The following is a 49,829-nucleotide window of genomic DNA, read 5'->3' as shown; positions in this document are numbered from 1 at the left end:
CCACCAACCCGTCCGCCGGAATTTCACCCAACAAGGCAGTCACACCCGGTTCCATCTCCGCCGCCGCTGGCACCCCCTCCCCGATTGCCCCGAGTCCTGGATCTTCCGCTGCCCCTCGAGCTGCTGCCGGAAACAGTCCGCCACATCCCGCGGCGCCGCTCGCATCCAGCGGCCCCGCTCCCGTTCCAGGCCAGCCGCAGGGACAAAATCGCTCCCCGGAGCAGAACCGGCCGAGCCCCGCACGCCCGCGTCCGACCCAGCCGGCTGGATACCAGCCCAATCGCGACGAACCGTGGAGGCCCGTGGAACCTGATTCGATTGTGACTGGCCATATCAACGAAACTCTCGTCGAATCGATCATCTTCCGCTTCATTCTCAACGCTGGCGAATCGGAAGGACGTCGCATCGCGGACCAAGTCCAACTGCCCTTTCGGTTGATCGAGCCCATCCTGGAACGGCTGAAGATGGATCAGTCCGTCGCTTACAAAAGTGCGACCGCCACCAATGACTACGTGTATGTGCTCACTGAATCCGGCCGTGCGATCGCCCGCAATCACCTCCATGACTCCACTTACCATGGAAGCTGCCCCGTTCGATTGGCCGACTACATCGAGAGCGTCAAACTTCAAACCATTGAGGGGCAATACCCGAAACGAAACGACTTGCAGCGGGCTTTCAGTGACCTTTTGATCAACCCCAAAATGCTTCACCGACTGGGCCCCGCGGTCGCCAGCGGTCGCGGGATGTTCTTGTTTGGCTTCCCCGGCAACGGCAAAACCTCGATTGCGGAACGGGTCACGGGCGCTTTTGGCAAGTACATCTGGATCCCGCGGGCGGTGGACATCGACGGCGACATCTTGCGTGTCTTCGACCCGATGAACCACGAAGCCGCCATGCCGGAAACCTCCGGCGGCCTGCTGAACTCCGGCAGCTTTGACAAACGCTGGGTGCGGATCAAACGCCCCACCATCGTCGCCGGTGGGGAACTGACGATGGAGATGCTGGAGGTTCTGAACAACCCGACCAGCAACATCAGCGAAGCTCCCCTGCAGATGAAAAGCAACTGCGGAACGCTGGTGATTGATGACTTTGGCCGTCAAAAGATGTCCGTTGACCAGCTGCTCAACCGCTGGATCATCCCACTGGAAAAACGCTATGACTTTTTGAACATGGCATCGGGCAAGAAGATCCAGGTCCCGTTCGACCAATTGGTCATCTTCAGCACCAACCTGGAACCGAAAGACCTGGTCGACGACGCGTTCCTCCGCCGCATCCCCTATAAAATTGAAGTCGAGAACCCGCCCGAGGCCGACTTCCGCAAGCTGTTTGAAATCATGTGCAAAGTCACCAAGATTCCTTACAACGCGGAGGCGATTGATTACTTGGTCAAGACTCACTACTTGGCCGTCGACCGCCCGTTCCGCAACTGCCAACCGCGAGATTTACTGCTGCAAGTTCGCAACTTTTGCCTCTACAACAACCTCGAAGTGGAGCTCAAAAAGGAGTACTTCGACTTCGCTTGCGACAACTACTTCTCCGTGATGTAGCTTCTGCGCGAGGCCGTTGCCCAGTGCTTCAGACGGCAAAGCTTCAGACGGCAAAACGGCTCCCCTTTGCTTGCCCGATGGAACGCGGCCGCGATGAATTCATCAAGGGACGGGAGGAATGCCTGAAACGCCATCCTGGTTTGGCGGCGGCTCGTTCGCCGGTACAATGAGCCGCCCCCCTCTCGCTCATTTCTCAATGAGTCCCGCCCTCCATTCTGCTTTCCATCATGTCCATCACCTCTTCTTTGCTGCTGATGCTCAAATCTCCACTCCGCCGCAACGCCACCCGCCCCGGACGAACCACCCGCGGTGGCGATTTGTTCCTGCTGCTATCCCTCCTGCCCTTGCTTTGCCTGCAACTGGGGCCCCGCGTGGCGAACGCCGCCGAAGAGGACTCCGCTGAGGCCGCTGCGATCCGGATGGCGGTCGACGAAGAGGGCCTGGTGGTGAACTTCGAACGCGACATTGCCCCGATCTTCCGGCAGCACTGCTTGGAATGCCACGGCGCCGAAGAAGCCAAAGCCGATTTCCGGGTCGATGATCGTGACACGGTCTTTGGCTATGTCGAGGCAGAGGACTTGGAATCAAGTTCGATGTACATCGATTACCTGGTCAGCGAAGACGACGACATGCTGATGCCTCCACGCAGCCACGGCGGCCCGCTTGCCCCCGCGGAACTGGCCTTGATTCGGATCTGGATCGAAGAAGGGGCGAACTGGCCGGAGGATGCCCACCTGGTTCAACCTGACCTGGACGGCTCGGGGCAACCGGTTGAGCTCGCCGATGGCATTCGCAAAGGAATCGATCCGACCCAGGCAGGGCTGCTGGCTCGGGTCTGGTCGTTCCAAGGGTTCCTGCACCCCGCGACCGTTCACTTCCCCATCGCCTTGTTCCTGGTCGGCGGACTGTTTGTCGTGCTGGGTTGGAAATGGCCCACACTGGGCACCCAAGTCCCCTTGGTTTGCCTGCTGCTGGGTGCCGCGACCGCGATTGTGGCAACGATGATGGGATGGTCTTTCTCGGTCGAAAAAGGCTACGGCTCCTGGACCAAAATCAACTTGGACTCGGAGCTGTTTTGGCATCGCTGGTCCGCCATCATCGTGACGGTCCTCTCCAGCATCTTCGCGATCATCGCTCTGAAATCTTTGCGAAGCGACGACGAAGCGAGCCACCAACGCCTGACAAACGTTTGGAAAATCGGTTTATTGGTGGTCGCTGGCATGGTGGGTGCGGTGGGACACCAAGGCGGCGAGTTGACCTACGGGAAAGACTTCTATCCCAAGGCGATCAGCATCTTGCTGGGCCAACCTTGGCCTCCCGAAGAGGCCGCGGAGACCATCCCCGAGAGCTCACTTGAAGAAGCCTCGCCCGAAATCACGGGGGAAGCCGCCCCGACGGACTCGACCGCCCAAGTCGGTCGGCTCGATTTTCCTGACGCCCAGTTCACTTCATTTCCATTGCGAGTTTGACGTTGTCCCACGACCCCGAGCCCTCCCAGTCCGTCGGCAAACGCCCTTCCAAAAGCTCCAAAACCACGTCGCGGCGAAAGGTCGACGACTCGTTCGCTGACGCTCCTCGGTTCATCAATCGCGAACTGGGATGGCTGGAATTCAACGCTCGTGTCCTGGATCAAGCCGATGATCCAGCGGTGCAATTGCTGGAACGAGCCAAATTCCTGGCGATCACCAGCTCGAACTTGGATGAGTTCATGATGGTCCGCGTGGGCAGTTTGAAACTGCAAGCGATGAGCGGTGGCGGACGGCGTGACCCATCCGGCCGCACCGCGACGGAACAGTTGCAAGCGATCTCAGAACGCTGCCAAGCTCATGTCGACCGGCAGTACCAGTTGCTGAAAAACGAACTGCTGCCGTTGCTCAGCGAACATCACATCAACCAAATCGACCCGGCCGAATGCAGCGACCGCTCGCTTGCGGCGGCAGAACGCCATTTTCGCGGCGACGTGCTGGCAGTCCTGTCCCCCCAAGCCCTGCACGACCGACGCTTCCCCATGCTGCCCGGGCTAGGAATCCATCTGTGTGTGCAGCTGAGCCCGGGCGATGAGATCGGCCCTCAACCGACACCAGCGGCAACGGACTCCCTTGCGGATCGAGTCCAGTCAAACCAAAAACAGCACGAATCGTCCAAGCAACCAGCTTCGCTCGCCCACGATTCACCCGCCTCCAAAGACGAAGCTCCCGAGACTCAATTCGCGGTCATTCCACTCGGACGCACCCTCGGACGTGTCATTCCACTGCCCATCGAAAAGGCCCCGATCGACAAGGCAACTGCTCCCCAAAACAGCGTGGACACATCACCCACCGAATCTGGCTACGCCTACGCGCTGCTGGAAGATCTGGTGTCACATTTCGTCAACGAGTTCTTCCCCGGTCGCGAAGTCATTCAGTGCAAACCGTTCCGGATCACTCGCAACGCGGACATTGAACTCCGCGAAGACGGTGCGGGTGACTTGCTCGGCGGCATGGAAGAAGTCCTCGAAAGTCGACGCTTGTCAGACGTGGTTCGACTGGAAATCGATGCCAACGCGAATCCCGATATTCGCGACTATCTGATCAAGAGCTTCCAGGTTGACCCGCAGTTTGTCTTCGACATCGATGGCCCCCTGGACCTGACGTATCTGTTCTCGCTGCATGGCCTGAAGGGCATGAACTCCCTTCGCGACGAGGAATGGCCGCCGCAACGAAGCCCCAAGATCAATCCCGCCGAGTCCATGTTCACGTCGATCTCCGAAGGGGACATCATGCTGATGCACCCCTACGAGTCCTTTGATCCGGTGGTGCGATTGCTGGAAGAAGCCGCGGTCGACCCAGACGTCCTGGCCGTCAAGCAAATCCTGTATCGAACCAGCCGCAACAGCCCAATCGTGGCCGCGCTCATGCGAGCGGCGGAGCGAGGCAAGTACGTCACCGCGATCGTGGAACTGAAAGCTCGTTTCGATGAAGCCCGCAACATCGAATGGGCTCGCGAAATGGAACAGGCCGGGGTGCAGGTCATTTACGGCATCCGTGGCCTCAAAACGCACGCCAAAGTGTGCATCATCGTTCGCCGCGAACCCCAGGGACTGGTCCGCTACGTTCACTTCGGAACCGGCAACTACAACGAGGTCACCGCCAACCTGTACGGCGACATTTCGGTGCTGACCTGCGATGAAATCTTGGGCACCGACGCGACGATGTTCTTCAACGCCGTCACGGGGGCCAGCCAACCGCAACCACTGCAACAACTCGGCATGGCACCGCTGACGCTGCGGCGTCAAATCCTGGAGCTGATCCAAGGCGAAACGGAACGTTCCCGGCAGGGACAAAAGGGCGAGATCATCGCCAAGATGAACGCCTTGGTGGACACCGAAGTCATCGACGCGTTGTACCTGGCCAGCCAAGCGGGCGTGAAGATCCGCCTCAACGTTCGTGGCGTCTGCTGCTTGCGACCCGGCGTGCCAGGGATGAGCGAAACGATTGAAGTCGTTTCCATCGTCGACCGCTTCTTGGAACACGCCCGAACGTTTTACTTCCGCCACGGTGGCGATCACGAGATGTTCATCAGCAGTGCCGACTGGATGCCTCGCAACCTGGACCGCCGCGTTGAACTCCTGGTTCCCGTCATCGATCCCGAAGCCCGCAAACGTCTTCGCGAAACCCTGCAACTGTATTTCCGCGACAACCAAAACGCGTGGCGGATGCAGCCGGACGGAAGTTACCAGCGTTTGAGGCCTCGCAAGAACCAGGCCCCCATGCGGGTTCAGGAGACACTGTATCATCAGGTGGTCGAAAATCGAAAAGCAGCCAAACAGGACTCGCAATCGACTTTCGAAACTCATCGTCCTGATTGATCTCGTCTCTGATTGACACAGCGCATGTCTGCCCCCGAACCGATCATCACGCCCACGCCGTCGATCCAACCGGTCATCCGCAGCCGTGTGCTGCCTCGCATTTCCTTCCGCATGATGATGGCAATCACGGCAGTCGCTGCCCTCCTTGCCGCCATCACACGAGCGGCGGGCAACGGAGCCGTGTTTGCCAAAGCCGCTCTTGCTGCGCTCGGCTTTTTCGCCGCCTTCTTCGCCATCGCCGCGTTTGCCTTTCTGGTTTCTTGGCTGGTCGCGCGGCTGACCATCGGTCGCGTCGACCAATCTCGACAAGGCAGCCCGTTCGCCAAAGACGAATTGCCGCCGCAGTTGCTCAAGCCTCGGGAGAGAGAACTATGAATCGCTCGACGCTTGCTTTCGGGGTCATGGCTGCCTGCCTGCTGACCGGATTTGTTTCGCCCAACGCCTTGGCACAGCCCTCCCCGGGCGGTCAAAGTCTCTGGATCAACGACGGCAACAACGGCACGGCATTCCCGCGTGGCCGCGTCAATCGGCTGGGGTACCAAATCAACGTCCGTCTTTCCGCCCCCGACATCCCTGAAACACAGCGTGTCGAGATCGATTTCATGACCACGGGCGGCCCCACCACGGCCGATCTCAACTTCACCTTGCTGCTGAGTCCTCGCGGAGACGGGCACAGCCCACCGCAGTCGGCGCTGGAAGTGGAAATCCCATTCCAAATCCCCGAAAAGTCGACCCAGCAAACGATCGTCCGGCACGTTCCCAAAACATCTTACGGGGACGCCTACGAAGTTTCGATCTTGGAAAACGGGCAATCCATCACCCCAGTCCCCAATGAAATCGGCAAGTCCCTCCAGCGATACACCGCGATCAATGAAGGCATTCGCAACGAACTGCGCTGGCGATTGATCTGGATCAACTCCGAGCAAGACCAGGACCTCCGCGAAAAATCCCTGCAATCGCTGATCGAATCAACCTTCGACATGCAGTGGGACGCCGACGTGCTTCAACCCGAACAACTCCGGGTCAATGAAGACGGCCGAGTCAACGAACCGTTTGTTGCCGTCCAGTCACACGCTCCCGATGAACTGCCTCTCGATTGGCGTTCGTGGCTCCCCTTTGATGCGGTGGTCATTCACCGAGAGGACTACCTGAAGTTCCAGGCCGAACAACCGTCTTGGTGGAAACCCCTGATGCAGTGGGTCCGTGGTGGCGGCGTAATCCTGATCCGTGGGACGCCACCAGAGCAAAAAAACGACATTCAAAGAATCAGTTCCTCGGCCTCGACTCTGGATGCTGCCACCATCGATGCCTACGCCATCTCCGCGTTGCAATCGCTTCGCACCGGCGCAGCAGAAATGTCGAACAACTGGGGCCGAATGTACGCGGTCAACCAACAAGTCGACGAGGCGACTCAGCGAGGCATCGACGCAATTGAAAAATTTCGTCGCTCATTCGCGAATGCCTTTGCCAACCATGCCAACACCCGACTGGGAACGGAAATGGGCATGCAGGCCTTTCCACTGCAAGCGGGCCTGCTCATCCAACTGCCCGCTCATCAAGACGATGAACCCGTCAGCATCTTGGATTGGCGAACCACGAAAAACCTCCTCGGGTTCCATGCCCATCGAACCCTGCGTCGCGGTGTCGATCCGATGATCGGCACCCAACGCTTCTTTGAATGGATGATCCCCGGTGTCTCGCAACCCCCGGTCTACACCTTCATGGGATTCCTGGGATTGTTCGTGATCCTGGTCGGACCGGTGGCTTACCGAAAAACGACCAAGAGCGGACGCAGCTACCTGATGTTCTTGATCGCTCCCGTACTCGCCATTGCCACCACCGTCGCGATGATGGGATACGGAATCATCGCGGATGGGTTCGGCACGCGACTGCGAGCCCGACAAATCACTTGGGCCAACGCCGACGGCGACGCCATGTCTCGAACGCGTTCAACCTATTTCGCCGGCATTCGTCCCTCCAACGGACTGCGTTTCCCAGCCAATGCGTCCGTGACGCTGTTGCTCGACAATGAAGAAACAAGCTGGGAAGACCGAATCAACCAACGTTTCGACCCCCGCGGAACAGTGAGCGTCACCGACGACGAAATCCGCTTCTCCAGCCGACTGCTCCCCAGTCGCCAACAACGCCAGTTCGTGGTCGAACAACCCCGCGATCAATTTGGCACGGTCCGCATCACAAAATCGGAATCGGACGCCGTCAAACGAGTCAGTGTGGAACTGAAGAACGAATGCGAACTGGACCTGCAAAGCGTCTTGATCCGAGACCAGGATGGGCTGTTCTTCCTAGCGGACGATGTCAGCTCGGGCGAATCCGCTCGTGCCAAACTGGTCACCTCCCTCGACGCGTCCAAGTTGATGGGGGATTGGTACAAACGCCAATGGTTGGTGAACTCCAAAACGAACCGTCAATCCGACTCCACAAATGGCCAAGCGCGTCGCCGCTTGCTGACCGAGACATTTGACGTCATCAACAAAATCCGATCGACACTCGGCCTGACCGCCGCACCCACCGATGGTGTGTTTGAGTACGAACTGCAGCAACGAATGCAATTGGGCAAGTCACTTCCCAATCGCTCTTACATCGCCCTCGCAGAGTTGTCCGACGACGTCCCAGCGATCGAGGGGATCTCCATCGAAAACAGCATCCACTTTGTGATGGGAGACCTGCCATGAGCACGACTTCGCAAGACTCCCAATCGACCTCGCAACCCGCGAACACGTCGCCGAACAACCCCAGCATGTCCGGAGTCCACTCCGGCACCGCCGATTGCATCGAACTCCGCCGACTGCACCGCTACTTTGGCAAGACACACGCCGTCCATGACATCTCGTTCTCGGTTCGTCGGGGACACGTGTTTGGCTACATCGGCCCCAACGGTGCGGGAAAAACCACGTCGATGCGAATCCTCGCGACGTTGGATCTGCCCAGCTTTGGCGATGCGTTCGTCGATGGGTTCTCCGTCGTCAACGACCCCGAACTCGTCCGCAGCCGATTGGGATTCATGCCCGACAGCTTCGGCACCTACCGCGACGTCAATTGCGAGGAGTACCTGGACTTCTTCGCTCGTGCCTACGGCTTGACCGGTCGCGATCGCACCCGGCGGTTGCGAGAGGTGCTGGAATTCACCGGCACAGTCGGCATGAAAGACAAACCGATTCGGGGCTTGAGCAAGGGCATGAAGCAACGTCTTTGTCTCGGCCGAGCCTTGGTCCACGACCCCGCCGTTTTGATTCTCGATGAACCGGCCGCCGGATTGGACCCGCGAGCCCGAATTCAATTGCGACAAATGATTCGCCAATTGGCCAATCGCGGAAAAACAGTCTTGATCAGCAGTCACATCCTGACTGAACTGGCCGAGATGTGCGACAGCGTCGGCATCATCGAACAAGGCCAACTGCTGGCGACCGGCAGCGTCGAAGACATCCAACGTCAACGCGCCCAACATCGCGAACTCACTCTGCGAGTGCTCGAACGCGCGGGCGAAGCGGGGGACTTGATCCGCAAGCATCTCGCCGAACAATCTTCCAACCCCCCCACGTCCAATTCCACCCCAACGTCGAATTCCAACGGCGCCTCCGTCGAAACGTCATCCGCCAACAGCGGCGATCAATCCCTTCCTCCCGCATCCCAAGTCGTCGTCGATGGCGAACTCGTGCGATTCGAATTCGAAGGTGATGTTCGTGATCAAGCCAACTTGGTCGCCTGGTTGATTGGACAAGGGTTTCTCATCGCTGAGGTTGCCGCACACAAAAAGAGCCTCGAGGATGTCTTCCTCCAGGTCACCGAAGGTCTGGTTCAATGAGCGATTTCTTTACCCCACCCAAACCCGTCACCCCCCTGCCCTCGCCCGAAGTCACCGCGCGACAAAGCGAAGAGTTCGCCGCACGACTTCGAAAACGCGCCAAGCACCTCCGCCGTTGGCCCACCAAACAAGACATCACCTGCTACCGATTGTACGAGCGTGATGTCCCCGAAGTCCCCTTGGTCGTCGATCGCTACGAAGACCACTTGCACATCGGAGAATTTGAACGCCCCCACGACCGCAGCGATGACGAACACACGGTGTGGCTGGAACACATGGTGAAGGTCGCCGCAAAGACGCTGGATGTGCCGCGTTCCAAAGTGTTCTTCAAACAACGCAAACGACAACGTGGAACCGCCCAGCACGAAACCGTTGCCAGCCGTCACTACCAGATCGAAGCTCACGAGGGCGGGCTGAAATTCCAAGTCAATTTGTCGGACTACATCGACACGGGGTTGTTTCTCGATCACCGGATCACGCGGTCCATGGTCCGTGACGAGGTCACTGGCAAACGATTCCTCAACCTGTTCGCCTACACGGGTTCGTTCACGGTCTACGCCGCCGATGGAGGTGCCGCATCCACCACCACCGTCGATCTGTCGAACACGTACCTGACGTGGGCGAAAGAGAACATGCACCTGAATGGGTTCGGAGGCGACTCACACGAATTCATCGCCGAGGACGCGATGGCATTCATCAAAAACCTTCCTGCCACCGCTGTTTTCGATGTCGCTTTCGTCGACCCACCTACGTTCAGCAACAGCAAACGCACCCAAAAGGATTGGGTCGTGCAAGACGACTACAAGGATCTGCTGCAGCAAACCCTCAAGCACATCTCGCGAGACGGCGTTCTCTACTTCTCGAATAACTACCGACAATTTCAGATGGACGAATCCGCTTTCCCGGGAACCAAAGTCCACGAAATCAGCCGGCAAACCGTCCCGGAAGACTTCCGCAATCGACGCATTCACCGGTGCTGGCGAATCACTCGCACGAGCTGACAAATTGGCGCAGGAACCATTCGAAAACAACTTCGGGATTTCAAAAGATAGCGGAAGGGCGCGAGCCCTCCGGTGACACACCGGGCGGCTCGCGCCGCTTCGCAACAGCCAAACTCAATTCCGAACGGTTCCTCAGAGGCCTGAAAATCCTTCGCCCCCATCCTTGGTCACCAAGGCCTCCAACAGCCCGACCTCGATGGAATTGGTGATGAACTGCACGGCCCCATCGCCTAGCACGACGTGCCCACCACCCTGGTGAGAATCGTCCTCAGATCGAGCTAACAAGGTTTGCAGGTCGATGTCCTCAGGGCTCATCCAGTGGACCTCGTTTTCATGCTCGGTCTCGACCAACAAAATGGTGTTGGACAAACCATCGGTCGCCTGCTTGAACTCTGTCGGGATCGCGCCCTCGAACATGCCCGAAGGATCCACCACCGCAACGTAAGTGGTCATCAACGGATCGCCCACCTTGGAAGGGCAGGCATAAGCGGACACCACGGTGGATGCCACCACTGCGTTCTCCGGCGCATCCCATGGTTTTGAAAGATCAATCTGTTGATACAGGGCTTGCTGCTCCATGAAGGGCAGAATCGCCACTCGCCAACTGTGCAGTTTGTTGCCATCCTCGTCGACTGTGTACGCGGGTGGCAATTGCTTGTACGCGGCGTGATAGTTGTGCAGCGCCAGCCCAATCTGTTTCATGTTGTTGCTGCAACTCATTCGTCGAGCCGCCTCACGTGCCGCCTCAACCGCTGGAAGCATGAGGCCTACCAAGATGCCTCCACAGACAAGCACCCCCACCAACGCGAACCCCAAGAGGGGAGCGATCCAACATCCCGAGTTGAAACCGCTCTGCCCAACCACCTGAGCCTCCACCGGCATCGTCTCGGCGTAGGGATTCTCAGGAACGAGGGGATCAGGCGAACCGGACATGACGAGCTCGAAGTTCGAGGATTGGAAGTGCTGTCGAAATTCTACCCTGCTCGCGGATGAACGTGCTGAACGCGAGAGCATCCGCTCGAACTCCCTCTTCACCGGCAAAACCCGGTATCATTCAGGGCGACACCTATCCTTCTTCTCTTGTTGAAATCGCATGAGCACCGCATCGCTTTCGGAACCCAATGCGTCCGTCTCAAAAAACGTGGCCTCGTGGTTGCTGCGTTTGGACGAGTGGGCCGAGCGGACAGGCGACAAACTCAATCCGATCCTGATCAAAGAAACTCGCCAAGCCCTCAAGAGCCGGCAGTTTGTCGTCACCTTCTCCGTCCTGCTGATCGCCGCCTTCGCATGGACCGTGATCGGCAGTCTGATGCTGATGCCCCAGATCTACACGTCGCCCTCAGCACCTCGGTTGTTGATCGGCTACTACTTCGTGCTCGCCGTGCCGATGCTGCTGATCGTTCCGCTGGCGGCCTACCGGTCCCTCGAAGCCGAAATCGACGACGGGACACTGGAACTGCTTTCGATCACCTCGCTGAGTGCCTGGCAAATCGTGATGGGCAAACTGGCCAGCGCCTCGCTGCAGATGATGCTGTACCTGATCACGCTGTTTCCCTGCGTGGCTTACGCCTACACGCTGCGTGGCATCGACTTGCCCACCGTGGGACTGATCATGGCGATGCTGATCGCCAGCGGGTTGCTGCTGACTGTGGTTGCCCTGTCGTTTGCACCGCTCGCTCGCGGTCGGACCGGACGGATCTCAACGTTGCTCGTGGTGTTGATGGTCTTGATGCTGTGTGAGTACTTGGTCGGGGCCGCTGCGGTGGCACTGATTTGGTATGGCAATCCCTTGGATGCAGGTTGGACCGCGTTCATTTTCGTCGCCAGCCTGCTGACCGCGGCCTGCATCAGCCACTTGCTGCTCACGACCACCGCCGCGCAACTCACGCCCGAAAGTGAAAACCGGTCCAGCGGCATCCGCTGGTCGATCTTGGTGCTCACTGCCACGCTCGTTGGCTTGGCGACCTTTGCAATGGAGTGGAACCCGGGCGAAAACCAGGAAGGAATGATCCTGTGGCTCCCGGTCGCATTGACACTGGCAGGTGTCTGGACCGGCGCAGGATCGATGATGGCGGCTGAATCCAACAGCCTGACCCCGCGAATTCAACGTGAACTGCCTGGCAACTTCCTCAGTCGGTTGACACTCACCTTCCTGACCCCCGGCCCGGCGACGGGACTCGTGTTTGCCAGCCTTGGATCGGTCCTGGTCTCATCGGTGCTGTTGCTCGCTGCCTATCGAACCGAATCAGTCGTGGGAATGCGAGCCCCGGCCGGTGCAATGAACATGCTGTTTCACTTGGTCATCGCCTACACGTCGTACTTGGTCGTGTTCCTGTTTTGCGTCCGCTGGATCGTGGCGTTGGTCCGGATCAACAACAACCCGCGAGTCGAAATTGGATTGGCCGCGTTCATTGTGGTCGCCGTGCTGACCGCGCTGGTGCCCTACGCCATCGGGCTGCATCTGAACGATTACCGCCAATACGATTACTCCGCCTGGCAAATCACCAACTGGGTCTGGACCATCGGCATGATTGTCGAACGAAGCGTGTCCGACCTGCTGATCGGATCCTTGGCGACCTGCGGCATGATCGCCATCTTGCTCTCCATCGCCACCGTCGGACGACGATCGCTGGCAATCAAGACCGCCACCCCCGAAGCTGTCCTGGCCGCTCGCGAAAAGAAGTGACGCGGCGGTTTGCTCGCCCAGAACCTGAGATCATCGTTCGAGAAGACAGATCAGATGCAGTATTCCGTCGTGTCCGGACCAGAAACAGCGACTGGCTCTTGATGCAAGATCGACTGCGCGACCAAATACGCTTGTTGGCGCAGCTCAGGCACCGCAATGCTCTCCCACAACGTGCCCTTCAAAATCGGGCCAATCGCATGCATGAACGGAGTGGGGACGTCGCCTTTCCCAATCACGGTGAAGTCATCCGTCACCGCGATTCCCATGTCCATGTCGTCCGGTCGCGCCAAACCTCGCTCAAACAAATTGCGATACAGCGGCAAGGCCGAATCAGAGAACCGAGACTTCGGCCCCGTGCAATTGATCACCAAGTCACCCTCGATCTGCTGGGCCGTTCCCTCGCGATCGACCATCTGAATCTCGATCCCATGCTCACCCGACGCCAGCGATTCAATCGTCGCCGGTGTGATCGTCAACTGACCGCAATCCAGTGCATCAGTGATCGCGTCATGAATGGGTCCCGCGATGCGGTGCCGAATCACGTTCCAATCCGCCGAATAGTTCTTCAAGAACAACTTGCGTTCTTCCAGTGTCAATGCTTTCCACAACTGCTGCGTTCGCCCCCGTAATTTGTCGACCGCGATCGCCGGGTTCTGACTGACACCTCGCAGACGCTCACAATCCTGGCGAATCAATTTCACCAATTCCTTGAGCGAACGTGTTTGCCCGTCATCGGGAATCGCGTGCGGCCACTCGATGCCGCGAAAATGTCGCTGCGGCAGCATGCCGTTTCGCGAAATCGCGGTGACCTTCCCGTTCCACCCTTTGTTGCGAAGCGTCACGATCACGTCGACCGCGGTCAGGCCGGTTCCCAGGATCACAATGTGCTGGTCTTCGCTCGGCAGATTCTCGTGCCAGTCCTTCCAAGGGTTGCCGCAGTAACGTCGATCATTGGCGAGTCTCTTCGCACCGGGCAACCCGGCCGGTGGTTGGTTGCCGGTCGCCAGCAGAATGGATTCCGCCTCGATCGGCTCGCCATTTTCCAACATCACGACGCCGCCTTGGTTCGAACCGGGATCGACGCCACGCGGAATCACATCGACGGCCGAATCCTCCACCACCTCGCAATTCACCTTCGATCGCGGGTCCGCTGTCCCCAAATAGTGAGTTGCCATTCCGCGGACATAATCACCGAAGACCCGACGGGGGATGAACATCTCTCGCAGGGTGTGATCGTCGATCGCATCGAACTCGCACCGCGAACGCAACCAATCGAAGAAGTGCGTCGGCTGATCCGGAAACGCTGACATGTTCCGCGACGCGACGTTCAGCAAATGCTCCCCGCGCGTGGTTCCATAAGCGGTCCCGCGACCAAACGGACGCCCCGAGTTCACAATCACGACTCGCTGAGGCGTTGTGGCAAAGCGAGCAAGATTGACGGCGGCCAGCGTTCCGCTGAACCCGCCACCGATAATGGCCGTGGTTGGCATAACGACAAACTCTTGGAGAAGGTTAGGACGCGATGCATCCAAGGGAGACGCATTGCACAGCAATAAAATTGCGAGGGCGGGAAGAACCATCTCGACAGCATCGGCGAAAAACAGGATGCATCAGAGCTTGATCCGCGAATACTTTACCGATAAAGTGTTTTTGGGTCAACGGTTTCGCTCACTGTCACCGACGGCGAGCGCCTGATCGCTCATTTGAGCGACGAGCCGCCGACTGATTCCGGTCCTTCTCCCGCCTTTGCCAACTCCCCTGCTTGGTTCCAACGATGAACGACCTGTCAAAAGAACTTCACCGCTGCCAACCTTTCGCGAGCGTGGATCAAGAAGCCGTTGTGAGTTTGGTGCGCACGGGCGACCAACTCGACAATCATTTGACACGTTTCTTTCGCCAGCACGACCTGACCTTCTCGCAGTACAACCTGCTCCGCATCTTGGACATGGAAGACCGCCCGTTGACGTGCAGTGAAATCGGCGAGCGACTGGTCCAAGTCGTCCCAGCCATCACAGCAATCGTTGACCGACTGCTCAAACGTGAACTCGTCACGCGCGAGCGATCCGAGACCGATCGCCGCACGGTCCACGTTGCGATCACAAAAGAGGGCCGCCAACTGGTCACCCCGATTGTCGAACACCTTCGCGAACTCGAACATGAAGTCATGAGCGAACTGAAACGTCGCGAACAAAAGGAGCTGATTCGCCTGCTACAGTTGGTGCGAACCAGCATGAACAAAGCGGTCGAACGTCGCGCCAGCGAATCACTTTCCAGCTCCGGTCTTTGATCTCGTCTCAGTCACTCTCTGCTTTCTACGAACCGTTTTCCCGCCCTTTCCCTCCTACCTGCATTCCCGCCAATGAACGCCAACTCACCTTCTTCCGAGAACAGCGACCTCGAATCCGCTGGCGATGACTCTGCCATCGCCACCCCGCCACCGCGGCCGAGTCTTTGGAAAGACATGACGACCAACGAAGACTGGTGGGCAATTTGGTGTGCCGCCCTCTTGCTTCTGATCGCGTTCGCAGCCGTTTGGATTGGCCAACCCGAGGGCCTGAGCGAAAGCATCGCGGCGGGCGAATCGGTGAGCGTCACCAGCCCACTGAAACCGTTCCTGGCAAAACCTGGCAAGTGGACTGACAACCCGCTCGACGCTGTCTCATCGAGCTGGCAAGGCATCCTCGGAGTCTTCTTGATCATCGGCTCGCTGTTTGCTTTCGCGAATCAAATGCGAGGCAAATCCGCCTCGGCTTTCTTGGCCGCTTTCCCCGTCGTGTTCTTGCTCGCAACGCTGGCGTATTGGATGTCCGGGCAATCGGTGGTCAAAGCCTACAACCTTGAATATGCCTTGTGGGCGCTGCTGGTGGGATTGATCATCAGCAACACGGTCGGCACACCTGATTTCCTACGACCAGCGATCTCGACCGAGTTCTTCATCAAGACCGGCTTGGTCCTGCTCGGTGCCGAAGTGCTGATGAGCCGCTTGCTGGCACTGGGATTGCCCGGCGTGTTCGTCGCTTGGTTGGTCACGCCTTTCGTCTTGATCACGACGTACTGGTTCGGCCAGAAGGTCCTGAAAATTGAATCCAAATCGCTCAACATGGTGATCTCCGCCGACATGTCCGTGTGTGGTGTCTCCGCCGCGATCGCCACCGCCGCGGCTTGCAAAGCCAAGAAAGAAGAGCTGTCACTTTCGATCGGTCTGTCGCTGGGATTCACCGTCATCATGATGGCCGTGATGCCCGCTGTGATCACCGCAGTTGGAATGGACCCGATCCTGGGAGGTGCTTGGTTGGGTGGCACGATTGACGCCACCGGTGCCGTGGCCGCCGCGGGCGCAGTGTTGGGTGACGAAGCACTCGAGGTCGCCGCGACGGTCAAGATGATCCAGAACATTTTGATCGGTGTGACCGCGTTCTGCGTGGCAATCTACTGGGTCACGTTTGTGGAACGAGATCCGACGGGTCCGAAGATCGGGATCTCCGAAATCTGGTACCGCTTTCCGAAGTTCGTGCTTGGGTTTGTCTCGATGTCGATCCTGTTCTCGGTGCTTTACTCTTCGATGACCAATGGCCCCGAACTCATCAACGCGATGATCGGCGGCTCCACCAAAACGCTTCGGGGATGGTTCTTCTGCCTCGCGTTTGTCAGCATCGGATTGGAAACCAACTTCCGCCAACTGCTACCGCAACTCAAAGGCGGCAAGCCACTTGTTTTGTACGTGTGCGGTCAATCGCTCAACTTGGTTTTGACACTGGCAATGGCTTACTTGATGTTCAAAGTCGTTTTCGCTGACACGGTGTCGCCATGATTGCTCGTCAACGTTGCTACCGGATCGGCGGACTGGCGGGATTGATTGCACTGCTGTCAATCATCTGGCTGGTCGTCCTTCCCGCGTACGCTCGCCAGCCCGAAATGCGTCAGCATTTGAAATGGCTGGATGACCGAGGCATCGACCCCAGTGCGATGTACTACACAGAACTGGACGTCATGGACGACATCCTGGCCAAGCACCGTCTGGCAGAACTCCGCCAGGAAAGCAATCGCCCCAACCGATAACGTTGGCTGCATTGCAAGTCATCTAAACAAAGGCCGAACCTTCGAGGTTCGGCCTTTGTCACTACCGCCGTATCGCACCGAAGCCGGTCTTTGGTGCAACGACGCTTGCAACGGTCCATGGAATGAATCCAGTGATACGCAACTACGAACCCACGGACTTGGACGAATTACTGAACGCTTGGATGTCGGCCTCGATTGTGGCTCATCCTTTTCTCAGCCCTGAGTTTCTCGCGCAAGAACGCGAAAACATTGCGACGATCTACCTTCCCAACGCAGAAACCTGGGTCGACGAAGTGGACGGGGCTGTCGTTGGATTCTTGGCTCTGCTGGGCAATGAAGTCGGCGGCATCTTTGTCGCCCCAACGCATCAGAAACGCGGCATCGGTCGGCAACTCATGGACCACGCCGTTTCGCTTCGCGGTGATTTGGAACTGGAGGTCTTCGTCGACAATTCCATTGGACGTGGCTTTTACGAGCACTACGGTTTCGTTTCATTGGAACAAAAACCACATCCGCCATCCGGCCACCCGGTCCTGCGTTTGCGATACGAAGCCCCCGCAACCGCGTGATCCGAAGTGATTTTTCAACGCTCACAATCAACCACCGCACTGAACGAGATCGCTCAGTCCAAGTGGCCCATGTTGCCCGCTTGGTAATCGGTGATGGCGGCTCGGATTTCTTCTCGCGTGTTCATCACGAACGGCCCCTGCCCCACCACGGGCTCGCCAAGTGGTTCGCCGGTCATCAGCAAGACGCGAGCTTCTGACTCCGCATTCAAAACCACTGTGTCGCCAGACCGTTCCATCAGCGCCAACTCAACCGCCTGCATCGAACTCTCATTGACGCGAACATTGCCTCTTTGAACGATGACCACGCAGGTGTGCCCTTCAGGAACTGCCAACGTGGCCGCCGCGTTTCCAGTGAGCTGAACATCCCACAGGTTGATGGGCGAAAACGTGCTGGCTGGCCCCTTCGCTTCCCCCAGCTCGCCCGCAATCACGCGAACCGTCCCGGCGTCCCTGGGCAATGGAATTCGAGGGAACTGTTCGTCCCGCAGATCTTGGTACTTCGGCGGTGCGGCCTTGTCCGTTGAGCACAGGTTCACCCAGAGCTGGACCATCTCCAGCGTCCCGCCCGCTCTTGCGAATCGGCGGCTATGGAATTCTTCGTGGACGACGCCAGAGGCCGCCGTCATCCACTGCACATCGCCGGGTCCGATTGTGCCCTGACTGCCGCTGGAGTCACGGTGTTCCAATTCGCCTTGGTAGAGCAGCGTGACGGTTTCAAAACCGCGATGAGGGTGCTCGCCGACACCGCGTTTTGCTTCCTCGGGTGCAAAGTCATGCGGCCCGGCATAGTCGAGCAACAAGAACGGATCGAACTCATTGCCACCGGCGTAAGAGAACAAACTTCGTACCGGGAAACCGTCGCCCACCCAGTGCTGCGGAACGTCCCGAATGATTCGCTGAATCGATTTCATTGCATTTCTCTCGCGTGCGACGTCCGATTTCACTCCCTTCTACGCGAGATCCCAAGCAGCAACAAGTCTCCCGCCTCGCTCAGGTGAAATCACCTTTCTCGTTGCCCTCATCGTCGTAGCGAATGAACGCGAAATACACGAACGAAACCGGCAAACACGGCAACAGCAACAAGTAGTACCAAGACACAAAAATCGAGAATGCAAAGATGATTGAGACGAACACGATCCACACGATCTTCGTGTCTCGCCACAACCCTTGAAATTGTCCCATCGTTTTTTCACTCACTGGTGCTAATAGGTGGCTTTCATCCAGGAGTCATGTCGGGAAACCGATGGAGGCTGACTCAAGGAGCAAAATCCCCCGAAAACCGACGCTTTTCGAGCGATTCGCGGGCGGACTCACCTCGATTTATACGCTTTCACACGTTTTCCTAACACCATCGTCTCCCAATTTGATCGCTTGCCCCTTCCCTCAGATCCGAGGACACCACGACAAAATCACTCCTGATTCGTTCAGGTTCGGAGGGAAGAAGCGTCTGTGAATTTTCCTCCATCAGGTTGCCCGTGAATTGACCAACACCAACAATGCAGCTTCTCCGTTCTCTCGTCTTCTCCATTTCGACTTCTCCTGGAGCCCCTCGATGCCCGTTCTTTCAAGATGCCTCTTGCTGATGGCAGCGGTTCTCCCAGCCTTGTCATCGCAAGCTCAGGAAAAACCCAACATCGTTGTCATCTGGGGTGACGACATTGGTGTCCACAACATCAGTGCCTACAACCACGGCGTGATGGGGTACAAGACGCCCAGCATCGACAGCCTTGCGAAAGAAGGCGCAATGTTCACCGATGCCTACGCTCAACAAAGCTGCACTGCCGGACGCGCCTCGTTCATCCTTGGCCAGCATCCATTCCGCACCGGACTGCTGACCATCGGCATGCCAGGCAGTGAACACGGGATCCCAGATTGGACACCGACCATTGCCGACGTGCTGAAGGAGCAAGGCTACACCACCGGGCAATTTGGCAAGAATCACTTGGGCGACCGAGACAAACACTTGCCCACCAACCACGGGTTCGATGAATTCTTCGGGAACCTCTATCACCTCAACGCCGAAGAGGAACCCGAGACCTACTACTACCCCAAGGACCCTGAGTACAGGGCGGTGACCTGAACGCGGTTCGCGTCCAGAACTGGAAGATTCACTTCGCGACCGTCGAAGGCAACATCGCCACGGGCACACGGGAAGTTCCCGGTTGGCCGTTGATCATCAACCTTCGCGCCGACCCCTACGAAAAGATGTGGAAAGAAGGCACGCTGGGATACTTCCGTTGGTACGCCGACAACATGTGGACCTTCGTCCCCGTGCAGAACTACATCGAACAGTTCATGGCAACCATTCCAAAGTACCCTTGGCAATCGGGATCCAGCCTGAGCGCGGCGGGCATCAACTATCAAACGTTGAAGGCCCAAGAGTGGATCAAGAAACTCGAACAGATCTCGCCGCCACGCAATTAAGCAGGTCGGCAGGTGTCATCGGGCAAGTGAGCCGTTTGGCGTTCGCCACGGTTCCCACGCAAAACCGGGGCTGGCGCTGGGCTGCGAAATATTTGGTGTGACGGAACACATTCGTTTGCGCAAGTTTTCATCCCGGTAGGGATTTCAGATGGTAGCCGTCGGTAAGCGATAGCGCCACCGACGGACATGCAACCCCCACGCCACCACTCTCCATCCCGCCGTGGCCATTGGCCACGGCGGGATGGAGAGTGGTTTTGGGACGCTCGGTTTCCGGGGGTACGCTGCTACGCAGCAACCCCCGGCTACCATCTGACATCCCTACCGGGATGAAGAAAGACAGCGAGCCGGAAGAAAAATTGCATTCGCTATCCGAACGCCAACATCAAACATTTCGCAGCCCAGCCTAACGCCCAAACGGCTCACATGGTTATACCCGATCATTCCTGCCGACCTGCTTAGGTCGGCTCTCGTTGATCGCGATCGGCTGAAACTCATCCGCTGAGCCGCGAAACTCTGCATCAACGGCCTCAACCCGATCCTGGGACGAGGCCGTTTTCCATGGCGTCCACCCGACGACGTTGCGATGTGCAAGCGAGGCCATTACAACCAATCCTTCCTCTTCTCCACTGGAACAATTGCATGACGCCGCGGGAAACAATCGAACAGATCGCCAACGCGATGAATGCGACCGTCATTGGTCAGCAATCCGTGGTGGAACGAATCTTGGTCGCCTTGTTGGCCAAGGGGCATGTCTTGATGGAAGGCCTTCCGGGCACGGCCAAAACTCGCTCGGTCAAAACTCTTTCGAAGCTGGTCGACAGCCAATTCGGACGCATTCAGTTCACTCCCGACCTGTTGCCTTCCGACGTCACCGGATCTGAAATCTATCGTGAACAAAACGGCACATTTGAATTCCAAGAGGGCCCGATCTTTGGCAATCTGATCTTGGCCGATGAGATCAACCGGGCCCCAGCGAAGGTCCAATCCGCCCTCTTGGAGGCGATGGAAGAACGACAGGTCACGGTCGCCTCCCAAACGCACACACTGCCGGAACTGTTCATGGTTCTGGCCACCCAAAACCCGATCGAGCAAGAAGGCACGTACCCACTGCCCGAAGCCCAGATGGATCGCTTCATGCTTTATGTTCGCGTGGACTATCCCGGGGACGCGGACGAAGCAGCCATCTTGAAACTGGTGCGTGGCGAAAAAACGGGCGCGGCCGCCGCATCAACCGATGCGATCTCGCAACAGTTGATCTTCGACGCCCAACAGGAAGTGGGTGCCATTCATGTCGCCGACTCCGCAGAGAAGTACATGGTGGATTTGATCATGGCGACCCGTCACCCGGATCGCTACGAAGGCGACCTGCCCAAGTGGATTCGGCTTGGTGCCAGCCCTCGTGGCACGTTGGCACTCGACGCCGCGGCACGCGCCCATGCTTGGTTGGCCGGTCAAGACTTCGTTTCGCCCGACAACATCCGCGCCATGGCACCGGCTTGCTTGGCTCACCGAGTTCACTTGACTTACGAAGCCGAAGCGGCCGGTGTGACCCGCACGGACGTGATTGATGCCTTGCTGAAGAACGTGGTTCCTGTCTGAACTGAGTTTGCTTTCGATTGCCCACCTTGAACGAAGGCCGCCCATGTCCGCCCGAGTCACCATCACGTTTCAAGATCTGCTGCAATGCAAAGCCGACGCGCGCGGGTTCTCGCTTCTACCTCGCCAACCCGTCGGATCGCTTCTCGCTGGACGTCATGCCTCGCGGCTTCGTGGTCGTGGTCTGTCCTTTGAAGAACTTCGCCAGTATCGACAAGGCGATGACATCCGCCAAATGGACTGGAAGGCGACCGCTCGTCTTCGTTCACCCCACATCCGTGTTTACAGTGAAGAACGCGAACGTCCCGTGTTGTTGTTGGTCGACCAACGCAAACCGATGTTCTTTGGAAGTCAACGCGCGATGAAATCCGTCGCAGCGGCAGAACTGGCCGCGATGGGTGCTTGGCGTTCGCTTGCCAGCGGCGATCGAGTCGGCGGGCTGGTGTTCAATGAAACCGAAATCGCGGAAGTCCGTCCCCACCGCAGTCAAACTCGAGTCCTGCACCTGCTGCATCAAATTGTTCGACTGAATCAGAACCTCGCTGAGCCATCGGCTTCGTCAGCGCCGCCTCCCGCCTCACCGATCACGTTGAACCAGGTTCTCGAGAACGCGTCGCGAATCGCTCGGCACGATCATCTGGTGATCTTGGTCAGCGACCTCGACGGAGCCGACGAAGAAACCACGCGGCTCGTGACTCGAATTGCGGCCCACAACGACGTCCTGGTCACGGCGGTCTACGATCCACTTGGCATTCGATTGAGCGGCGCCCCCGGCATGCTGGCCAGCCACGGCGGACGAACCTGGGAAATCCCGGACCACGCCTCCTTTCCCGAGGACTTCCAGGCAGCGTTCGGGCAAGTCCTCTCGCACTGGCGAAGTGTCTTTCGATCCCTGCGAATTCCTCTGATGCCACTTTCCACGGCCAACCCCGTCGCGGAGCAGATCCGGGTTCTCTTTGGGAACACCGCGTGATGCAAGCCAGCGACCCAGCCAGCCTCGACCGGCTGAACGACATTATTGTGCCCGCGCCGGTTTCCTGGTGGCCACTCGCGCCAGGATGGTACGTGCTGTTTGCCGTCCTGTTGGCAGTGGGTGTTTGGCTGGCATGGAAGAACTGGCGGACTTGGAAAGCGAATGCCTACCGCCGCGAAGCAATTCACGAACTGGAGTCGGCAAACACGGCCGCTGCCATCTCGGAACTCCTCCGACGCACCGCTTTGGCAATCAAACCGCGATCCGAACTGGCAACGATGACTGGCAACCGCTGGCCCGAATGGTTGTCGCAACAATTTCCGACGGAGCCGTCTCCATCGCTTTCGCCAACCGTTCGCGAGCAGTTGGCAACCGCGGCCTATCGCGACCACGCTAGTGAAGAATCGCTCGATGAACTGCGAGCTTTCGCGGCCGCTTGGATTGCCCAGCATTCTTCCAACGCATCCAACCCGACCGACTCAAACGCCACCTGCGAGGAGCCAACATGTTGACCTTCGCCTCCACCTGGTGCTTCCTGTTGTTGCCGCTGCCGTGGTTGGTGCGACTGATTCTGCCACCGAAACAACAACACCAAGTTTCCGTCCTTGTTCCCTTCGGTGATCGGCTGCAACAAGTTTTGGGTGGCACGTCATCCGCAAACACTCGGCCGCAAAGCGGGTCTCGCCGCGTGCTTGCGATTGCCATTTGGGTTGCCGTGTTGACTGCAGTTGCCAGACCTCAATGGCTGGAGCCTCCGATCACCAAGGAGATCCCCACGCGAGATTTGCTGCTGCTCGTGGATCTATCGGGTTCGATGTCACAAGAAGACTTTCAAAATGATGCGGGAAAAGAGGTCTCCCGGCTCGATGCGGTCAAAGAGGTCTTGGATGGTTTCCTCGCGAAACGCAAAGGTGACCGGGTGGGCTTGGTCGTCTTCGGCGATGCGGCGTACCTGCAAGCTCCGTTCACAACCGACTTGCAGCTTTCCCAGGAACTGCTCGGCGAGTGCGAAGTCGGCATGGCTGGCCCACGGACCGCGTTGGGGGACGCCATCGGATTGGGCGTCAACTTGTTCGACGAAAACGCCGAACGAGCCAAAACCATCATCGCACTGACCGACGGCAATGACACCAAAAGCAAAGTCCCTCCGGTCGAAGCCGCTCGCGTCGCAGCTCAGCGAGACATCAAAATCTACACCGTCGCGATCGGCGACCCGACGACGGTTGGCGAAGCCAAACTCGATGAACAAAGTCTCAAGGACGTGGCCTCCGAAGCGGGCGGAAAGTACTTCTTCGCCGCCGACCGCGAACACCTGGCTGGCATCTACAACGAACTCGACAAGATCGAAACGAAGATCATCGAAACCATCAGCCACCGTCCTCGCACAGACATTTACTACTGGCCGCTTCTAGTTGCATTGCTGCTGTCAATGTTTGCCAAGGCAATCGCGACTTGGCGAGGTCGACGACACACGACTCCTGTCGAACAAGACCAACGAATCCACGTCAACCCAATCACGGGTGAGATGGAGGTGGTCGCATGATCGATGTCTGGAACGCGTTTCACTTCATTCGTCCGACTTGCTTATTTCTCATTCCAATTGCGTTTGGTTTGGCATGGGCTTGGCATCGCAGTCACGATCCGCTTCGGGGTTGGCGAAACCAAATCGATTCAAATTTACTGGACGCCTTGGTTCACCAAAGTGGGCCACCATCCAAGCATGGGTGGCAACGCCTCCCGGCATTCACTTGGCTGCTGGTGGGATGGATTGTCAGCGTCGTCGCGATCGCGGGGCCAACGTGGCGAGTGGAAGCCAACCCGTTCGCACAAGACGCTCAACCCTTGATCATCTTGATGAAAGCGGACGAGACGATGGCGTCGGCTGCCCAGACCACCACGCCTCTCCAACGAGCCGCGTTGAAAGTCGCCGACTTGGCCAAAGCACGCCCGGGTGCCCCACTGGGTTTGATCGCCTATTCCGGATCGGCTCACACCGTCTTGCCGCCCACCGAAGACACCTCCGTTGTTGCCGACATGGCCGCAGAGATCAGCCCCGCCATCATGCCCGTTGCGGGCGATGCGCTTGACCAAGCGATCACCGAAGCAGGTCGCTTGATCAACCGCCAAGAAGGCGGAGCGACTTTGTTGATCATCGCGAATCAAGCCATTCTGGATCCTCAGCAAGTCGCCGCCGCTCACCAAGCGATTGGATCGCCCCCAATCGAAATCCTGAGTTTGCTACCCGAGGAATCTCAAGAAACCGAATCGCTGCAAGCGATCGCGAAAACACTCGGCGGCAAGCGGATTCCGTTGACGATCGACGACCAAGACATCCAATCGATCGTGCAGTACGCCGAGCGTCGCTCGTCGTCCGGCCTCGCGGGACAGAGCGATCGCTGGCGAGAATCTGGCTACTGGCTGTCCCCTCTCCTCGCCGCCATGGTGGCGTGGTCGTTTCGACGTGAACGCACCTCCCATGAGGACGCCTCCTGATGAAAACATGGCTGATCCTAGGCGTGATCGGATGGTCAACTTGGTGGTGGACACCGGACCAACTTGGTCAGCGTCTGCTAGATCAAGAACAATACACCGACGCGGCCAACGCCTTCGACGATCCCATGTGGCAAGGAGTCGCTTGGTATCGCGCCGGCGAGTTCGCCGATGCGGCACAATCCTTTTCACGAACAACCGGCCCACAGGCCACCTTCAACCTGGGCAACTGCTGGCTGATGCAAGGCAAGTATGACGAAGCCATCGCCAGCTACCAAGACGCATTGAAAGCACAACCGGATTGGAAGGCAGCCCAAGAGAACCTGGACCTCGCAATCGCCCGCAAAAAATTGACGGACGCCAAAGGCGGGGACGCTGGCGATCAACGTCTCGGAGCCGATGAAATCGTGTTCGACAAAGATAACAAGAAAGACGAAGGCCAGGAAACCGAGATCACCGCAGAACAAGCCGTGAACGACGCCTCCGTGCAAGCGGTATGGCTCCGCCAGGTGCAAACCAAGCCCGCCGATTTCTTGAAGTCAAAGTTCCGCTACCAAATGGCCAATCGAGACCAGGAATCCCAAGACCAACCTGTCGAAGCGAAGACCAGCGATGGAGACAAACCATGACCGCTCCTTCGCAACATGCTTTTCCTGCATCTCCGTCGGACTGCGGTTCGAACGCAGGCTCGACATTCCAAATGATAGCGGCAGGGCGCAAGCCCTCCGGTAACGCACCGGGCGGCTCGCGCCGCTCCGCTAAAAACGTGTTCAAACAGCTCCATTACTTCTCCGCAACGTTCCTAGCGTTGACGCTTTGCCTGACCGTTACCCAATCCATCGCCCAAGACAATCCGCCCCAACCGGTCACGATCAAAGTCCCCACTCCGAAGGCCTGGGTGGGACAACGACTGCCATTCTCGGTGCAGGTCCGTGCCCCTGGATCGTTTGTGGGTGCCACGTCGTTCTCACTGCCGCAGATTCCACGCACAGTGATCCTGCAAGTCGGATCACCCGTGGTGTCCTCCGAAGAAGTTGGGGACGAGTCCTGGTTTGTGCAAACCCACGAATTCGCGTTGTATTCGCAAGCCTTCGGCACCGTCAAAATCCCCGCGTTCGAAGTCCGCTACGCCAACCGAGACGGCTTCACAGGACCGACGACCGATCACACTCAGCAGACCACCGAAGTGACCGTCGAGATCCAAGCACCACCGGACTACGATCCCGATGTCTTCGTGGTCACGGCTGACAAAATCGACATCCAAGAAACGTGGGATCCACCGCCGGGCAAAGCCAAACAAGGCGACGTGGTTCACCGCACCATCACCCAAACAGCCGACCAGATTTCGGGCATGGTGCTCGCTCCACCGCCAACCAACGTTCCCGATGGCATCCAAGCCTACGTCAAGTCACCCCAAGTGAACGACCACACCGAGCGAGGCGAATTCACAGGCGAACGAATTGACACGGTGACGTATCAATTCAAAGGCTCGGGAACACTCACACTGCCCGCCATCCGGTATGTGTGGTGGAACCCGGAAGACGAATCGTATGGCTCGCAAACCTTGCCCGAGGCGACCTTCGACGTCGCTGCCGCCCCTCAGCCTCAACTCGCAACGGTGGAAGATCCCAATTGGCAACCCTTGGCATGGACGTTCTCAATCCTGGGCGCGTTGGGCATTCTGATCGCAACGCAGTCCCACCGGATCGCACTTGGATATCGAACGATCCAACATCGACTCAACCCGCCCGACCGTGTCGCGGCCGGCCGACTGATTCGGGCTTGCCAGACAAACGATGCTCACGCCGCAGAAACCGAATGGAACCAGTGGCTCAACACGCAACCCGAAAACGTCCGTCTCTCTGACGGACTGCGATCGCTGGTCTTGGAACTGCATCGATTGCTCTACAGTCACGCTGCCGCGACAAACTCCGCTCCCTCGGTCAAAACGCAAACCGATTCAGCCTGGAAAGGCGAGTCGCTTGCCCAAGCGTTTCAGCAACACCTGCACCAGCGGCGTTCCAAGCACCACACACCCGAGGAACACTTGCCGCCTCTCAACCCCATCGCTTGAGAGTAGTTGTGCAGTTTCGAAGCCCTACGATCGCGAACATCAATTCACCCTCCCAAACGCAGTTAGGGAGGGTCGGAAAGCGAGATTTCCGGGGAGGGCACTCCGCGTCACCAGAAACTGCACCGCTTCATGCCGGATGCGTTTGGCCCCAACCTGCTCAGAACGCAACGTTCATCCGTAGCCCCAACAAGTACGCATCGGCGACTTGCTCGCGAGCTTGATCAATCCACTGAAAATCGGGCGTCACCGAAATCGATTTGGTCAACTGAGTCCGATAGAAGACCTCCACGCCCTGCGAGTCACCAATGGGGCCCAAGGCTGCGGTCAACAACGGCCCGATCTCGTCGCTGGTTCCGCTGTAGTAGTACCCAACACCAAACGTGTCCCCATCGCGAATCGGACTTGCGCCGCCCAAACCAGCGCTGAGCAGATAGCTGATCGGGTTGGTGTCACTGTCGGCAATCCCGGCTCTGGCAAAGTATCCCCAGTGTCGAGTTGAATCGCAGGGGTCGACCCACAAGGCTTGGTCCGTGTTCCAATACACCGACCAGGAATCCGAGGCTCGGTTGATCGGCACGCTGGGAAGGATGATCCGTGGATCTTGGCCGAGCGAAACGTAGTCGCGACTGCTCCAGGAGGCCCCGACCAATTGGTGACCGGGAGTCCCCAACCAGTCCGTTGCCATTCTCATTTCCGCCGAGACCACAACGCCATCAGCGAACAGCTCGTCAAAGCCAGCTGAGTCGGCGGTGTCCGTGGGGTTCATCACCACGAAATTGAAGGCCGGTGTGCCCTCGTCACCCAAAACAACAAAACCACACCCAAGCGACGAGTAAGGCACCGATCGCAACACGATTGGGTTGGCCACAAAAGCAACATTGGAAAACTGCGTGACACCGCGACCGCTCGCATAGGCATTGGTATCACCATCGAGTGTGTCCAGTTTGCCGGCGTAGACCGCGAAACGCTCGGACAAAAACTGGGTGAACAACACATTGGTCAGATACAAACTCTCGCTATCCGCGACGGGCAGCTCAGCGGCCAAGGTCGGCGGCAAAATGACACCGGCTGACGCGCCAATCGTTTGACCGAACCGATGCTCAGCTCGCAGCTTCAGAAACAAACCTTCGTGCACACCGAGCTTTCCAAGATCCATGTTGGCCACGTAGTCCCCGTGGCCTCCATAGCGAGCGGTCTGTTCCAGACCACCACCGGCTGTTCCGAAGTAATACTGCGTCAGATTGTTCGAAAAGGTGATGCCGCTTTCCGCCAGACATTCACGGATTGCCTTGCAAATGCAATCGTCGTTCGAACAATCGTCGCAGCAACCGAGCGCGGAATCACAGGCGGAAAAAGCAGAACAATCGTCCACCTGAGCGTACGAAACCTGAGTCAACGATCCCAGGAGTATGAAAACGACGCCAAGCAGAATCGTTTTGACGTTCAGTTTTCTTGTAAATTCGGTTCGGTCCATCGAGGTGCCTCGAATTTCGTTCGACAATGACTTCCTGGTTTCGACAACCCACACCCACCTTTTCGGACGCACTCCCCCCCACCCCGCTCTTTTCCTGGCACCAGAAAATTGAACATGCCGAAATTTTCGTTTCGAGGCCAACTTCTGCGGATTATCTGGGTTCGATGGGAGCAATTCGCGACCCGACTCTCTAAGATTGAGAGGACAATTTCGAATGCTCTTCGTTTTGCTTGACCGCCAATCTCTTCTCACCTGTCGGCTGGAACACTTTGAAATGAATACAGGTCCAACACTTTTGCTCGGTGCATGCCTCACCGCCGCAATCCTCGGATCCGTCGGCTCGGACGTGATCGCACAAGACGGTCAACCGGCGGCCGTGGATTCCAATTCTCGCCAGGCGGTCCAGGAACGTCTGCAACAGTACGCCGACGCATTCAATCACAGAGAACTTGATTCGCTGCCCCAATTCGTTGCAGCCGATGTTCGCTACCGGGACCAGACGTCGGGACGAGAAGCCAATTCCGCCACGGAACTGATCGATCAGATCCGAGCTGCCGTCGAGACCGAACCCACTCTGAAGCTGAGCGCGACCGTCGAAGAAGTCGAACAAACGGAGACCAATCAAGCAACGGTTCGCGGAACCACGACGCTGACGTCGGATCAAGCTCCTGAAGAAACATCTTCGTTCGAGATCACACTGTCCAAGCGCTCCGCGGACTGGGTCATCACGACCATCATCGAACGTGCCACCGACGAAGCCTCTTCCGTCGATTCAGCCAACCCGATTGAAGCACTGGGATGGTTGGTTGGAACATGGAACGAAGACTCGGAAAACGGCCTCCAAAGTAAAATTGATTTCTTGCCAGGGCGTCGTTTCATACGTCGCACTTTTCAAGTGGGATCCGAAACAGAGCCGGTCGGCTACGAGATGATTGGCTACGACCCACAATCCAACCGTGTGAAGTCTTGGACCTACTTTGCCGACGGCAGCTTCGGCAACGGCTACTGGGCAGGCGAAGAAGATCACTGGCGAATGGAAATGACTCAAACACTGGCCGATGGCGGGCAAGCGACCGCGACGTGCATTGTCCGCCCCATTGATCGTGACACGATGACGGTTCGCATCATTTCGCGAGTGCTCAACGGTGAGCCGCTTCCCAACGGTGAAGCCGTCACGCTCAAGCGACAAACGGACACCACAGCCACCGACGAACCTTCCCCCAATACCGCGACCCCATCGGGAGCCAACCAATGAATCTTTCGATCAATCCAATGCAGCCTTGGCGCTGGGTGTCGGTTTGCGTCGCACTTTCCCTGACCACCCTTTCATTGCCGTCGCTTGAAGCGGGCGGATTTGGAGGACGAGGTGGCGGCGGAGGCGGCCGTTCGTTTGGTGGTGGAGGCGGAGGAGCACGGCCCAGCATGGGTGGCGCTTCGAACTTCAATCGCGGAAGCATGGGCGGCGGCAACCGCATGCCCACCAGCCGACCTCAAACCAGCATGCCCCACGTGAGCGGGAACAATTTCAGCCGCCCCAGCACGAGCAGGCCGAACTTCAACACCAGTCGTCCAAGTTTACCCAGCACCGGAACACGACCATCACGCCCCGACGTTTCTCGCCCCAGCATTTCGCGTCCGGACATCTCACTGCCCAACAATTCGCGACCAGGAACCTCTCGTCCCGGTTCCACCCAACCCGGGATCACGCGACCAGGCAACAACCTGCCCACTCGCCCTGATCGACCAAGCACCCTTCCCGGCAATCGGCCCGGATCAGATCGCCCAGGTGCTTCTCGCCCCAATCTGCCGGGTGGAAATCGGCCCGGCGGAAATCTCCCCGGCAGTGACCGGCCCAGTCGTCCTGGCGGCTCGAATCGCCCCGACATGCCAGACTTTGGAAAGCTCCCCGGTGGCCGTCCTTCCACGGGCGACGTCGGCAACTTCCTGGGACTCGATGGTCCCCTGCGTCCCAGTGGAAATGAACGCCCCAACCGCCCCGGTAGCGCCGATCGCCCCGGAACAGGAGACCGACCTGGAATCGGAAATCGACCTGGTACCGCCGATCGTCCCTCCCTCGCAGATCGCCCCGGCGCCGGAACACGGCCAGGGCTTGAGAATCGTCCCGGCCTCGACCGCCGCCCCAATCCCGGTGATCGCCTGCCACCCAATCGCCGCCCTGACATCAACATCGGCGACGTGAACATTGGCAACAACAATATCATCAACAACAGAATGGGCTGGGCCAATCTGGATAACAACCGAGTCAACCAGATCAACAACCGGTGGCAAAACCGCTTGAACAACGTCAGCAATTGGCCAGCCATTCCGCCCCATCGCTATGACCATTTCCATCGCTGGGGAAACCAAGTTCGCAATCATTGCCACTATCACGGCTTCGGTCCCAATTGGTGGGGACGACACCCATTCCGCTTCTGTGGTTGGCACTACTTCTATTCGTACAGGTACTACCCCTCCTCGTATTGGTGGAGCACACCGACGTACCCCACGGTGACCAACTGGTTCACCTGGAGTGCCCCCGCTCCATCGATGGAGCAACCGGTCTACTACGATTACAGCAGCGAAGGCAACGTGACCTACGAAGACAATCGCGTTTACATCGGTGGTGAAGAAGTGGCGACGTCCGAGGAGTTCGCACAAACAGCGGCCGACCTCGCGACGGTGGACGCCCCTGAAAGCGAAGAGATCGCTGAAGAATCAGAGTGGCTTCCCTTGGGAACCTTCGCGTTGACAACCGATGCCGACGATGTCGACCCTGACCGCATTGTCCAGTTGGCGGTCAACAAAGAAGGGATCGTGTCCGGAACGCTCCACAATCAAAAAACCGATGAAACACAGGCCATCCAAGGCCAAGTCGACAAGCAAACTCAGCGAGTTGCAATGCGAATTGGCGAAAACGAAGATATCGTGGTGGAGACCGGCCTCTATAATTTGACGCAAGATGAAGCGTCCGTGCTGGTTCACTTTGGAACCGAAACACAAGACACCTACATGCTCGTTCGCTTGCCCAGCCCTGAGGATTCTGAAGAGTCGGCCAATTCAACTGACGATTCATTGACCGAGGAATCGGACAATTCATCGAACGACAACAACTGATCCTTTCTCAATCACTCGAATTAGACCACATCATGTTCCGTCACTTCTTACTTGTTGTCGCGGTCCTCTCGACCGCTTCGTTTGCCAGCGCCAAACCTCGTACTTGGACCAGTGCCAACGGTGCCTACAAATTGGAAGGCGAACTGATTGGATCCAACGACACCACGGCGATCTTGAAACGTCGTGGTTCGGGCCGCCTTGCTGCGGTCGAGCTGAAAGACCTGTCGGACGAAGACCGCGAATTCGTCACGAAATTGACCAAAAGCGAATCGGAAAGGGAGTCAGGTGGCGACCTTGAAATGCACACCTGGACGTCTCGCGATGGGCTAAAGATTCAGGCGAAGATCCTTGCCTACGGGAAGAAGGAATACACGCTGGATCGAAAACTGGGCGCCGTGACCATCAACGGCAAAGCATTTTCAACCTTTGATCCGCTGCATCAAAAGCTCATCCTTCGAGTTCTTTCCGTCCTCGAAAACGAATCCTTGGAAAAGGAAACGGACCTCAAACAATTCGTGGCCGGCTTCGGAGGACAACCCAAGTCCTACACCCTCGAAGGCGTGCTGATGGAACTGGCCTCCGGCGACCAAATCGCGGTCCCGTTTTTCATGTTCAGCGAAAAGGATCTCGAGGTCCTGCAAGCAGGCTGGGAAAACTGGAAGAAGTACCACGCCGACGACGTAGCCCGAGCCCGTGAAGATTTGATGATGCGGTCCGAGGCCTCGCATTACCAACAAACCATGGCTCAGCAGCAACAGCGGCAACAGCTCGAAGTCCTCAAGTTCAACATGGCCGCCGTTCGCACTGGACTGACATCGATCTGGGAAGTCCGAATTGCGCCCAACCCAGGTGTTTACGGTCGTCCCACCAGCATCATGGTGAGCGCCCGAGACAGTTTGACGGCCACACAAATGGTCCTGCCGAACTACCCGGGCTATTTCATGGTCGGCGTACGCAAGTTCAGCTACTGATCACCAAGTAGCGGATTTCGTAGTGGATGAGGCAACGAGTCCCGTGAATCAGGATTCGTGGCCTCATCCACTACGTCAGTAATTGATCGTGCATTGCTAAGCAGCGCTGGATCAATGAGTGTCAGGTGGTCGTCGTGGACGAGGCTACGAATCCTCACGGCAGGTAAAACCCGAAGCTCATTTGCAAACGGGTTGCGTCGGCTTGGTTGCCGTTTTGGTTCTCTCGCATCCCGTACAGGTATTCGATTCCCACGAACACCCGATCGACCGGATTGTGAATCAAGTTCACGGCGAGGTAGTTGGTTTGACGCAGGTTGGTCGGATCCTGACCCGCAATGGGATCCAGAAAGAGTTCGCTGTACGTCAAGTTTGATGTCAGCCGATCATTCCAAACATGCTTGCAACCGACCATCCATCCAAACATCGGCAAAATGGCCGCGCTGCTTGGGCCAGTGGACACCACATCAGGTGACCCTCGATAGCTGCCGATCCCTTCTCCGAACGTGATTTGGGAATAGAGCCGCGTGTCTTCCGTGGCCTTCGCTGAACCGGTGAAGTTGAATCCCCAGGCGGTGCCCGTGATGACTGGATCCCCGACCGGTTGAAAGCCCAGTTCTCGCATAACAAACGCCGCTTGAAAATCGCCTCGGGGTCGTTCCAATTTCAAATGAGTGATCACATCGGGTGATTCCGTTCGCCCTTCTCCCGTCACACCGACGGGGATGTCGATCTCGATCCGAGGGTCTTCCAGCGACACCGCCCAAGACCACCCCCAATTGCCCAATGGCAAATCCAGACGCACCAACCCTTGCCGTCGGTTCACGTTCGAAACAGCACCTTCAAAATCCAATGTCTGAGGAACGGCCGATGGGTGCGTGAAAGTGGTCCACGTCTGCCCCGCCGTGACATACCCCATGGTCCCATAAGCATGTCGCAATCTGAGCGATCCATTGGAACCATCTTCGCCACCAAAGAAGTCCGCTTCCACGAACGCCCGAACCACCTCTTGCTGAACCTTCCATCGAGTATCAAAACTCAAACGGGAAGACCGAGCGTGGAACCGAGAGTTTTTCCGTTCGGCTGCTCCAACGGGAATCTGACTGGTGTCAAAGGAATCGACCGAGTCAATTGGGTCAAAGTCAGTGATAAAATCCGCTTTGACAAACCCACCGATCTTCAAGGCCGCTTCTTCACCAATCACAACAATCCCGCGATTGAAATCTGGAAACGCGGTGAAGTTGTTCGGCTGCTGAGTTCCCGCTCGGCTGTCGAACGATTCGGTCGTGAAGGATTGCTGCAGCGAACGATCCAGCGAGATCGTATCCAACTGATCCAACACCTCGGTCACGGGCGACTCAATCGCGTCCAAACTCTCGTTGAACTCAGAGAACTGAGCCAACAACAACGGTTCGTCAAAATGCTCCGCCTCAGCCGTCTGTAGAAACGACGCGAGGCTTTCCTCGGCTTTCAAGGGCACAGTGAGAAACCACAACGGCAGTGCAAGCAAGAACCATTGCCGGGTCGCGCGGTCAAAGATCGTTCGTGCGGGGGTCTTGCAACTCATTCGACTTGGTTCGGTACAACCCCATCACAATCTTGCTCAACGAATGCTTCTCAACAAGTCACCGCACTCGCTCGCGGTCCGCACATCGCAATGGCCACAAAAGGCGATTCACCCTTCCTAGATTCGACACGGCAACCTGGCAAACTTGAACGATTCCTCCGGTTTTAACGCCAACAAAGCGACTCAGGAGATTGGACGCCTATCCAGGTGAAATTTTAACCGGGCGTGATCAATGCCATCGATGTCTCAGGAAAAGGCCAATTGTCGCTGGCGGTGGCGTCCCCACCGCCCTGGTCGACGGAACACCCACTCAATTTGTGGTCCGAATTCGGCTCGATGAGATCGATTCCCATCCGTTGCCCGGCGGTGCACAGGGACAGGCCGCTGTCTATACTGGCGACGTCCAAATTGCCGGAATTCCTATCATGTTCCTTGTCCGTGCGAATAGTTGGATGAATTATCTCTTCTAATCGCGTCGCGGATCGACACTTTGATCCACACCCTTTGACGAACCGAGCCAATACCATGCGAACGTTGCTGAAATCAGGCCCTGCGATGGCCCTGGCCCTTCTTTTCTCGATTTCTTCATCTGTCGTTCATGCACAAGAAAAGGCCAAGATCGAACTGTTGCTCGATCGGTCACCGGCTCCCGGCAACGCCATCGGTTATGTCAATGTTCCTGCGCTCAACAAGCTGATGAAAGACGCTGGCTTCTCCCCAGCCGCCTCGTCGGCTGTGAGCGAAGTCTGGTTTCTCGCCGATCTCGAAATTGCGACCCTCCGTCCCAAATGGGAAGCCGGTTACGCAGTCCTCAACGCCCCGGTGGACGCGAAAAAGTTGGCGGAACGACTCGGTGGGTACGTCGACAACGTTGTCGATCACGACGTCGTTCACGCTCCCAATCAAACCTACTTCGTTCCCGGAGACGAACACCCAGAACGTTTGGGCATCCTTCGCCCCACCGACCGATCGCTCTTGGCAGGATGGTTGACCCCGGTGATCGATGTGAAGTACACGCCGTTCCTGAGCGCTCATGCCAAGCAACCTGAATCTTACCTGTCATTCATGATGGCAATCGATTTGGCAAACGTCCTCTCACCGATCCCTTTGACGACTCGTCTGACGGGACTGGAATCTCTCAAATCCAACTCGCCGGAATCCGTCGCCGGTACCCTCGCATCGATTCAAGGCTGCAGCCTCATCGTCGGCCGACGCAGCCTCAATGAATGCATCGCCAAGTTTGAGTTCTCAAAATCACCTGCATCCTTGAAATTGATCGCCCCGGAATTGCTCGCTGAAATTCTTCAACGCAATGGCACCGGCGCCCCTGAAGTGAAACAGTGGGAAGTCTCCGTCGACGGGAACTCCCTCTCGCTCAAAGGCCCCATCACCCAGTCCAGCCTCAGCGGATTGATGGGCATCTTCAGCCTGCAAAGCCAAGCCCAACAGGCCGCTGCACGTGCCAGCCTGTCGGAACAAAGCGAAGAACAGCGAATCGCTTACGAGTCCAAGCACTACTTCGATGAAGTCAACTCGATCATCGAGCACACCCGCGATCACAAATCGCAAACCGCTGGTGCGATGGCAAAATGGAGCGACCAACGCGCTCGTCAGATCGATGAACTCGGCACGCTCAACGTCGACCCCGACATGGTCCAATACGGAACCAACGTGGCGGAACTGCTTCGCGGCAACGCCCTTTCCGTTCGTCAAACGAACATCGACGCTGGAAAGGTCAAAGCCAGCCAGAGCCTCGACACCGGCTACTACAACGACGGCTATGGTTACTACAACACCAACAGCACCACGGATTACCAACGTGTCACCAGCGCCATCGCCCAAGGCAACGCCTACGGTAATTACCGTGAGGCTCTCAATCAGATTGACAAACTGACCGCTGCGATGCGTCGTGACATGACACAGAAATTCAAAATGCAGTTCTAAGCATCGAACGGAATCCTGCGGACGCTATCCAAGCCGATCGGCACCAGATTCAAACGGGTCTTGTCGATCGGCTTTTTTCGTGGGCCGATTCATTGTCACTGGTCAATCGCAACCATTCGCTCCCCGATCGTTCCCCCGCACATCTGCGGCACCTGACATCAAACTGTTCTGCCAATGGATCTCGGACAATACTTTCAAGTTCGCATCAATGCTGTTTCAATTGCCTTGGTGGCGCACGTCGCCATCGAAGCCGTCACGATCATTCGTGTGATGACGCGGCCGCACCGGGAACCCGCGTCACGTGTCGCTTGGGTCACCATCATCGCGGCGGTGCCGTTCCTCGGCGTGCTTTTGTATGTGCTGTTTGGTGAAACGAACATCGGACGACGACGAATGGACCGCATGAAGCAAGTCATGGAACGCTTGCCCACGATGCCAGACATCAACCCGGAAGAATCTCGTCACGCGTTGGCAAATGTGCCAGCCCGATACGAACACCTGTTCCGAATGGGTGAATCCATCAATGGATTCGAAGCGATTGGCGGGAATTCTGGAACGCTGATGGACGATTCCAACGCCGCGATTGAATCGATGATCGCGGACATTGATCAAGCCAAAGACCATGTTCACTTGCTGTTCTACATCTGGCTGCCAGACAACAATGGTCTGAAGATGGTCGAGGCACTCAAACGAGCGGCGAAGCGAGGCGTGACCTGCCGGGCGATGGCAGATGACCTCGGCTCACGAACGATCATTCGATCCGCTCACTGGAAAGAGATGCAAGACGCGGGTGTGCATGTTGCCAGAGCATTGCCGATCGGCAATTTGGTCTTGCGTGCTCTGCGTGGTCGCATCGACCTCCGCAATCACCGCAAGATCGTTGTGATCGATGGAAGCATCACGTATTGCGGCAGCCAAAACTGTGCCGATCCTGAGTTCCGGGTCAAACCCAAGTACGCCCCTTGGGTCGACGCCGTGATTCGTTTCGAGGGTCCCATTGTCCGTCAGAACCAAGAACTCTTTGTCGCCGATTGGATGTCCTGCACCAGCGACGACCTGACCGATTTGCTGGACCAACCGCTTCCTGATACAGGGTCCGGGTTCCCTGCGCAGGTCATCGGCACCGGCCCGACCGTTCGTGACTCAGCGATGCCAGAGGTCTTTGAAACACTGTTCCACACGGCGCGGCGCAAGCTGACCATTTCGACGCCCTACTACGTGCCCAACGAATCCATGCAGCAAGCCCTCTGCGCAACAGCTTGGCGAGGGGTCAAGACAACGCTCATCATGCCAGCCAACAACGATTCCCAAGTTGTCGGCGGAGCCAGTCGAAGCTACTACGCCGGACTTCTCGAGGCGGGTGTTCTCATCCACGAATACACCGGCGGTTTGCTGCATACCAAATCGGTGACGCTCGATGATGAAGTCACTCTGATTGGCTCCGCCAACATGGACCGCCGGAGCTTTGACCTGAACTACGAGAACAACATTCTGTTCCACGATCCCAAACTCACCGCTGCCGTTCAGGATCGCCAACAAACCTACATCGAGCGGTCCAACGTGATCACCTCGGAAATCGTCGGTGCCTGGTCGCTCCCCAGGCGGTTGTGGAACAACGTGCTGGCAACGCTGGGCCCCATTCTTTAACCCCCGTACACCCTCGCGGGTGATTGCGGTTCCGTAGCGATGAAGTCCTCCGAGGATTGGGCTACATTAGCGATCACAGCCCCCATTTGATCCGTTCCCACGCTTCCGCCGGGATCGAATCGAGCTCGGAACCATCACCACGAAAGCAGTCGTTTGAGCGGCAAATACGGATTTTGGACCCTCACGTTCCTGGTCATCGCCAACATGATCGGCGCTGGCGTGTTCACGACGTCCGGGTATTCACTGGCCGATTTGGGATCTCCTGAACAAGTCCTCTGGGCGTGGTTGGCAGGCGGCGTGATCGCTGTCACAGGGGCCATCAGCTACGCGATGCTGATCCGCGTGATGCCGCAATCCGGCGGCGAGTACCTGTTTCTTTCTCGGGCGGCGCACCCGTTGCTCGGCTACATCGCCGGATGGGTTTCTCTGATCGCAGGGTTCTCCGGCGCAATCGCGTTCGCGGCAACGGCACTGGAAGGCTACCTGCTTCCCGAACAATTGCGTCCTGAGTGGATGCCCGCGGGAATCGTCACTATCATGGCGATTGTCTTGGCGGGCTTTTTCCATGGTTTGCACCCGCGCATTGGAGCCGCCACCCAGAACATCGCCGTCAGCGTCAAACTGGTTCTCTTGGGAACGATCCTGGTGTTTGCCGCTTACCAGTGGTTCAGCGGAGACTTGGTCGCCCACAGCCCCGCACGCGAAACATCCCCCGATGCCACCCCTTGGTCGCACTGGACCGCCTTTGCGGGAAGCCTCGTTTGGATCTCCCTGAGCTATTCCGGTTTCAATGCGGCGGTCTATGTGGCCGATGAAGTGGTTGACGCCAAGCGAGTGGTCCCCCGAGCGCTGGTCGCTGGAACCTTGGCCACGACCATCCTGTACCTCTGCCTCAACGCCGTCTTTGTCTTTGCACCTCCCATGCAAAGCATCGTTGGCAAACCCGATGTGGCGGCCATCGCAGCAGCCAGTCTGGGAGGCAACGGTTTCGCACACTTTGTTCGCTGGACCATTGCCCTGTGTTTGTTGACATCGGTGCTGAGCATGATGATGGCGGCCCCCCGCGTGTACGCGAAAATGGCGGACGATGGCATGTTGCCCGCCTGGATGCGTTTTCGCGGCGAAGCACCCTTTGCAGCCACCGTGGTTCAGATCGTGGTGGCGGTCACGTTGGTTTTGATTTCGGACCTGCAAGGTTTGCTGTCGTATCTCGGACTGACGTTGTCGTTGTCAGCCGCCTGTTCGGTCTGCTGTTTGTTCTTGCCCTCGATCCGCAACTCACCTCATGCGGCTCCGAAATTGTGGTTGATCGCACCTGCGTTTTATGTCGTGGCGACAATCGTTTCGGCAGGCATCATGACATCCAATGATCCCAAACAATTGATCGCGACCGGACTGACGTTTTTGGTCGGCGGAACCATGTACGCCCTGACAACTCGCCGCACCACCGACCAAGGTCCGCCCAGCTCCAACTGACCCCATCCAAGCATTCCCTCTGCTGGTTTGATGCCTTGCTAGTTCGCCCACGTATTCCTTGGAGTCGCTTGACTCAAGCGATTTGGCCGGTGGCCACCTTCTCGATGTTCTACTCGCTTGCAATTTCGGCGGTGGACTACTGGGTGCCGCTGGATGCATACGAACTGCCGCCTGGTGTCGCCACTTTCCCCGGCACGTTCCTTGGCATCGTGCTCGCATTCCGAACCAATTCCAGCTATTCGCGGTGGTGGGAAGCTCGGATCTTGTGGGGGCGTATCACCAACGACTCCCGAACTTTCACCCGACAATTGATCAGCTTCACGAAGCCGGCGACTTCCCCGGGTGACAACAGCGAAACGACACGCCGCATCGTCAACCGACACATTCTTTGGTGCCACACGTTGGCCGCGTCGTTGCGAGACGAAGACGTGTCCTCCAATCCCGAAGCAAAGATCGCATCCGACGAACTGCAGACGTATCGCCAGTGCCGCAACGCAGCGAACCGAATTCTTCTGCAACAAGCCATTGACCTGCAACAACTCCACCAGTCCGAAGCACTGGACCGATGGCAAGCCTTGGAACTGGACCGCAGCCTTCGTCGCCTGACCGATCACATGGGTGGTTGCGAACGCATTCGTCATACACCGTTCCCACCGATGTACGCGATGCTCATTCACTATCTCGTGTTTGCGTTCATCATCATTCTCCCGTTTGCACTTTTGGAAATGCCTGCGTTGGGACTGATCGCGTTCACCGTCCCTGTCTCCATTGTCTTTTTGGCAATGGAGAAGGTCGCCCAGGTTCTCGAAACGCCGTTTGCAGACACGCCCTCGTGCACCCCCATGCTGGCCTTGTGCCGAAACATCGAAATTGATGCCCGCCAGATGCTTGGCGACACCGACACACCGGCGGTCTTGCAACCAATCGACGGCGTCCTGATCTAACAGGCTGTTGATTGAATACGTTTCGCAGCTTGAGCGATCAGCCAATGCGCGCGAAGCAACCAACCTTCACCTCAGGCAGTTTTTTCGGCCGACCTTTGTGACACCTGAAGGCCAACCATCCGTGCAATCACGATCGCCACGTAGAGCTGCCCCACCATGGCTTGCAGCACCGATAGCATTTTCGCAGGACGGGACAACGGCACCACATCACCGTAGCCAAGCGTTGTCAGCGTCACGTTGCTGAAGTAAATGAACTCGCTGATCAACCGAGTGTTCTGAACAGATCCCGTGTTCACAACCGGGAACAAAAACGCGCCGGGTTGAACGAGTTCGGCCAACGTGTAAAGAAAAGCCCAAAGCAACCCGAGCAAGAAGTAGATCGAAACTGCGCCAATGATTCGATTGGCATCGATCGGCCCTTCACCAAACACGTGTTCTCCAACAGCGTAGATCAGGATCAGAAAAACCAAGGCGAAGCACGAATCACTGACGATCGCCAACCACATCGCCCCCGTGATCTCGTTGGCCCAAGAGGTCGCGTAGGCCACACCCCCAGCCAGCAACGTGCACCACATTCGGGACGCCGATCCGGTCAGCGAACGAATCGCGGAAAGAACCACCAGAAAGAACAGTGCGTTGAGAGCCACTCGATGAATCATGTTCTCGGACGACAAACACGATTGAATGAAAATCAGGGAAACGAGAGCGAGCAACAACTCCCCGTGACGAGGTCGTCCCCGCCAGCGATGCGTTTCAGGTTGGAGCGTAGGAATCATGCAGACGGATCGTGGAACGAGGAAAGTGGGTCTCAAATTGTAGTGTGAGAACTCTCCAGCGGAGACTTTCTCGCGTAGGACGTTCATTCCCCGTCGTGTAGGATGCTACGGGGATCCCGCCACCCAGCCGATTTCACATCGTTTCGTGAGGTTTCCCCACTTCCCAATACGAAGGGTCACGGCTCCTGCCGCTCCCTTTCTTTGCAATGGTTCATCACGCAGTCCCCTTTTGACGCATGAACAAAATCCATCCTTCACCAGCCCTCCGGATGCTTGCTCGGGTCAGCATGGCTGCTCGTCAGGCAAATGGCCTTCGCTCGCTGGCGTCCCTGCTGTTGGCCCCGCTGTGCTGGCTGTCCTTGATCGGCTGCACCCCCGCCGTCAACGAGTACCAAGCCCCGCCGCCTCCCGACGTGACAACGGCAAACCCCGTTCAACAAAGCCTCACCATTTTCATCGAAGAAAATGGTGAAACCGAAGCGGTGGAGCAGGCGGATGTGCGGGCCCGCGTCGGCGGATTCGTCGAAGAGCTGTCCTTTGAGCCCGGACAATTTGTCAATGAGGACCAGGAGCTCTACCGAATCGAACCAGATACCTATCAAGCCAATCGCAATGCCGCCGCCGCTTCGGTGGAAGCCGCCAAGGCTTCCATCCAAGTCAGCGAAGCCGCGCTGGCATCCGCACTCGCCTCCGTTCAAAAAGCTGAAAACGATCTCAAACGCGAACAACGTTTGAAAGCGTCCAACGCGGGATCGCAAGCGACCTTCGATGCCGCAGTGGCAGCTCGAGACTCGGCCATGGCTCAAGCGAAAGCAGCCGAAGCCAACATCGAGGCAGACAAAGCCAAACTGCTGCAGGCCCAAGCCCAACTGGCTCAAGCGGAATTGGATTTGAAATACACCGTGGTCCGTGCCCCGATCGAAGGCCGTGTCTCCAAAACACAAGTCAAACTCGGCAACCTCGTCCAAGTCGGTAGCACCCTGGCAACGATCGTGGACCAACGAAAGATTTTTGCCAACTTCAGCATCAGTGATCGCAAACTGCTGGAACTGGTCGAAGCTCGACCAGAAACCGAAGAACCTGCCGACTCACCCGAAGATTGGTCGAAGATCCCGGTCTACCTGCAACGCGACGGGGACTCCGGGCAATGGCTGTCTGGAAAACTGGACTACGTCGACCAACGTGGCATCGACCAAAAAACGGGAACGTTCGGACTGCGTGCTGACTTCGACAACCAAGACGGCAAGTTGCTGCCGGGGATGTTCGTGATCATCCGGTTGCCGGTTCGCGAAATTGAAAACGCCATTCTGATCCCTGAACGTGCCATCGTTCGAAATCAAACGGGATCGTACGTGATGCTGGTGGGCTCCGAAAACCAAATTGAGCAACGCGAGATCACCGTCGGCCAAACACTCGATGGATGGGCGTTGGTCAAAGAGGGACTGTCCGCCGACGACACCTTTGTGCTGGAAGGTCTGCAGCGAGCCCGACCGGGAAGCACGGTCTCTCCCAAGCCAACGGAACTGTCGACCCAAGGCAGCCCCATGCTGCAAGCCGCGATCGATTCCAACGCCGGAGCCGCTACCTCGGGAGCCGCTACCTCGGGAGCCCCCACCTCGGGAGCCGCTGCTGAACCGACACACACGGTCAATCCGACCGACGATGAACCCGTCTCCGATTCATCCACTGCGGACTGATCCATGTCAAAGTTCTTCATCTACCGTCCGATCTTTGCCACGGTGATCTCCATCGTGATCGTGATCGCCGGCGCGGTTTCGTTCTTCGGCCTGCCGATTGAAAAGTTCCCGCCGATCACGCCGCCCACGGTCCAGGTCACCGCCGTCTATCCCGGTGCGAACGCTCGAACCGTCGCCGAAACCGTGGCTGCTCCCATCGAGCAAGCGGTCAACGGCGTCGAAGGCATGATCTACATGTCTTCTACCAGCACCAACGAAGGCCTCTACACGCTCACGGTCACGTTCGAGCTGGGCATGGATTTGGACATTGCCTCGGTGCTGGTTCAAAACCTGGTCGGCAGTGCCGAGGCCAGCCTGCCACAGGAGGTCCGGCAACAAGGCATCACGACAAAGAAACGTTCCACGCAAACCCTTCAGTTCATCGCGTTGACGTCCCCCGAAGGCAGCCATGATGGATTGTTTCTGAGCAACTTTTCGCTCGACATTCGAGACGAGATCAGCCGCATCAAAGGGGTGGGCGATGTCCAATCCTTTGGCGATGGCGACTACAGCATGCGGGTCTGGTTGGACCCACGCTTGCTGAAACAACGTGGACTCACCACCGAAGATGTTGTCGCGGCCATCTCGGAACAAAACGTTCAAGTCGCGGCGGGACAAATCGGCGCTCCCCCCGCTCAATCCGGCACCTCGTTTCAGTTTTCCGTCAACACGCAAGGTCGCTTTTCCAGCGTCGAACAATTCCAAAACATCATCGTCCGCACCGGCGACAATGGAGAAGTCCTGCGATTGGGCGATCTTGCTCGCGTCGAACTCGGTTCCGAAGCCTACACGTACTCCAGTTCCTTTTCCGGCGACGCTGCCGCCACGATCGCGATCTACCAACTTCCCGGTGCCAACGCCTTGGAAACCGCAAAAGCGATCCATGTCAAAATGGAAGAGCTTTCATCGGCATCCAACTGGCCCGACGACGTCGCGTATCAAATCGCCTACGACGCGACCGAATTCGTCAACGCCTCCATCAGCGAGGTCTACAAAACGCTGGCAACGGCGATCGCACTGGTTGTGCTTGTCATCTTCATCTTCCTGCAAGACTGGCGTGCCACGATTGTTCCCGTCGCAGCGATCCCCGTGTCGCTGATCGGCACCTTCGCCATCATGGCAGGCATTGGATTCTCACTGAACATGCTGTCGTTGTTCGGCATCGTGTTGGCCATTGGGATCGTGGTGGATGATGCGATCGTGGTCGTCGAAAATGTTTCTCGACACATCGCCAATGGTTTGTCCAGCCGCGACGCGGCCGTCAAAGCCATGTCCGAAATCACCGGCCCGGTAATCGCCACCACCTTGGTGCTGCTGGCCGTGTTTGTGCCCTGTGCGTTCATGCCCGGCATCACCGGCGAGCTGTTTCGGCAATTCGCTCTGACCATCTCCGCGGCCGTCGTCATCAGCACGATCAACGCGTTGACACTCAGCCCTGCCCTCTGCGGAATCTTCCTGCGCCCCGCCACGGAAACGCGATTCATTGGCTTTCGTTGGTTCAACCAAATCTTTGACCGAACCACCGCCATCTATGGTGCGACGGTCGCACGTTTGGTGCGACTGACATTGATCGTCTCCGTGGCTTCCATCGCCTTGGTGATGGCAACCGGCTGGATGCTCACCCAATTGCCAACCGGTTTCGTCCCGGACGAAGACCAAGGCGTGCTGTTCGTCAACGTCCAACTGCCTGATGCGGCCAGCAAAGAACGCACCGATGCAGTGATCCGACACTTGGATGAGGTCTACTCGCAAACCCCAGGGGTCCAAGGCTGGTTGTCCGTGACGGGATATTCCTTGCTGGGCGGCAGCGGTGGGCCCAACGTCGGGTTCTCGGTGCTGGTCCTGAAACCCTGGGATGATCGCGATGCAACCACCGAGAGTGTCGCTGCGATTCAACAATACCTGCAACGAAAATTTGCGAGCGAACAACGGGCCATGTTGTTCACGTTTGCTCCTCCACCCATCGACGGTTTAGGAACTGCCGGCGGATTTCAAATGGAAGTCCAAGACCGAGGCAGCAACGGCTACCTGCCACTGCAAAATGCAACCGAAGAACTGGTTGCCAACGCCTCCACCCAGTCCAGCTTGGCAGCCCTGAACACTTCCTTCCGAGCCACCGTTCCCCAACTCTATGTGGATGTGGATCGCGAAAAAGCGAAGACGAAGAACATCCCATTGAGCAGCGTTTTCTCGACCTTGCAGACCTCCCTCGGATCGGCCTACATCAACGACTTCACGCTCAACAACCGTTCCTACCAAGTTCGCGCGCAGGCCGAGGCTCCGTTCCGCCGAACGGCATCCGATATCACGCAACTGGATGTTCGAGACAGCAACGGCAACATGGTGCCGCTGGGCTCCATCGTGACCGTCCGCGATGACTTTGGTCCCGATGTTGTGCGACGCTACAACATGTATCCCAGCGCCGCGATCAACGGGTCCGCCGCCCCAGGCGTCAGCTCAGGCTCGGCTCTGGTACTGATGGAACAGACCGCTGACCAATCGCTGCCCGCGTCCTTCTCATATGAATGGACCGGGATGTCATTCCAAGAGAAACAGGCCTCCGGTGGCCAGTACCTGATCTTTGGATTGGCCATTCTGTTTGTGTTCTTGGTCCTTGCCGCTCAGTACGAAAGTTGGACCAGCCCCGCGGCCGTGATTGCCGTGGTGCCGCTCGCCGCACTCGGTGTCGCCCTGTCATTGATGCTGCGAGGAAGCGATAACAACACGTACACGCAAATCGGTATCGTGCTGTTGGTCGCGTTGGCCAGCAAAAACGCGATCCTGATCGTGGAGTTTGCCAGCGAACTGCGTTCCGCGGGTCGATCGCCTCGAGAAGCCGCGACAGAAGCTGCCAAACTCCGGTTCCGAGCCATCTTGATGACAGCGTTCTCCTCGATTCTGGGCTTCCTGCCGTTGCTGGTCGCCTCCGGTGCAGGCGCCGCCAGCCGACAAGCCGTCGGCACCGCCGTGGTGGGAGGCATGATCGCCGCCACCATTTTTGCACTGTTGCTCGTCCCCACGTTCTTCGTCGTCTTCCGAACACTCTCCGAACGCATGGCTGGCAAGTCCGACAGCTGATCTCACGGCCCGACAATCCGACTTGAATGGCACCGTCCACGGTGTCTTCAGTTCGCCACGATCGGGTCGTTGGAACGCGGTCCCAAGCGTCCCGCCATCACTTGCGCCACCGGACGCGTGACATCCATCCGGTCCAAGGCAATCTTGATCGCTGCTGTGATCGGCGTCGCCAAGAACATCCCGGTGATGCCCCAAAGCGTTCCCCAAAACATCAATGCCAACAGAATCACCACCGGGTGCAGATCCGCCGAGTTCCCCATCAACTTCGGCTCCAGCAAATTGCCGCTGGCAACCTGAATCGAGCAGGTCACCGCAATCGCGGTAATCATCCAAGTCAGACTGCCGTCGGGATGCAGCAAAATGAACGGCAGTGGCAGAATGCTGGCCAAGATCGGACCGATGTTGGGAATGTAGTTGAGCAAGAAAGCCAGCAGTCCGAACGTGAGCGCCATCGGCACCCCAAACAACCACAGCGCCATCCCAAAGACGATGCCGGTTGCCAAAGAGATCATCGTCTTCACAAACAGATACGAGCGAACCTGCCGATTGACTTGATACGCCAACGTGTTTTCGCCGTAGCCGCTCAAGTTGCCCAGCAGCAGGAAGAACACGTAGATCAAAATCACGATGCTGGTCGATCCCAACTGAAACAGTTCGCTCGACAAAGACGCGACACCGTTTCGCAAAAACTCCTCGAGTTGAGCCCGCAAATCCGCCGCTGCGTTGGCGAGCAACTCATCGGGTTCCGCCTGGTTCGTGGAGACAACTGGTGCCTCGACTCCCTCCACCAAATCGGCGACCGCGGCTTCGGATCGCTCCGTCACTTCCTTGGAATCAAATCGCTCAGCAACGTTGTCGTGCAGCCAGCCTTCCGCGTTCGAAACGATCTCCGACACCCGCATCCGGTACAACTTGCCCTCTTCCGACATTTGGGCGATCGACAACCAAATGCTCATTCCAACCAAACACGTGCCACCGATTGCCAACACAAACGTGACGCCTGCCGCGACCACACGATTGACATTCAATCGCGCTTGCAGGAAATCCAAAATCGGCGTGATTCCGCTGACAATGAACAACGCCACCACAAATGGAACCAACACCGAGCGCAGCCAGTACACCGCCGCCGTCAAGGCGATCGCGGTGAGAATCAGCAAACAGGCGTCCTGAACCGAGTTGCTTCGTGAAGGCCGGTTTGTCATGGGTGGCTTCGTCTGGATTGCGTTGAAAAGAATGAGACCAGCGTCGATAATCCGCCATGAATGCTCACGGGACTATACCAAAACACTGATTTCACCATCAAACGCGAATCCTTGCGAGAGCCTCTCCGCCACCGGAATCGAGCCTCCGAGCCGATGGCAGCGTTGTCTATGGCATCGCTGATTCTGCCAACTCAATCCGGGCCATCAACTTTTCCCGCAACTGGTTCTGAATCGCTTCGTACTGAGGCTGGCCACTGACGTTGTGCTGATGCAGCGGATCCGCTTTCCGATCAACCAGCAATTCATGCTCAACGCCTGCCCTATCACTCGCCCCATCGGCTCGCCATCGCACAAAGAAGTGATCCTCCGTGGTCAAGGCATCCCCCGGACCAAACCGCGTGTACGCGTCTTCACGATGAACCTGGGTTGGGTTTGACAACAAAGAAGCAAAACTTTTTCCGTGAATTGCGTCTTTGATTTCAATGCCCGCCAGCTCACACAACGTCGGATGCACGTCGACAAACTCAACGTGAGAAGGAATCACCGCGTCCTTTGCGATCCCTGGCCCCTTCATCCACATCGCGGTGCGAAGCGCATCGTGCAGCAGTTGGTTCTTGGCCCACGAATTGTGCTCACCGAGCAACCAACCATGATCCCCCAAGACAACCACGAGGGTGTTTTGATCCAAATTGAGCTCTCGCATTTTCGCAAACACGCGTCCCATCAAATCATCCGCTTGCGTCACCGAAGCGTAGTACCCCTGACGCATCCGTTGATGGTACTCGTCGCTGTTGTATTCCACCCTGCGTGACAGATCCAACGTCATCGGGACGTATGCAAACTGCTCCCGCACCAAACGAAACTCGTCCGGCATGGGCTGTGGCAATCGCCGGTTTTCAGCCAGCCTCACCTCCGCCAACGGGTACCGGTCGTAGGTTTCCTTCGGCGAGTAAAACGGCATGTGCGGTTTCGCCAAGCCGCATGCCAAGAAAAACGGCTGGTCCTGCTTCGAAAGACGTTCCAAATCCGCCATTGTTCTTGCGGCGATCGTTCCGTCGTGCGTGTCCATCACATCGACTTCGCCGGCCTCCCACATCGGCACCTTTTCTTTGCGTTCCTGGGCGTTCTTGCCTTTGATCGTCTGCTCACGTTTCTTCTTCCATTCCTTGGTGGCGTCATTGTAGAACGTGCGACCGCTCGTCTTGGGCCGCCAAGCAGGCTCGCTCCACGACCGATCGTCCGTGTCCTTCTTATGATGAAAGACCTTGCCGTTGCTGATCGTCGTGTAGCCGGCTTCCTTGAATCGCTGCGGCAACGTTTTCACATCCGCTGCATCGCGTTCCGCCCAAGTGAAGAAGTTAGGGAACCGCTCCACCGTGGGATACAAGGCCGTGAACAAACTGGCCCGCGAAGCACCACACGTCGGCACCTGACAGTATGCGTTTTCAAACCGAACACCAGCCGCCGCCAACGCATCAAAGTTCGGAGTTTGCATCGACGAATGCCCGTAGTCACTTGTCTGCGGACGCAGATCATCAATGTAAAAAAGCAACACGTTCGGGCGATCAGCCAACGTCGCCGTTGCATAGAAACACAACGCCAATAGGAAGACAAATCTTTTCACGGGACTCTCTGGAACAGGTGGGGGATGGAACTCGACTTCGCAATACAGTGCCAGCCATACGCTGCGTGACCGGAGGGCTCGCGGGATGTTGATTGAGTGAGCCGCTTCGGCGTTGGCCTCGGCTTCGCCGTCACAGAACCGGGGCTAACGCTGGACTGTCAAGATTGTTTCCGAACAGCACTTCAACAAAAAAACCGTTGAGCAACTACGAAACGCTCAGTTCGATTGCTCCAACTGATGCCGCAGCAACCAAGCGTAGACCTCGGGGTTCGCATACGTTGCCGTCCAACTGTCATGCCCCGCATCGGGGTAGATCGTCAGCTTCACGTCCCCGCCAGCTCGCTGGATCGCGGTGACCATCTCTTCGCTCCCGCTGAGTGCCACGACAGAGTCCTGGCCACCATGAAAGACCCAAATTGGAGTCTTGGCAAGTTCGTCTGCCCACTCCGTTTTGCCACCACCACAAATCGGAATCGCCGCTGCAAAGCGTTCGGGATGAGTCGCCGTCAATCGCCAGGTTCCAAATCCGCCCATGCTCAAACCGGTCACGTAAACGCGCCGCGTATCAATCGAGAGTTGGCCTTCGACATGATCCAACAACGCCATCAACTCATCCGCTTTCCATGACTCAACGACCTCTTTGCGATCTCTTCCCGGCATCGGACTCTGCGGTGAAACGATCACAAAGGGCAACTCCTTGCCTTCCTTCCCGACTCGCTTGGGTGGCCCATGCACTGCGATCTGCTGAAAGTTCCCGTCGCCGCTCTCGCCCAACCCGTGCAAGAACAACAACAACGGCACGCGCTGACCGGGATCGTAGTCCTCGGGCGTGTACAGCAGGTACGGCAGCCGATCCGGTCGCCCCTCCGCAGGTTTCGGGATCGCAAAGAAGTTCTCGGTTTGCTCGCCCGGTTCAATCTGAATTTTTGAATTCGCCTCGGTTGTCGAGGCCGTTTCTGTGGGCTCTTGCGCCGACAGCGTCCCGCCCTGGAAACCACTCCAACCAACTGTTGCTGCGGCGAAAATCACACCGACTAGAAAATCACGTCTCATCACTTGCCTATACCATTGGAGCAATCAAAGTTCATTCGTGCTGGTGTCAAAACGAAAGCGACGTCACCCAGCGATTCTTCCTGGGACGAAACTTCACCCCAACGCAGCATAATCCACCGCTAGCGGGCGTTTGCGTC

The 49,829-nt window shown here is 57.5% G+C and carries 40 protein-coding genes (1 of these 40 only partly in view); 30 read left to right on the top strand and 10 right to left on the bottom strand.

Annotation, left to right across the window (positions count from 1 at the left end; translation table 11 throughout):
• The 7 genes from RISK_RS24070 to RISK_RS24040 all read left to right on the top strand — a co-directional run.
• A protein-coding gene (locus tag RISK_RS24070; RefSeq protein ID WP_236696647.1) for an ATPase with chaperone activity crosses the window boundary here: on the top strand, window positions 1–1,547 show its 3' portion. The gene continues 181 nt to the left of window position 1, outside the view; only the last 1,547 of its 1,728 coding nucleotides appear in the window; the start codon falls outside the window, past its left edge; its stop codon occupies window positions 1,545–1,547.
• A 227-nt stretch (window positions 1,548–1,774) separates the two neighbouring features.
• Window positions 1,775–3,016, top strand: a complete 1,242-nt coding sequence (locus RISK_RS24065) for a c-type cytochrome domain-containing protein (RefSeq protein ID WP_390173963.1) — start codon at window positions 1,775–1,777, stop codon at window positions 3,014–3,016.
• A complete protein-coding gene (ppk1, locus tag RISK_RS24060) occupies window positions 3,013–5,394 on the top strand; it encodes a polyphosphate kinase 1 (protein ID WP_047816869.1) in 2,382 nt (793 codons plus the stop codon). Before RISK_RS24065 ends, ppk1 begins: the two co-directional genes overlap by 4 nt.
• Before the next feature lie 24 nt (window positions 5,395–5,418).
• Complete coding sequence (locus RISK_RS24055; RefSeq protein WP_236696645.1) at window positions 5,419–5,769, top strand: hypothetical protein; 351 nt, start codon at window positions 5,419–5,421, stop codon at window positions 5,767–5,769.
• Window positions 5,766–8,087 (top strand): hypothetical protein, encoded by a 2,322-nt coding sequence (locus RISK_RS24050; RefSeq protein WP_047816867.1) that lies wholly within the window; start codon window positions 5,766–5,768, stop codon window positions 8,085–8,087. The genes RISK_RS24055 and RISK_RS24050 overlap by 4 nt, the downstream gene beginning before the upstream one ends.
• On the top strand, window positions 8,084–9,217 hold the full coding sequence (locus tag RISK_RS24045) for an ABC transporter ATP-binding protein (protein ID WP_047816866.1): 1,134 nt from the start codon (window positions 8,084–8,086) through the stop codon (window positions 9,215–9,217). The genes RISK_RS24050 and RISK_RS24045 overlap by 4 nt, the downstream gene beginning before the upstream one ends.
• Window positions 9,214–10,218 carry a class I SAM-dependent methyltransferase gene (locus tag RISK_RS24040; protein ID WP_047816865.1) on the top strand — a complete coding sequence of 335 codons (1,005 nt, stop codon included), beginning with the start codon at window positions 9,214–9,216 and terminating at the stop codon, window positions 10,216–10,218. Before RISK_RS24045 ends, RISK_RS24040 begins: the two co-directional genes overlap by 4 nt.
• Before the next feature lie 132 nt (window positions 10,219–10,350).
• Here RISK_RS24040 and RISK_RS24035 read toward each other — a convergent pair whose 3' ends face one another.
• On the bottom strand, window positions 10,351–11,151 hold the full coding sequence (locus RISK_RS24035; RefSeq protein ID WP_047816864.1) for a DUF1559 domain-containing protein: 801 nt from the start codon (window positions 11,149–11,151) through the stop codon (window positions 10,351–10,353).
• A gap of 160 nt (window positions 11,152–11,311) precedes the next feature.
• Between RISK_RS24035 and RISK_RS24030 the strand changes: the two genes are divergently transcribed.
• Window positions 11,312–12,904: an ABC transporter permease gene (locus RISK_RS24030; RefSeq protein WP_047816863.1), complete on the top strand. Its 1,593-nt coding sequence runs from the start codon at window positions 11,312–11,314 to the stop codon at window positions 12,902–12,904.
• A gap of 50 nt (window positions 12,905–12,954) precedes the next feature.
• Here the strand turns inward: RISK_RS24030 and RISK_RS24025 are convergent, their stop codons facing one another.
• Window positions 12,955–14,484 carry an FAD/NAD(P)-binding protein gene (locus tag RISK_RS24025; RefSeq protein WP_236696644.1) on the bottom strand — a complete coding sequence of 510 codons (1,530 nt, stop codon included), beginning with the start codon at window positions 14,482–14,484 and terminating at the stop codon, window positions 12,955–12,957.
• Window positions 14,485–14,678: 194 nt separating this feature from the next.
• Here RISK_RS24025 and RISK_RS24020 point away from each other — a divergent pair, with 194 nt between their 5' ends.
• The 4 genes from RISK_RS24020 to RISK_RS24005 all read left to right on the top strand — a co-directional run bounded on the left by RISK_RS24020 (window position 14,679) and on the right by RISK_RS24005 (window position 17,532).
• On the top strand, window positions 14,679–15,191 hold the full coding sequence (locus RISK_RS24020; protein ID WP_047816894.1) for a MarR family winged helix-turn-helix transcriptional regulator: 513 nt from the start codon (window positions 14,679–14,681) through the stop codon (window positions 15,189–15,191).
• Between the two features lie 72 nt (window positions 15,192–15,263).
• Complete coding sequence (locus tag RISK_RS24015; protein ID WP_047816861.1) at window positions 15,264–16,715, top strand: YeiH family protein; 1,452 nt, start codon at window positions 15,264–15,266, stop codon at window positions 16,713–16,715.
• Window positions 16,712–16,963, top strand: a complete 252-nt coding sequence (locus RISK_RS24010; protein WP_047816860.1) for a hypothetical protein — start codon at window positions 16,712–16,714, stop codon at window positions 16,961–16,963. The genes RISK_RS24015 and RISK_RS24010 overlap by 4 nt, the downstream gene beginning before the upstream one ends.
• 122 nt (window positions 16,964–17,085) lie before the next feature.
• Window positions 17,086–17,532 carry a GNAT family N-acetyltransferase gene (locus RISK_RS24005; RefSeq protein WP_047816859.1) on the top strand — a complete coding sequence of 149 codons (447 nt, stop codon included), beginning with the start codon at window positions 17,086–17,088 and terminating at the stop codon, window positions 17,530–17,532.
• 53 nt (window positions 17,533–17,585) lie between these two features.
• Here RISK_RS24005 and RISK_RS24000 read toward each other — a convergent pair whose 3' ends face one another.
• Together RISK_RS24000 and RISK_RS23995 are read right to left on the bottom strand one after the other, a co-directional pair.
• Window positions 17,586–18,443: a pirin family protein gene (locus RISK_RS24000; protein ID WP_047816893.1), complete on the bottom strand. Its 858-nt coding sequence runs from the start codon at window positions 18,441–18,443 to the stop codon at window positions 17,586–17,588.
• Window positions 18,444–18,522: 79 nt separating this feature from the next.
• Window positions 18,523–18,714: a hypothetical protein gene (locus RISK_RS23995; protein ID WP_047816858.1), complete on the bottom strand. Its 192-nt coding sequence runs from the start codon at window positions 18,712–18,714 to the stop codon at window positions 18,523–18,525.
• 370 nt (window positions 18,715–19,084) lie between these two features.
• Here RISK_RS23995 and RISK_RS33260 point away from each other — a divergent pair, with 370 nt between their 5' ends.
• From RISK_RS33260 to RISK_RS23955, 9 genes are all read left to right on the top strand, one after another.
• Complete coding sequence (locus RISK_RS33260) at window positions 19,085–19,612, top strand: sulfatase-like hydrolase/transferase (protein ID WP_315852664.1); 528 nt, start codon at window positions 19,085–19,087, stop codon at window positions 19,610–19,612.
• Window positions 19,613–19,701: 89 nt separating this feature from the next.
• Complete coding sequence (locus tag RISK_RS33255; RefSeq protein ID WP_236696643.1) at window positions 19,702–19,956, top strand: hypothetical protein; 255 nt, start codon at window positions 19,702–19,704, stop codon at window positions 19,954–19,956.
• 639 nt (window positions 19,957–20,595) lie between these two features.
• Window positions 20,596–21,555 (top strand): AAA family ATPase, encoded by a 960-nt coding sequence (locus RISK_RS23985; protein WP_047816857.1) that lies wholly within the window; start codon window positions 20,596–20,598, stop codon window positions 21,553–21,555.
• Window positions 21,556–21,598: 43 nt separating this feature from the next.
• Window positions 21,599–22,525: a DUF58 domain-containing protein gene (locus tag RISK_RS23980; RefSeq protein ID WP_047816856.1), complete on the top strand. Its 927-nt coding sequence runs from the start codon at window positions 21,599–21,601 to the stop codon at window positions 22,523–22,525.
• Complete coding sequence (locus tag RISK_RS23975) at window positions 22,525–23,037, top strand: DUF4381 domain-containing protein (RefSeq protein WP_047816855.1); 513 nt, start codon at window positions 22,525–22,527, stop codon at window positions 23,035–23,037. The genes RISK_RS23980 and RISK_RS23975 overlap by 1 nt, the downstream gene beginning before the upstream one ends.
• The gene (locus tag RISK_RS23970; RefSeq protein WP_047816854.1) at window positions 23,031–24,068 is read left to right on the top strand and encodes a VWA domain-containing protein; all 1,038 of its coding nucleotides are present in this window, start codon (window positions 23,031–23,033) and stop codon (window positions 24,066–24,068) included. Before RISK_RS23975 ends, RISK_RS23970 begins: the two co-directional genes overlap by 7 nt.
• Entirely contained in the window at window positions 24,065–25,018 is a 954-nt protein-coding gene (locus RISK_RS23965) for a vWA domain-containing protein (protein ID WP_047816853.1), read from the top strand. Before RISK_RS23970 ends, RISK_RS23965 begins: the two co-directional genes overlap by 4 nt.
• On the top strand, window positions 25,018–25,644 hold the full coding sequence (locus tag RISK_RS23960; protein WP_047816852.1) for a tetratricopeptide repeat protein: 627 nt from the start codon (window positions 25,018–25,020) through the stop codon (window positions 25,642–25,644). The genes RISK_RS23965 and RISK_RS23960 overlap by 1 nt, the downstream gene beginning before the upstream one ends.
• 137 nt (window positions 25,645–25,781) lie before the next feature.
• Window positions 25,782–27,089 (top strand): BatD family protein, encoded by a 1,308-nt coding sequence (locus RISK_RS23955; RefSeq protein WP_236696642.1) that lies wholly within the window; start codon window positions 25,782–25,784, stop codon window positions 27,087–27,089.
• A 157-nt stretch (window positions 27,090–27,246) separates the two neighbouring features.
• On the opposite strand, the gene RISK_RS23950 is transcribed toward RISK_RS23955, so the two are convergent.
• A complete protein-coding gene (locus RISK_RS23950; protein ID WP_102017661.1) occupies window positions 27,247–28,563 on the bottom strand; it encodes a carbohydrate porin in 1,317 nt (438 codons plus the stop codon).
• A 274-nt stretch (window positions 28,564–28,837) separates the two neighbouring features.
• Between RISK_RS23950 and RISK_RS23945 the strand changes: the two genes are divergently transcribed.
• From RISK_RS23945 to RISK_RS23935, 3 genes are read left to right on the top strand one after another with little or no spacing between them, the layout of a single operon-like run.
• Window positions 28,838–29,818 (top strand): nuclear transport factor 2 family protein, encoded by a 981-nt coding sequence (locus RISK_RS23945; protein ID WP_047816891.1) that lies wholly within the window; start codon window positions 28,838–28,840, stop codon window positions 29,816–29,818.
• Window positions 29,815–31,677, top strand: coding sequence for a hypothetical protein (locus tag RISK_RS23940; protein ID WP_047816851.1), 1,863 nt, complete (start codon window positions 29,815–29,817; stop codon window positions 31,675–31,677). The genes RISK_RS23945 and RISK_RS23940 overlap by 4 nt, the downstream gene beginning before the upstream one ends.
• 32 nt (window positions 31,678–31,709) lie before the next feature.
• Window positions 31,710–32,648, top strand: a complete 939-nt coding sequence (locus RISK_RS23935; RefSeq protein ID WP_047816850.1) for an SHD1 domain-containing protein — start codon at window positions 31,710–31,712, stop codon at window positions 32,646–32,648.
• Window positions 32,649–32,802: 154 nt separating this feature from the next.
• Here the strand turns inward: RISK_RS23935 and RISK_RS23930 are convergent, their stop codons facing one another.
• Window positions 32,803–34,212: a DcaP family trimeric outer membrane transporter gene (locus RISK_RS23930; protein ID WP_047816849.1), complete on the bottom strand. Its 1,410-nt coding sequence runs from the start codon at window positions 34,210–34,212 to the stop codon at window positions 32,803–32,805.
• 525 nt (window positions 34,213–34,737) lie between these two features.
• Here RISK_RS23930 and RISK_RS23925 point away from each other — a divergent pair.
• The 4 genes from RISK_RS23925 to RISK_RS23910 all read left to right on the top strand — a co-directional run bounded on the left by RISK_RS23925 (window position 34,738) and on the right by RISK_RS23910 (window position 40,223).
• Window positions 34,738–36,156 (top strand): hypothetical protein, encoded by a 1,419-nt coding sequence (locus tag RISK_RS23925; RefSeq protein WP_236696641.1) that lies wholly within the window; start codon window positions 34,738–34,740, stop codon window positions 36,154–36,156.
• Between the two features lie 174 nt (window positions 36,157–36,330).
• Complete coding sequence (cls, locus tag RISK_RS23920; RefSeq protein ID WP_047816847.1) at window positions 36,331–37,803, top strand: cardiolipin synthase; 1,473 nt, start codon at window positions 36,331–36,333, stop codon at window positions 37,801–37,803.
• 153 nt (window positions 37,804–37,956) lie between these two features.
• Window positions 37,957–39,279 carry an APC family permease gene (locus RISK_RS23915; protein ID WP_047816846.1) on the top strand — a complete coding sequence of 441 codons (1,323 nt, stop codon included), beginning with the start codon at window positions 37,957–37,959 and terminating at the stop codon, window positions 39,277–39,279.
• A gap of 68 nt (window positions 39,280–39,347) precedes the next feature.
• Window positions 39,348–40,223 carry a bestrophin family protein gene (locus tag RISK_RS23910; RefSeq protein ID WP_150122690.1) on the top strand — a complete coding sequence of 292 codons (876 nt, stop codon included), beginning with the start codon at window positions 39,348–39,350 and terminating at the stop codon, window positions 40,221–40,223.
• Window positions 40,224–40,294: 71 nt separating this feature from the next.
• On the opposite strand, the gene RISK_RS23905 is transcribed toward RISK_RS23910, so the two are convergent.
• Window positions 40,295–40,999, bottom strand: a complete 705-nt coding sequence (locus tag RISK_RS23905) for a potassium channel family protein (RefSeq protein WP_047816844.1) — start codon at window positions 40,997–40,999, stop codon at window positions 40,295–40,297.
• Between the two features lie 236 nt (window positions 41,000–41,235).
• Here RISK_RS23905 and RISK_RS23900 point away from each other — a divergent pair, with 236 nt between their 5' ends.
• Both RISK_RS23900 and RISK_RS23895 read left to right on the top strand, forming a co-directional pair.
• Window positions 41,236–42,696: an efflux RND transporter periplasmic adaptor subunit gene (locus RISK_RS23900; protein WP_236696640.1), complete on the top strand. Its 1,461-nt coding sequence runs from the start codon at window positions 41,236–41,238 to the stop codon at window positions 42,694–42,696.
• Window positions 42,697–42,699: 3 nt separating this feature from the next.
• A complete protein-coding gene (locus RISK_RS23895) occupies window positions 42,700–45,813 on the top strand; it encodes an efflux RND transporter permease subunit (RefSeq protein WP_047816843.1) in 3,114 nt (1,037 codons plus the stop codon).
• A 47-nt stretch (window positions 45,814–45,860) separates the two neighbouring features.
• Here RISK_RS23895 and RISK_RS23890 read toward each other — a convergent pair whose 3' ends face one another.
• From RISK_RS23890 to RISK_RS23880, 3 genes are all read right to left on the bottom strand, one after another.
• Entirely contained in the window at window positions 45,861–47,015 is a 1,155-nt protein-coding gene (locus tag RISK_RS23890) for an AI-2E family transporter (RefSeq protein ID WP_083435148.1), read from the bottom strand.
• Window positions 47,016–47,181: 166 nt separating this feature from the next.
• Window positions 47,182–48,639 carry a sulfatase gene (locus RISK_RS23885; RefSeq protein WP_160311497.1) on the bottom strand — a complete coding sequence of 486 codons (1,458 nt, stop codon included), beginning with the start codon at window positions 48,637–48,639 and terminating at the stop codon, window positions 47,182–47,184.
• A gap of 216 nt (window positions 48,640–48,855) precedes the next feature.
• Complete coding sequence (locus tag RISK_RS23880) at window positions 48,856–49,692, bottom strand: carboxylesterase family protein (RefSeq protein ID WP_047816841.1); 837 nt, start codon at window positions 49,690–49,692, stop codon at window positions 48,856–48,858.
• Window positions 49,693–49,829 lie beyond the last annotated feature (137 nt).

Origin of the sequence: Rhodopirellula islandica (assembly GCF_001027925.1) — a bacterium.
Classification (GTDB): domain Bacteria; phylum Planctomycetota; class Planctomycetia; order Pirellulales; family Pirellulaceae; genus Rhodopirellula; species Rhodopirellula islandica.
This window is presented reverse-complemented; position numbering and strand designations above follow the sequence as displayed.

What these genes read in the sequence shown, in the direction of transcription:
- RISK_RS23890 (WP_083435148.1), bottom strand. Translation starts at nt 47,015, where the DNA reads ATGACAAACCGGCCTTCACGAAGCAACTCGGTTCAGGACGCCTGTTTG.
- RISK_RS24010 (WP_047816860.1), top strand. Translation starts at nt 16,712, where the DNA reads ATGATTGCTCGTCAACGTTGCTACCGGATCGGCGGACTGGCGGGATTG.
- RISK_RS24040 (WP_047816865.1), top strand. Translation starts at nt 9,214, where the DNA reads ATGAGCGATTTCTTTACCCCACCCAAACCCGTCACCCCCCTGCCCTCG.
- RISK_RS23930 (WP_047816849.1), bottom strand. Translation starts at nt 34,212, where the DNA reads ATGAGTTGCAAGACCCCCGCACGAACGATCTTTGACCGCGCGACCCGG.
- RISK_RS24035 (WP_047816864.1), bottom strand. Translation starts at nt 11,151, where the DNA reads ATGTCCGGTTCGCCTGATCCCCTCGTTCCTGAGAATCCCTACGCCGAG.
- RISK_RS23905 (WP_047816844.1), bottom strand. Translation starts at nt 40,999, where the DNA reads ATGATTCCTACGCTCCAACCTGAAACGCATCGCTGGCGGGGACGACCT.
- RISK_RS23950 (WP_102017661.1), bottom strand. Translation starts at nt 28,563, where the DNA reads ATGGACCGAACCGAATTTACAAGAAAACTGAACGTCAAAACGATTCTG.
- RISK_RS23985 (WP_047816857.1), top strand. Translation starts at nt 20,596, where the DNA reads ATGACGCCGCGGGAAACAATCGAACAGATCGCCAACGCGATGAATGCG.
- RISK_RS23980 (WP_047816856.1), top strand. Translation starts at nt 21,599, where the DNA reads ATGTCCGCCCGAGTCACCATCACGTTTCAAGATCTGCTGCAATGCAAA.
- RISK_RS23965 (WP_047816853.1), top strand. Translation starts at nt 24,065, where the DNA reads ATGATCGATGTCTGGAACGCGTTTCACTTCATTCGTCCGACTTGCTTA.
- RISK_RS24050 (WP_047816867.1), top strand. Translation starts at nt 5,766, where the DNA reads ATGAATCGCTCGACGCTTGCTTTCGGGGTCATGGCTGCCTGCCTGCTG.
- RISK_RS24020 (WP_047816894.1), top strand. Translation starts at nt 14,679, where the DNA reads ATGAACGACCTGTCAAAAGAACTTCACCGCTGCCAACCTTTCGCGAGC.
- RISK_RS23880 (WP_047816841.1), bottom strand. Translation starts at nt 49,692, where the DNA reads ATGAGACGTGATTTTCTAGTCGGTGTGATTTTCGCCGCAGCAACAGTT.
- RISK_RS23995 (WP_047816858.1), bottom strand. Translation starts at nt 18,714, where the DNA reads ATGGGACAATTTCAAGGGTTGTGGCGAGACACGAAGATCGTGTGGATC.
- RISK_RS24065 (WP_390173963.1), top strand. Translation starts at nt 1,775, where the DNA reads ATGTCCATCACCTCTTCTTTGCTGCTGATGCTCAAATCTCCACTCCGC.
- cls (WP_047816847.1), top strand. Translation starts at nt 36,331, where the DNA reads ATGGATCTCGGACAATACTTTCAAGTTCGCATCAATGCTGTTTCAATT.
- RISK_RS24055 (WP_236696645.1), top strand. Translation starts at nt 5,419, where the DNA reads ATGTCTGCCCCCGAACCGATCATCACGCCCACGCCGTCGATCCAACCG.
- RISK_RS33260 (WP_315852664.1), top strand. Translation starts at nt 19,085, where the DNA reads ATGCCCGTTCTTTCAAGATGCCTCTTGCTGATGGCAGCGGTTCTCCCA.
- RISK_RS24015 (WP_047816861.1), top strand. Translation starts at nt 15,264, where the DNA reads ATGAACGCCAACTCACCTTCTTCCGAGAACAGCGACCTCGAATCCGCT.
- RISK_RS24030 (WP_047816863.1), top strand. Translation starts at nt 11,312, where the DNA reads ATGAGCACCGCATCGCTTTCGGAACCCAATGCGTCCGTCTCAAAAAAC.
- RISK_RS23975 (WP_047816855.1), top strand. Translation starts at nt 22,525, where the DNA reads ATGCAAGCCAGCGACCCAGCCAGCCTCGACCGGCTGAACGACATTATT.
- RISK_RS23935 (WP_047816850.1), top strand. Translation starts at nt 31,710, where the DNA reads ATGTTCCGTCACTTCTTACTTGTTGTCGCGGTCCTCTCGACCGCTTCG.
- RISK_RS23925 (WP_236696641.1), top strand. Translation starts at nt 34,738, where the DNA reads ATGCGAACGTTGCTGAAATCAGGCCCTGCGATGGCCCTGGCCCTTCTT.
- RISK_RS23945 (WP_047816891.1), top strand. Translation starts at nt 28,838, where the DNA reads ATGAATACAGGTCCAACACTTTTGCTCGGTGCATGCCTCACCGCCGCA.
- RISK_RS24005 (WP_047816859.1), top strand. Translation starts at nt 17,086, where the DNA reads ATGAATCCAGTGATACGCAACTACGAACCCACGGACTTGGACGAATTA.
- RISK_RS23970 (WP_047816854.1), top strand. Translation starts at nt 23,031, where the DNA reads ATGTTGACCTTCGCCTCCACCTGGTGCTTCCTGTTGTTGCCGCTGCCG.
- RISK_RS24045 (WP_047816866.1), top strand. Translation starts at nt 8,084, where the DNA reads ATGAGCACGACTTCGCAAGACTCCCAATCGACCTCGCAACCCGCGAAC.
- RISK_RS23960 (WP_047816852.1), top strand. Translation starts at nt 25,018, where the DNA reads ATGAAAACATGGCTGATCCTAGGCGTGATCGGATGGTCAACTTGGTGG.
- RISK_RS24000 (WP_047816893.1), bottom strand. Translation starts at nt 18,443, where the DNA reads ATGAAATCGATTCAGCGAATCATTCGGGACGTTCCGCAGCACTGGGTG.
- RISK_RS23940 (WP_047816851.1), top strand. Translation starts at nt 29,815, where the DNA reads ATGAATCTTTCGATCAATCCAATGCAGCCTTGGCGCTGGGTGTCGGTT.
- RISK_RS24025 (WP_236696644.1), bottom strand. Translation starts at nt 14,484, where the DNA reads ATGGTTCTTCCCGCCCTCGCAATTTTATTGCTGTGCAATGCGTCTCCC.
- RISK_RS23900 (WP_236696640.1), top strand. Translation starts at nt 41,236, where the DNA reads ATGAACAAAATCCATCCTTCACCAGCCCTCCGGATGCTTGCTCGGGTC.
- RISK_RS23895 (WP_047816843.1), top strand. Translation starts at nt 42,700, where the DNA reads ATGTCAAAGTTCTTCATCTACCGTCCGATCTTTGCCACGGTGATCTCC.